This window comes from Billgrantia desiderata (assembly GCF_900108215.1).
Taxonomy (GTDB): Bacteria; Pseudomonadota; Gammaproteobacteria; order Pseudomonadales; family Halomonadaceae; genus Halomonas; species Halomonas desiderata.
Genome location: NZ_FNVC01000007.1, coordinates 1 through 57671, shown reverse-complemented (window position 1 = coordinate 57671; position 57671 = coordinate 1). Strand labels below are relative to the sequence as shown.

The window sequence follows — 57671 nt, the reverse complement described above, 5'->3', positions numbered from 1 at the left end:
TGTGGCTGCTGGTGTTCGTGGCCGTGTTTCGCATCAGCGACCTGGCCATGGCGTCGATGGCGAATCCGCTCTACATCGATCTGGGCTTCTCGCTGGCGACCATCGCCAACGTCACCAACGTGTTCGGCATTGCCATGAGCATCAGCGGCGGCATTCTCGGCGGGCTGCTGGTGGCGCGCTACGGCATCGGGCCGATTCTGGTGCTGGGCGCGGCGGCGGCCACTCTGACCAATCTGCTCTTCGCCGCCCTGGCACTGGCCGGCCAGAGCCTGCCGATGCTGGTGATGGCCATCGTCGGCGACAACCTGGCCAATGGTCTGGCAAGCGCGGTGTTCATCGCCTTCCTGTCGAGCTTGACCTCACGGGCCTACACCGCGACCCAGTATGCGCTGTTCTCTTCGCTGATGACGCTGCCGGGCAAGTTCCTGAGCGGCTTCGGCGGGCTGGTGGTGGCGGCAGAGGGCTACGCCACCTTTTTCGTCATCGCCACCGCGCTGGGATTGCCCGCCATTGCCTTGGCGATCTGGATCAGCCGCGACAAGGACCTGGTACCGCCACCGACGCCGCGGGCCGCCTGACAGAATTTCAATCGTCGATCTGGCTCTGCAGCCAGGCCAGCGCCCCCGCCGTGGCACGCCACTGGTCGCGCATCAGGGTGCGGTACTGCCACGCTTCGGCGCGGGTGCCGGGCTCGGCGACGTTGTCCGGACCCAACTGAACCGGACGGGTCTGCTCGGCGCAGAGCATCGGCAGCGCGTGGGGATTGTGGCGATGCACGTCGCGCAGCGCCTCGTTGGCCTCGTCGATGCGCTGCAATCGAAACAGAGCCAGTGCCCTACCCAGGAGAATGCCCAGCACCGGCGTGTCGTCGCGCTGGGTCTCGGTCACGCTCAGCGCCTCACGGTCGCGACCTTCCCGCAGCAACTGATCCAGCACCAGTTCCTGCAACCCCAGGCTGTCCTGATCGTCGAGCGTCAATAGCCGCTCGGCCAGGCGCCGGGAGCGCTCGCGTGCCCCCCGCTCCATGCCGACCACCAGCGCCAGCCCGGTGCGCAGCAGCACGGCGTTGTCGGCGCTGTCCCACAGAAACGGCCCCTCGCCCTCGCCGCGAATTCGCTCCAGCCAGCGCTCGAGACGGTCGGAAAGCGGTTCGAACAGGCTGGGCGACATCCACGGCAGGCTGCCGAAACGACTGGTCAGGGCCAGGGTGAGCGCCTGCACCACCCGCGGCGAATCGAGCCACTCCGGATGCGCGCAGAGTTCACGCAGCCAGTCGCCGGCCTGCAGCCAGGGGTCGCCCTTGAGCCCCAGCGCGCTGTCGTCGTCCACGTCGACCTGGAAGTGCTTCTGCCAGGCCGCGAACAGAGTGTCTTCACGGGCGCTGCTGCGATATTCCAGCTCGCCGTTCTCGGTCTCGCCAATGTTCAGCCCTGGGGCCGGTGGCAGCTCCGCCAACAGGGCCTGCAACGAAGCCAGCGGCTCTGCCAGGTCCTCTTCGGCGTTGAGCAGCTGATCGGCCAGCGTGGCGCCCGGATTCTCCGCCAGATCGGCCAGGAACTGCAGCTGCTCGGGCTCCAGGTCGCCCTTGCGGGCCAGACGCCGGAACCAGAAGCGGGCTCGCTCGGCGGCTTCCTGCTCGTGCCCTTCGTGCAGCAGCAGCATGGCTTCGATGTAGGCCAGGGTCGGTGAGTCGGGCAGCGCCTGCTGGGCGCGCACGAAGGCGGCCCGGGCGCTGTCCAGATCGTCGCTGTCGAGGTGCATGAGACACAGGCGCTCCAGCGCCACCCCGCGCAGGAACAGCGGGCCGCGGTCGAGCACTTCATCGAGCAGCTCGGCCCGCTTGCGCGTGAAGCCGCGCTCCTGATAGAGATCGATCAGCAGCTCGAAGGCCGGCTCGGCCTGAGCGGGAAGGCGCGACCAGTCGGCACGCTGGAACAGCGACTCGAGGATCTGCTGGGCGCGCCCGCGCTGGCCGGTCTCGGCGGCGATCAGCCCCGCTTCGAGCAGGGCCTGAGCGGGCGCGTGGCCGCTCTCCAGGGCCGCCTTGAGGGTGGGTCCCTTCCAGTCGCGCAGCGAGAGCATCCACATCAGGTGATCCGGCACTTCGGCCGGCATCGCGACGGCTCCGCAGCAGTGCTTGGTCTTGCGCCCGGAGTCGCACCAGCAGGGTTCGTTGCGCCCCGGACGTGCCAGCGGCTCACAGGTGAAACCGGCGCGCTCCAGCGGGGTCTGGCTCCACAGAATGGGCGCCAGCGCCTGGGCCATGGCCAGATCGCCGCCCATCAGCTCGGCTCCCTCCTCGCGCGCCCAGGCCATGAACGCCGGATAGCGCTCCTCCTCTCGGATGGCTGCCAAGGCACCCGAGGCAAAACCCAGCAGTTGCTCCACCCATACTGCCAGCATTCACTCTCTCCGCCAGTTCGAAAATGGCGCATATAGTAACAGGGAAGCGTGACTCGGTGTTGTGCGCAAGGAGCGCTCACACCCGTTTCGGGCTCCGGCCCCCTGACCTCAACGGCGCGCCCATTCCAGCAGCGGTCGGGTGCGGGCATGCATGTCCAGGCGGGCCCCCAGGCGCACGAGATTCCAGTAGTGCCCGTTCAGGGTGCGCGAGAGCAGTAGCACGTCGGCAGGCGGCTGCAGGCGGTCCATGGCCGCCCACACCTTGGGCGAGAGGTCGCGCAGACGGCGATGCACCCTGACATCCGAGAAATCCTGAGGGCCCGGCTCGAACAGCGGCGCCACGGCCTCGGCAGATTCACGATACAGCGCCAGCGGCGCTCCCTGGCCCTGGCGACCGCCCAGCCGGCGCAGGGCATCGTCCATCGCCATGGGGTCGCCGGCCAGGGTGGCATCGAGCAACTGCATCATGGCGCGGAGATGCGCTTCGGGCACCGGGATCACCGCCCCCAGGTCATAGATCACCAGCCGGCCATCGTCGGCCACGGCAAAGTTGCCGGCATGCGGGTCGGCATGCAGTTCGCCGTGGGTAAATAGCTCTTCGGTGAGCCAATCGGCAAGCGTTGCGGCCACGCGTTGGCAGGTCGCATCGTCGGCCTGCTCCAGCTCGCGCAGCGGCGTGCCGGCCACGTAGCGCATGGCCAGCACCCGCGGTCCGGAAAGCTCGGGCAGCGGCTCGGGGATGAGCAATCCCTCGAGATGGGCGTAGCGCTGCCGATAGCGTGCCAGCGCGTTGGCCTCGGCATGGTAGTCGAGCTCGCCGCGCAGGCTGGCGGCAAGCTCCTCGAACAGCGCATCCAGACGTACCTGGGGCACCTTCAGCCAGCGCCCCAGCCGCATGATGCGTCGCAGCTGGGCCAGATCGCCTTCCAGAATCTCGGCCAGGCCCGGATACTGCACCTTGAGCACCAGAGTCTCGCCGGCATGGGTAACCGCGCGATGCACCTGCCCCATCGACGCACTGGCAAAAGGCCGTGTCTCGACTTCGCGGAAATGATGCTCCAGGTCACCGTACTGCTCCACCAGGGTACGGTGAATGCCCTCCCAGGGCATCGGCTCGGCCTGGCGCTGCAGCCGGGCCAGCTCCTCGGCGAGATCCGGCGGCAGCAGGTCGTCCCACTGGGCCACGATCTGGGCCAGCTTCATGGCCGGCCCCTTGAGCTCGGAGAGACCTTCGAACAGCGCCTCGCCCAGGGCGCGCCAGTCGGCTTCGCCACCCAGACGACTGCGCAGAAAGGCGCCGCCGGTACGCGCACCGAGACCGAAAAGCCGCCTCGTCCTTCCTCGTTCACGCATGTGATGCTCTCCTGGCCTTGTTTCCGCCGCACTACCATACAGGTACTGTACAGCTTTTTGCCCACCGGGATCTGGCCTTGTCGCCCGGATACTGTAAGAATATCCATAAACGAACTCTGCGAGGCCGAGTCTCCCCATGCGTCTGATCATTGCCGAGAAACCCAGCCTTGCACGGGCCATCGCCGACGCTCTGCCGGGCGGCACCAAGCGCGAGGATGGTGCCCTGCGCGGTCACGATACCGTCGTCACCTGGTGCCTGGGTCATCTGCTGGAACAGGCGCCGCCCGATGCCTACGATAGCGCCTACAAGCAGTGGCGGCTGGACCATCTGCCGATCCTGCCGACCCTATGGCAGCTGGCGCCACGCGCCAAGGCCAGGGGCCAGCTTGCCGTCATTCGCAAGCTGCTCAAGCAGGCCCGCGAAGTGGTACATGCCGGCGATCCGGACCGCGAAGGCCAGCTGCTGGTTCAGGAAGTGATCGAATATCTGGGCTGGAAGGGGCCGGTGGCACGCCTGCTGATCAATGACCTCAATCGGCCTGCGGTACAGCGCGCCTTGTCCCGCATGGAGGACAACGCCCGTTACCAGCCGCTCTACCGCGCCGCCGAATCGCGCTCCCGGGCCGACTGGCTGTACGGCATCAACCTGACCCGCGCCTGGACCCTGACCGGCCGCCAGGCCGGCCACGACGGCGTGCTCTCGGTGGGGCGCGTGCAGACGCCGGTGCTTGGCCTGGTGGTACGCCGTGATGCCGAGATCCGCGACTTCAAACCCTACCCCTTTTACGTGCTGTGGGCCGATCTCGCGGTCGCCAACGGCAGCCTGCGCGCCTGGTGGCAGCCCGGCGAGCAGCAGCGTCTCGACGAGCAGGGCCGCCTGCTGGAGCGCGCTCCGGCCGAAGCGCTGGCAGCACGTCTGCCAGGCGCCGAGGGGCGCCTGACGTCGCTCGAGAGTCGCCAGAAACGCCAGGCCGCCCCGCTGCCCTACTCGCTCTCGGCACTGCAGGTGGACGCCGCACGGCGTTTCGGGCTCTCCGCCCAGGCGGTACTGGATATCTGCCAGCGGCTCTACGAGCGCCACAAGCTGATCACCTATCCGCGTTCGGACTGTCGCTACCTGCCCGAAGAGCACCTGGCCCAGGCGCGCGCCACCTTGACCGGCGCCTGCGCCCAGGACGAGACGCTGCGCGGCTGGCTCGCCGGTGCCGATTTCACGCTGCGCTCCAAGGCCTGGGACGACAGGAAGGTCGGCGCCCACCACGCCCTGGCGCCTACCGGCAAACCGGCCGAGCTCGCACGCCTGGAGCGTGCCGAGGCCGACGTGTTCCGGCTGATTGCCCGCAACGTGCTGGCCCAGTTCTACCCGCCGCTGATCGCTCGCGAGGTGAAGGCGGAATTCACCATTCTGGGCGAGCGCTTCCGCGCCAGCGGGCAGGAGCTGCTGCAGCCGGGCTGGAAGCCGCTCTTCACCACCCGCGACGAAGCCCCGCCGCTGCCGCCCCTCAGCGAAGGGGAAGGCTGTCGGGTGACGGCAAGCGCAGTGGAAGATCGTGAGACTCGCCCGCCGGAGCCCTTCACCGATGCCAGTCTGATCAAGGCGATGATGAACATTGCCCGCTACGTCGATGACCCCGAGGTCAAGCGCACCTTGCGTGAGCACGACGGGCTGGGCACCGAAGCGACCCGTGCCGGCATCATCGAGACCCTGATCGAACGCGGCTATCTGGTACGCCAGAACAAGGCGCTGCGCGCCACCCGCCTGGGCAGCGGCCTGATCGCCTCGCTACCCGAGACCGCTACCCGTCCCGAGCGCACGGCCTTGTGGGAACAGCGCCTGACGGCGATCGCCGAACGCGACGATGACCCGGCCCCCTTTCTCAGCGCGCTGGTCGACGACCTGCGCGGCCTGCTGAGCAAAGCCGACACGCAGCGGCTGCGCCAGGCCATGGCCGCGGCCCAGGGCGAGGCGGCGGCGGCGAGCCCGCGCACCGCCCGGCGTAAATCGCCCGACAAGCGGCGGCGCAGCCGAAGCGAACCGGGCCGGAGCCGTAGCAAGCCGCGACGCAACGCATGACACTCGTTCAATCGAGCGGCCACGAACGCGGCACCAGCGCTGGACGCGGTCGCCGAAAACGCGGTACGGGAGACAACCGCCGCACCAGATAGTAAGAGAGGCCCGCCCCGAGCAGCAGCGCCGTCGTCGCGGTGCGGTGACGCATCAGCATGGCATAGAGGCTGTGCTCCAGGGTGAAGCCATAGCCGCCCCGCTCTTCGAGAACGTTGCGTGGCTCGTAGAGCGCTCCCCGGGTGGTATGGGAGAGGCGCTCCCGACTGTGCTGCATCCACGGCATGAGGTGGCTCATGACCTTGTCCGCCAAGCGCGGCGCCGCATTTCCCAGGGTCGTTACCGCCTTGCCGCCGCCCCCCACGACGATTTCCCTCTCCTGGTGCTCCGCGGCATGAAAGATCGCCCGCGCCACGGTCTCCGGCGCATAGACCGGCGGCGGGTTCTTGGGTCCCCGGTAGGTGTAATTGGCAGCATGGTCCTGGTAAGGCGTGTCGATGGCGGCCGGCTTGATCAGGGTGACCGACACCGGCGCCCCCGCCTGTTCCAGCTCCATGCGCAAAGCATCGGTATAGCCGAGTACCGCCGCCTTCGAGGCGCTGTAGATACCCTGCACGGGGATGGCACGCTCCGAGAGTACGCTGCCGACGTTGATCAACTTGCCGCCACGCTGGCGCAAGTGCTCGCAGGCCACCAGCGAACCGTGAACCATGCCCCAGAAGTTGGTATCGAACAGACGTCGCTGATCCTCCAGCGGAACATCCTCCAGATTGCCGTAAATCGCCGCAGCGGCGTTGTTGACCCAGGTGTCGAAGCCACCGAAGTGCGCCACGGTAGCCTCGGCCAGCCGGCGTACGTCCGCCTCGCTGCCGACATCGGTGACCGTGTGGATGGCGTCGCATCCCTGCTGGCGCAGTTCGGCCACCAGCTCGTCCAGCGCCTCTTCGCTGCGCGCGGCCAGCGACAGCCGTGCCCCACGTCGAGCGGCCAGTCGCGCCGTGACCAGACCGATACCCGTGGTCGCTCCGGTAAGCACGATGACCTGTTCGTGCAATCTCTTCAGCTGCATGCAACCTCCCTGGCTTGCTGCCTCGTCCTTGCTGCGGTTCCCGTACATGCCAGCACCGCGAAACCCTGTTACTGTTCCAGCTGACTCCTGAACCGACATAACCATGAGTGTAGAGTCGCCAAGCGGCCTCATGCTGTATGTCTAGGTAACCAAGACCTCTCATGAATGACGCAATGCATCTGATCGTCGGTCCCGGCGCCCTGGGCCGGCTCGTGGCCCTGCACCTGGCAGGGGTAGCGCCGGTCGCGGTAGCCGGACGGCGGACCTTGCCTGCGGCACAGACCCTCGTCACGCCGGAAGGGGTCAGGCGCACCGTGCCTCTGGACATGACCACCCTGGCGGAGCTGCCGCCGCTGGCACCGGCGTATCTGCATTTGACCACCAAGGCCTACGACGCCCACGCGGCCTACGAGAGCGCCATGGCCCGGCTCGCCGGCGCCCCGATCCTGGTGCTGTGGCAGAACGGCTATCAGGTCCAGCCGGAACTTCAGCGCCGCCACCCGGGCCCCGTACTGTGCGCCTCCACCACCGAGGGCGCCTGGCTGACCGGCGACGAGGGCGTGACCCATGCCGGCCGCGGCATCACCTACCTCGGCGACCTGAGCGGCCACCATGGCGAACGCTGCAGAGAGCTCGCCGCTACGCTGAATCGCGCGGGCCTGACCGCCGAGGCGGTGGCGGACATCGAGACGCGGCTATGGCACAAGCTGGCGATAAACGCCGCAATCAATCCCCTGGTGGCACGCTACCGCATCCGCAACGGTCAGCTGCGCGACCGGCCGTTTCGCCCCATGGTGGAACGTGTCGTCGACGAGGTGGCCGCGATCATGGCGAAAGTGGGCGTATCTCCACCACCAGCCGGCTGGCACGCGCTGGTGTGGCAGGTGATCGAGGGCACCGCCAACAATCGCGCCTCGATGCTGCAGGACGTGCTCGCAGGCCGGCCGACCGAACGCGATGCCATACTCGGGCCTCTGCTCGCTGCCGCCCAGCGACATGGCCTCGACACGCCTTGTCTCGAGGCGCTCTACGGCTACCTGGCGCGCGGCTCGGTTACGCTTCGTTGACGCCCGGCCTGGCACTACCCGGGCCAGGCTGCTAGGCTTTTGTGGGGATCCCGAAGGCGTGCTTCACGATCGTTTCAGTCAGCCTGAGGTATCACCACCGACTCACCGCACAGGGAAATGGATCTGAAAACATGAAAGTGTGTTTCAGAGGTGCCGTGGCCATGGCCGCCTGCCTGACGCTGTTGCCGCTATCGGCCGTGGCGGAAGACGGCATGACAGTCGCGGATGAACCCCTGGCATATTCCCATGCTTCTCTCGACCTGCTGGCCGCCCTGTCGCACACTCCGTTGAACGCTCCCGCCTATGCCGGCAAGACCAGCGACCTGATGTATCTCGACAACGGTCTCGTGCTGGAGGGCAGCGACCTGCAAACGCCGGATGGCTACACCTCGGGCTTTCGGGTGACGGCAGGCTTCTCGCCGGTCAACCTGCCGCGGCTCGACCTCGGGGCCGAGTTCACCTACCGCGAAAGCGACGAGGTGCCGACCCGCCACGCCGACCAGGCACTACTGGTGAATACCACGACTCTGGGCGGTAGCCTGGTGGCAGGCGTGCGGCTGGGCCAACTGGGTCTCTATGCCAAGTCGGGCTTCGCCGAATGGGAGGGCGATCCGGTGACCCAGAGCGAGTCGCTCTACATGGCGACCGCCGGCACCGCAAGGATTCAGGGCTTCGGCGCCCGGCTGCAGCACAACCGCCTGGTGAGCCGACTCGAATTCGAGGAGATCGACGCCCCGAGCATGGCGCATCTGAACCTCATCACCGCCTCTCTGCACTACGCCTTCTGAGCCCCACGTGGCTCTCACCGCTGCACTGACCATACGCAAAGCCGCCGCTTCTCGTCGAAGCGGCGGCGGTGTTTCGGCAGGGCGGCCGGCAGCCCGTCAGCCAGTGTTGCGCAGGCCTGCGGCGATCCCCGCCATGGTGACCATCAGGGCACGCGAGAGCTCACCGCTGATGGCACCGTCGGCATCGCGGTTACGCTGCAGCAGCTCCGCCTGCAGGCCGTGAAGCGGGTCGATGTAGGGGTTGCGTACCTCGATGGCCTGACGAATCAGCGGCGTCTGCTCCAGCAGCTGCGGCTGGTCGAGAATGGTCAGCAGCACCGACTGCAAACGGGTGAAGCGCTCGCGCAGCTGCGCGCCCAGCTCCTTGAGCGCCGGCTCGTCGACCAGACGCTGTTCGTAGTAGGAGGCGATGCCCACGTCTGCCTTGGCCAGCAGCATCTCGAGCATGTCGAGATAGGTGCCGAAGAAGGGCCAGCGGTCGCGCATCTCGCGCAGCACTTCGAGTCCGCCCTCCTCTTCCAGGCGGGTGCCGAAGGCCTCCCCGCTGCCCAGCCAGGCCGGCAGCATCAGGCGGATCTGGGTCCAGGCGAAGATCCACGGAATCGCTCGCAGCGTCTCGACGCCGCCGTCCTGACGGCGCTTGGTCGGGCGTGAGCCCAGCGGCAGGTGCCCCAGCACGCCTTCCGGCGTCACCGCACGGAAGTAAGGCACGAAATCGGGGTCCTCACGCACCACGCCGACATAGGCCTGATGGGCGAGTTCGGCGAGGCGATCCATCTCCTCGCGCCAGTGAGCCTCCGGCGCCGGCGGCGGCAGCAGAGTGGCCTCGAGTACCGCACAGGCGTAGATCTCCATGGAGCGCAGGGCGATGTCGGGCTGGCCGAACTTGAAGCGGATCATCTCGCCCTGTTCGGTGACCCGCAGGCTGCCGTTCACCGAACCCGGCGGCTGCGACAGGATGGCCGCATAGGCCGGACCGCCACCGCGACCGACGGCGCCGCCGCGGCCGTGGAACAGGGTCAGCGCCACGCCATGGCTGCGGCACACCTCCACCAGGCGCTCCTGGGCGCGATACTGGGCCCAGGCCGCGGCCAGCTGGCCAGCGTCCTTGGCCGAATCGGAATAGCCGATCATCACTTCCTGACGGTCGCCGACCAGCGCCCGGTAGCCCGGCAGCGCCAGCAGGCGGTCGACCACGTCGCCGGAGCGGTTGAGGTCGTCCAGGGTCTCGAACAGCGGTGCGATGGGCAGCGAAACGACGCCTCCCACCTCTTTCATCAATAGCGCGACCGTGAGCACGTCGGAGGGCTGGCCGGCCATGGAGATGATGTAGGTACCCAGCGCCTCGGACTGTTCGTTGGCGATGACCAGGAAGGTATCGAGCACCTCGCGGGTCTCCGGGGAGCACTCCCAGCGGCGCGGAATCAAGGGGCGCCGCGACTCCAGCTCGGCCAGCAGGAAGGCCTGGCGCTGCTCCTCGCTCCACTCACGATAGTGACCGAGACCCAGGGTCTGGGTCAGCTCTTCCATGACCATGGCGTGACGACTCGCCTCCTGACGAATGTCGAGCTTGGTCAGGGTCACGCCGAACACCGCCACCCGGCGCAGGGTATCGAGCAGCGCGCCGTTGGCGATGGTGTCGAGCCCCACGTCGCACAGCGAGCGGTAGCAGGTGAGCAGCGGCGCATAGAGCTGATCGCTGCTCTCGATGATCGCGCCGCCCTCGTAGCTGCGCCCGTCGAGCTGCGCCTTGGCCCAGTCGCGGGTGGCCTCGACCCGCTGCACCAGCCGCTTGAGCAGTTCGCGATAGGGCTCGGCCACGTTGCCCACCTCGGCCCGCAGCGCACTGTTGCACTTCCACATGGAGAGCTCGGCCTTGAGCTGCTCGAGATCGCGCAGGTAGAGATCCGCCGCCATCCAGCGCCCCAGCAGCAGTACCTCGCGGGTTACCTTGGAGGTCACGTTGGGGTTGCCGTCACGATCGCCGCCCATCCAGGAGGCGAACACGATCGGCGCGGCATCCAGCGGCAGGCGCTCGCCGGCGGACTCCAGCAACAGGCTGTCGAGATCGCGATGGAATGCCGGCACCGCCTGCCACAGCGAGTTCTCGATCACCGCAAATCCCCACTTCGCCTCGTCCACCGGCGTGGGCCGCTCGTGCCGGATCTCGTCGGTATGCCAGGCCTGGCTGATCAGCTCCTCGAGGCGCCCGCGGGCGCGACTGGCACGCTCGGGGTAGTCGAGCGACGACTCGATGACGGTGAGGCACTCGTCGATGGCGTCGTACTTCTGGATCAGGGTACGGCGAATGACCTCGGTGGGATGGGCGGTGAGCACCAGTTCGACACGCATGCCGGCCAGGCTCTCGACCAGCTTGCGTGGCGTGTGGCCGGCGCCGCGGGCCCGCTGCAGCAGCTCGGAGAGCACCGGCTGAGAGCCCGGCTTGTAGTCCTCCACGCGGCGAAAGCGTGCCCGGTAGTGCTGCTCGGCAATGTTGGCCAGGTTAAGGAACTGGTTGAAGGCGCGGGTCACCGGCAGCAGGTCGCGGTCCGGCAGCTTGCGCAGGTACTCGATCAGCTCGCGGCTGCTCTGTACGTCTCCCTGCCGGCCGCTCTTGGCCAGGCCGCGGATGGTCTCGATGCGGTCGACGAAGCCCTTGCCCAGGTCGTCGGCAATGGTGCGGCCCAGGCTGTCACCAAGGATGCGTACGTTGTCGCGTAGGGATTCGTGCAGATCGCCGCTCATGGTCGATCTCCTCCTGAAGACGGTTCTGTTGGTTCGGCAGATATCGGGGAAACGCTGCTCTCGAGCCGCTTGGCCTCCTGCCAGTGTCGCTCCATGGTGTCCAGGTCGACGTCGCGGGTGGTCATGCCGCGCTCGGCCAGGGCGCGCTCCACGTGGCGAAAGCGGCGTTCGAACTTGGCATTGGTGTCGCGCAGGCACTGCTCGGGATCGGCCTTGAGAGTGCGCGCCAGGTTGGTCACGGCAAACAGCAGATCGCCGACTTCCTCCGCCGCATGGCGCCGATTGCCCTCGGCCAGGGCCTGCTCGACCTCGTCGAGCTCTTCGCGGATCTTGGCGATTACCCCCGTGGCGTCGGGCCAGTCGAAGCCGACCCGGGCCGCGCGCTTGGAGAGCTTGGCGGCACGCGACAGCGCCGGCAGCGTACGCGGCACGTCGTCGAGCACCGACACGCCAGCGTCGGCCTCGGCACGCTCGACGCGCTCCTCCGCCTTGAGCGACTCCCAGCGGCTGTTGACCTGCCGGGTCTCGACCTGTTCGGCGCTGACGCCGGGTGGGCGCCGCGAGGCCAGGGTGCCGTCGGGAAACACATGCGGATGGCGGCGCACCATCTTGGCCGTCAGAGTATGCACCACGTCGTGAAAATCGAAGCGCTCCTCTTCGCTGGCGAACTGGCTGTAGTACACCACCTGGAACAGCAGATCGCCGAGTTCGCCGGGCAGCTCGCCCCAGGCGCGGCGCTCGATGGCATCGGCCACCTCGTAGGCCTCTTCCAGCGTATGCGGCACGATGCTGTCCCAGTCCTGCTTGAGATCCCACGGGCAGCCCTGCTCGGGGTCTCGCAGCACCGCCATCAGCGTCAGCAGGTCGTCGATGCCGTGGCGATTCTCGCTCATGAACCGCTCCCCTTGCGCTTCATTCCCTTGGCCCCGGTGCGCAGGCGCTGGACCTCGATCACGTTGGAGAGCTGCTGGATGCGCGAGAAGAGCCGGCCCAGCGTTTCCAGTCCGTCGACTTCCACGGTGATGCGCATGCGGGCGATGCCGTCGCTGGTGTCGGTCAAGGTGTTGACCGACAGCACGTTGACCTTTTCGTTGCCGAGAATGCCGGTCACGTCGCGCAGCAGGCCGGAGCGATCCCAGGCCTGGATCTCGATGTCCACCGGGTACTGGGTGCGGGCGCGCTGCCCCCACTCCACCTCGATGACCCGCTGCGGTTCGTCGATACGCAGCTGCAGGATGTTGGGGCAGTCCTGGCGATGCACGGTGACGCCGCGGCCCTGAGTGATGAAGCCGACGATCGGCTCGCCGGGCACCGGGTGACAGCAGTTGGCCATGCTGGTCTTGAGGTTGCCCACGCCGAGCACGGTGATGTCGCTGCTCCCGCCCTTGGCCTGGTCGCGTTTGGGCTTGGCCAGCAGACGGTCGAGCTGCTCCTGGTCGTCGGTCTCGCCGAACAGTTGCTGGGCCTGATGCAGCACCTGGCCGATGCGCAGGTCGCCGGCGCCGAGCGCGGCGTACATGTCCTCGGGCGAGGTGTAGTTGACCTTGTTGGCCAGGGTCTCGAGGTCCATGTCCTCCACGTCGAGGCGGCGCATCTCACGCTCGAACAGCGCCTTGCCCTCTTCCACGTTCTGCTCGCGGGCCTGATGCTTGAACCACGACTGGATCTTGGCCCGCGCCCGCGAGGTGCGCACGTAGCCGAGGCTGGGGTTGAGCCAGTCGCGGCTGGGCCCGCCCTTGCTGGCGGTGAGGATCTCGACCTGCTGACCGGTCTTCAGCTTGTAGGTGAGCGGTACGATGCGACCGTCGATCTTGGCCCCGCGGCAGCGGTGACCGACCTCGGTATGCACGCGGTAGGCGAAGTCGATGGGCGTGGCGACGCGCGGCAGGTCGATGACGTGGCCGTCCGGCGTGAAGACGTAGATGCGGTCCGGCGCCACGTCGCTGGAGAGCCCCTCGCGCAGGTCGCCGAAATCGCCCACCTCGTCCTGCCACTCGAGTACCTGACGCAGCCAGGCGATCTTCTCTTCGTAGCTGGAGCTCTTGCCGCCGGTATCGTGGCCCTTGTAGCGCCAGTGGGCGCAGACGCCCAGCTCCGCCTCGTCGTGCATGGCAAAGGTGCGAATCTGGATCTCCAGCACCTTGTTCTCGGGCCCCAGCACTGCGGTGTGCAGCGACTGGTAGCCGTTCTTCTTGGGATTGGCGATGTAATCGTCGAACTCGTTGGGCACGTGGTGCCAGCGTGAGTGCACCAGCCCCAGCACGGTGTAGCAGTCGGTCACCTCCGGCACCAGGATGCGCACCGCCCGTACGTCGTTGACCTGGGAAAAATCGATGCGCTTGCGCTTCATCTTGCGCCAGATCGAATAGATGTGCTTGGCGCGGCCGTTGACCTCGTACTCGGTGATGCCCTGGGATTCCAGCATGCCCTTGAGGGTTTCGACCACGTCGTGGATGTAGCGGTCGCGATCCAGGCGCTTCTCGGCCAGCTGGCGGGCAATCGCCTTGTAGTCGTCCTCGTGCAGATAACGGAACGAGAGATCCTCGAGCTCCCACTTGACCTGGCCGATGCCCAGGCGATGGGCCAGCGGCGCGTAGATGTCGAACACCTCGCGGGCCACCTGCAGGCGCTTCTCGCGCGGGGCGTCCTTGACCTGACGCAGGGCGCAGGTACGCTCGGCGATCTTGATCAACGCCACGCGCACGTCGTCGATCATGGTCACCAGCATCTTGCGCAGGTTGTCCTGCTGGTCGTGCTGCACCAGGCCCTGGCTGGGAGTCTGGGCATTGCTGATGGCGGCCATCTGCAGTACGCCGGCAATCAGCTCGGCCACCTCCTTGCCGAACTGCCGGGTCACGGCGTCGATGGAGATCAACCCTTCGCGCACGGCGCGATAGAGCACCGCCGCTTCGAGCGCTGCCTGGTCGAGCTTCAGCAGGGCCAGGATGTCGGCCATTTCCAGGCCCATGCGATAGGTGGTGTCGCGGGGCAGCCACGCCTTGTGGGGACGGTCCGCCTCCAGGGCAAGACGCTTGGTGAGTTCACAAGCCTCGCGCATCTCGTCGGGATCGCGCAGCTTGACGTCTTCCTGCAGCCGCTCCAGCCAATGGCCGATATCGACGTCGCCATCGTCGGTCAGCGGCTGGTCGTCGCGGACTTTCACCATCTTGTCAGACTCCTTGCGATGACGGCTGGCCTGCACCATGTTCGAGCAGGAGCAGGGACTCCAGGTGCGAAGTGTGCACGAACATGTCGGCTACCACCGCCTGAACGATGCCATAACCGCCATGCACGAGTCGTGCCGCATCGCGCGCCAGCGTGGCAGGATCACAGGCAATGTAGACCAGCTTTGGCACCGGGCGTTCGACCAATGCGCGACATACCGCATCGGCACCGTCCCGGGGCGGATCCAGCACCACGATATCGGGCGCCAGGCGTGCCAGCAGCGCCGCTACGGCAGTTTCATCGTTCAGGTTGGCTTGGTACGCCTCGAGCTCGAACGCGCTATCGCGGGCATTGGCTTCGAGCCGCGCCACCATGGCGGGATTGCCCTCCACCGCCGCGACCCGGGCACCGTCGGCGGCCAACGGCAGGCTGAAGTTGCCGATGCCGGCAAACAGATCCAGCAGGCGCTGGCCGGTGGCGGGAGCCAGCCACTCCCGCACGGTACGCACCATCTCGCGATTGATCTCTTCGTTGACCTGGATGAAGTCTCCCGGCGCGAAGCCCAAGCGCAGTTCGGCCTCGCCGAGCGGCAGCCGGTAGCCTAGCGATGCCGGCTCCCCCAGCCATTCGAGGGTGGGTTCATCACGTCCCAGCAGACGCGCGACGATAACCTCGTTGGCCTGGCCGAACTCCCGCCAACGCTGCAGGTCGGCGGGGTTCTCGCGCAATTGGCGAACCACCACCACACGGGTCGAGTCGGCGGCAATCAGCTCCAGGTGGCCGACCAGTCGCGGCGCCTCGAGCTCGCTCAACTGAGCCCGCAACGGCATGAGCAGCGCCGCAAGCTCGGGAACGAGCACCTCGCAGGCCTGAATATCGACCAGACGGCTGGCATGCCGGGCCCGAAAGCCCAGATGAACGTCGCCCTGGGCGTCCACCTTGACGCCCAGACGCGCACGCCGCCGGTAACCCAACGATTGTCCCGCCAACAGGCCGACGGGGTGAGCGAGTTCGATGCCCTCACGGCCGAGAAGGTCGGTGAGCACGCTACCCTTGTGCCGGCGCTGCGCCGCCACCGCCAGGTGCTGCATGTCGCAGCCACCGCACTGACCGTAATGGGCGCAGGGCGGCGTGACCCGCTCGGGCGCTGGCTCGAGCAGTGTACGCACATGGGCTTCGTCGAAGCGCTTGCGGGTACGGTGCACCGCCACCTCGACACGTTCGCCCGGCAGCGCTCCCTCGACGAACAGCGTCTTGCCGGCAGCGCTGCGAGCCACGCCCCGGCCATCGTGGGCCAGGCGCTCGATGCTCACTGCCTCGCCGTCGGCTTCGAGCTCTGCCGGACGCTGGGCTTCGGCGTGTCGCTTGTGCAGCCCTGAGACACCGGAACGTTGGCGTGCCGGCCGCCGCTTGCCAAGCAATGCCAACTCAAACCTCCGGGGCGAACAGCCCGGTCGAGAGATAACGATCGCCGCGGTCGCAGACGATGAACACGATCACGGCGTTCTCGACTTCTTCGGCGACGCGTAGCGCACCGGCCAGGGCACCGCCGGAGGAAACCCCGGCCAGAATCCCTTCCTCGCGCGCCAGGCGACGCATGTGCTCCTCGGCTTCGTGCTGGCCGATATCGAGCACCCGGTCGACACGGGTAGCATCGAAGATGCTCGGCAGGTACTCCTTCGGCCAGCGGCGGATACCGGCGATGCTGGCGCCATCCTCCGGCTGCAGACCGACGATCTGCACCTCCGGATTGCGCTCCTTGAGATAGCGCGACACGCCCATGATGGTACCGGTGGTGCCCATGGAGCTGACGAAGTGCGTGATGGTGCCGCCGGTCTGTTCCCACAGTTCGGGGCCAGTGCCGCGATAGTGGGCCAGCGGATTGTCGGGGTTGGCGAACTGATTGAGCGGTTTGCCTTCGCCCCGCGACACCATGGCTTCGGCCAGGTCGCGAGCCTCCTCCATGCCGCCCTCCTTGCTCACGGTGATCAGCCTGGCGCCATAAGCGGCCATGGCCTGCTTGCGCTCGCTGGAGGCGCTATCGGGCATGATCAGCACCATGCGATAGCCCTTGATGGCGGCCGCCATGGCCAGAGCGATACCGGTGTTGCCGGAGGTGGCCTCGATCAGCGTATCGCCCGGCGTGATGTCGCCGCGCGCCTCTGCCTGCTCGAGCATCGACAGCGCCGGGCGGTCCTTGACCGAGCCCGCTGGATTGTTGCCCTCGAGCTTGGCGAGCAGCGTATTGTTGCGCCCCGCGGTGATTCGCTTGAGTCGCACCAGCGGCGTGTGACCGACGACATCCTCGATGGTGGGAAACTGCATGTAAGCGTCCTTAGGCTAACGTCTTTTCCGTAGTATATCCGTGCCGTGATCGACTGGACAGGCATGCCCTGTCAATGTGGCATACTGACAGGGCTTGCCCGTGATCAAGGAATACCGATGTCGCTCGGAAATCGTCTGACACTATGGATACTGTGTCTCCCTCTACTGGTGCTGCTGCTCGTGGGTGTCTCGGCGCTGAAACTGGATACCGAGTGGCGCAAGGCGGCCCTACGCGACCGTATCGTCACCGCCGTCGAGCTGCAGAGTCCGGAAATGGCGCAGGCCCTGTTCGATGGAGCCCAGCCCCGGCTCGACGGCATGGCCCGGCGCCTGCTGGAGATCGACGAGACACGCGGCGTCGGTATCTACACCGACGAGGGTCTGATCGAACTGGAGATGGGCCGCAATCGCGCCCAGGTGGCCACTTCGCCCCCGCACACGACACAACTCGACACCGGCGGCGACCTGTGGCGGCTGATGATGCCCCTGACAGTAGCCGATGGCGAGGGCGCTGCCACACCTCAGGCGTGGCTGGAACTGGACATCGACACCCGCGCGCTCACGCTCGATTACTATCGGCGCCTGGCCACCGCTGGCCTGGGGCTGTTGATCCTGGGGCTGCTGCTGTTCGTGATCGCCTCCGCCCTGGGTCGCCGGCTAGACTCCAGCCTGGACAATGCCGCCGAGGCGCTCAGACGTCTGCGCACCGGCGATCTGGATATCCGCCTGCCGGAGGAGGGCGCCCCCGAGCTGCGCCGCCTGGCTCGTCACGTGAATGCCCTGGGCGACGAGATGCAGCAATCTCGCGAGAACATGCAACGCCAGATCGAGCAGACCACGTCCGAACTGGAAGAGTCGATGGAAACCATCGAGATCAAGAACATCGAGCTCGACCTGGCACACCGCAGGGCGCTGGAAGCCAACCGCATCAAGTCCGAGTTCCTGGCCAGCATGAGTCACGAGATCCGCACCCCGCTCAACGGCATCATCGGCTTCTGTCGACTGCTGGGACGCTCGCGCCTGGAACCGCGTCAGCGCGAGTGGCTCGATCAGGTGCAGGTCGCCTGCGACAACCTGCTGGCCCTGGTCAATGACGTGCTGGACTTCTCGCGCATGGAGGCAGGCCGTCTGGAGCTGGATCGCGCCGAGCTGGACATGGTCTCGCTGGTTGACGAAGCGCTTGCGCTTCAGGCTCCGCTGGCCCATCAGAAGGGTCTTCATCTGCTGGGCCTGGTCTACGACGACGTGCCCTCACCGCTGCGCGGCGACCCGCTGCGCATTCGTCAGGTGCTGACCAATCTGACCCACAATGCGCTGAAGTTCACCGAGCAGGGGGAGGTCATCGTCCGGGTCATGGTCGAGGAGCAGAACGATGAAGGGCAGGTCCTGTTGCGCGTCAGCATCAGCGACACCGGTATCGGACTCACCTCGCAGGAGCAGCACAATCTCTTCCAGGCTTTCCGCCAGGCCGCCGCCAGCCATCCCCGGCAATACGGCGGTTCCGGCCTTGGCCTGGCCATCAGCCGGCAACTGGTCGAACAGATGGGCGGACAGATCACCGTGGAGAGCGAGCCCTCGCGCGGCTCGACCTTCTCCTTCACGCTGCCGCTGGCCGTCGTGGGCAACGGCGTCGAGACGAGCGATGACATTCTGGGCAGCAATCGAGTCGCTCTTTTCGAGCCCCATGCCCCGACCCGCCACGCACTGAACCATTTGCTCACCTTATGGGGTGGGCAGGTGGAAGAGATTCACCAGCCGGACCTGCTGCCACCCGCCCCTGCGCTGCTCGTCGCGGCACTGCCCACCGAACTGAATGCCGACGTGGTCGAGGAGTGGCGCGCTCGGCTCCAGGCCTGCCCCTGCCCGGTGCTGCTGCTGGTCAACATGGCGCCGCTGGAGCTACCCGACCTGCACCTGCCACGCGGCTGCGAGATCCTCTGCAAGCCGGTTTCGCGCCAGGCCCTCGCCGACGCGCTGCGCCGCTGCGGCTCGGCACGGCGGCGCCCCGCTGTGGAGGCGCGAGAGGAGCACAAGGCGCGGATTCTGGTCGTGGATGACAATACGATCAACCGGCGCCTGCTGCGCGAGCTGTTGCAGCGACCCGGCCTGGAGCTGGCCGAAGCCGCCAGCGGCGAAGAAGCCCTGGCCCTGGCCGAAGGCGAGGCCTTTCATCTGGTGCTGATGGACATCCGCATGCCGGGAATGGACGGCATCGAAGCGACCCAGGCATTGCGTCGAATGGGTGGGCATTGGGCGCGCTGTCCCATCATCGCCGTAACCGCTCATGCTCATGACAGCGAGCGAACGCGCCTCCAGGCGGCCGGCATGCAGGAAGTGCTGATCAAGCCGGTGGACTCCAATCGCCTCGAAACCATCCTGCAGCGCCACCTCGGATTCGTGCCTCCACTCCCAGCTCCCGCTCCGACACCTGCCCTGCCTGCGGCGCGTGAAGCCAACGTCGCCGCGGACCTGGCGGTCGTCGATCTGGAGCTGGGAACTCGCCTGGCAAACGGCAGCGAGAGCCTGGCCTATGAGCTGCTCGACCAGCTCGTGGCCTCACTGCCCGACACGCTCGACCAGCTGCGTGAAGCACTGGCCAGAGGCGATTCCGAGGCGCTGCTGGATGCCGTGCACGCCCTGAACGGCGCCTGCCGCTACTGCGGCGCGCCCGAGCTGGCCCTGGTCGCCGAAACCCTGGAAACGCGACTGCGTTCGCGGGGAATGTCGGAGGTCTCATCACTGCTCGAAGACCTGTTCAGGGCCATCGACAGGCTCAGCGAGTGGCATGCCCAGCGCCAGGAAGCACCTCCCAGCACCGCCAGGTGAACCTTGCTGCGACGCTTAACCCCACCCGGTGGCGTTATCGGCACCGGCGCCTGGCTCAATCGTGATCGTGCTCATGGTGATGATCGTGCTCCTCGAGCGAAGCGACGAAGCCCGCCTCCTGCCCGGCGATGATCAGGCGCTTCATCTCGGCCACGGCCTCCTTGAGCCCGACGAACAGCGCCCGGGCAACGATCGCATGGCCGATATTGAGTTCGTGCAGCCCCGGAATGGCGGCGATCGCCTCGACGTTGTGGTAGTTCAACCCATGCCCGGCATTCACCGTCAGCCCCAGCTCCAGCGCCATCTCCGTCGCCGCCGTCAGCCGCGCGTGCTCTTCGCGTGCCGCTTGCCCGGAGCGCTCGGCATAGGCCCCGGTGTGCAGCTCGATGACCGGCGCTCCTGCACGCTTGGCCGCCTCGATCTGACTCGGCTCGGGATCGATGAACAGCGACACCTCGCAGCCGGCAGCAGCCAGACGACGAGTCGCCGCGGCAACGGCATCGAAATTGCCGACCACGTCCAGCCCGCCCTCGGTGGTCAGCTCCTCGCGCTTCTCGGGCACCAGGCATACGTGCGCCGGGCGGATCTCCTCGGCCAGTGCCAGCATCTCCTCGGTCACGGCCATCTCGAGGTTCATGCGAGTGTTGAGCACCTCGGCCAGCAGGCGCACGTCGCGCGTCTGGATGTGCCGACGATCTTCTCGCGGGTGCACGGTGATACCGTCGGCGCCGGCTTCCTCTGCCAATAGCGCCGCCTGAACCGGATCGGGATAGCGCGTGCCGCGCGCCTGACGCAGCGTGGCAATGTGGTCGATGTTGACGCCAAGCAGAATGCGCGGGGGATGCATGGTGGCCTCCAGCGGCTGGTCGAATGAGTGAATCAGTGTGAGGGGGGACGGCGCCGTTCGGCAAGCTGACGCATCAGCTCACGGGACCGCAGCGGTCGCGTGCCGAGCAAGGGCGCCAGCGCCGCCCGCGCTACCGCCTTGGCCGGCCCGGCCAGCCCGGGAGCTGCCCAGTCGCCGCCGGCCAGCAAGCGCAGGGTGCGGCCATCGATCCCGGGCTCGCCGGGGACGAAGGCACGCGACGCGGCATCGAAACGGTAGCGCGCCTGGGGGTCCAGCTCCTCGCCTTCGGGCGTGGTGTAGCGCGGCAAGGCATCCAGTGCATCGAGCAGGGTGAATTCCAGGCGCCGCAGCGCCATGGCACGCCCCTCGGGTCGCGGCAGCGCCTCGAGCAGGGCGGTATAGAAGGCGAACACTTCCGCCACGGGCAGCTCCACCGGCAGCGTGCGTGTCAGCAGCTCATTGGCATAGAGCCCGCACAGCAGCCCTTCGCCGGCCAGCAGCGCCGCTGCCCCACGGCTCTCCATCAGGCGCAGACGCTTGAGCTCCCCCTCCCCTACCCAGGTGACGTGCAGCGGCGCAAAGGGCTGCAGCCTGCCTCGTGAGCGCGAGCCCGGCCGCTGCACGCCCTGAGCCACCGCCCGTACGCGGCCGTGCTCGAGGGTCAGCAACTCGACCAGGGCGCTGGTCTCGCGATAGGGACGTTTGTGGAGAAGAAAGGCCGGCTGCGGCTGCATGATGAGTCGCCTGAACGAAAAAGGGCAAGCGCAGACAGGTGTTGGGCCGTGTCAGTCCAGATCGTAGCCGAGGCTCTTCAGCGCTCGCTCATCGTCCGACCAGCCGCGCTTCACCTTGACCCAGAGATTGAGCATCACCTTGGCGTCGAGCGCACGCTCCATGTCGAGCCGCGCCTCGCGGCCGATGCTCTTGATCCGCTCACCCTTGTCGCCGATGAGGATCTTCTTCTGCCCGGCGCGCTCCACCAGGATCAGAGCGCTGATGTGCACCACCCTGCCTTCGTCGCGGAACTCCTCGATCTCGACAGTCACCTGATAGGGCAACTCGTCGCCGAGCTGGCGCATGATCTTCTCGCGCACCAGCTCCGCCGCCAGGAAGCGCTGGCTTCTGTCGGTGACCTGATCGTCGGGGAAGTGGTGGATGCCCTCGGGCAGATGCTTGGCCACCTCCACCTCCAGCTCCGGCACGTTGGTACCGTGTTTGGCGGAGATGGGAATGATGGCGGCGAAGTCGCGGCGCGCGCCGACCTCGGCCAGCCACGGCAGCAGCGTGCTCTTGTCCTCGACCCGGTCGACCTTGTTGACGGCCAGGATCACCGGCGCCTGAACGTGCTCCAGACGCGACAGCACCACCTGGTCCTCGTCGGTCCAGCGCGTGCGGTCGATGATGAAGACCACGCAGTCGACGTCGCGCAGGGCCTGGGTGGCAGCCTGGTTCATGAAGCGGTTGATCGCCTTGTTGCGATCGCGCCCCAGAATATGGATCCCCGGCGTGTCGACGTAGATGAACTGCGCCTCGCCCTCGGTCTTGATCCCCATGACCTGATGTCGAGTGGTCTGCGGACGACGCGAGGTGATCGAGATCTTCTGGCCGAGGATGCGGTTCATCAGCGTCGACTTGCCGACGTTGGGACGACCGACGATGGCCACGAAACCGCAGGTCTCGCTCATGATTTCGCCCCTTTCTGGTTTTCGAGCTGGAGCAGGGCAAGCTCAGCGGCCTGCTGCTCGGCATGACGACGGCTGGAGCCGGTACCCAGGGTATGGGTGGCCAGCAATTCGACGTGACACTCGACCGTGAAGGTCTGGTCGTGCGCCTCGCCCTCGACGGAAACCACATCGTAGCGCGGCAGCGGCGACTGACGCGACTGCAGGAACTCCTGCAGCCGGGTCTTGGGATCCTTCTGGGTATCCTGCAGATCGATCGATTCCAGGCGCTCGGCATACCACGCCAGCACGCGGGCACGCGCCACGTCCATACCGGCATCGAGATAGATGGCGCCAAGTACGGCTTCCACCGCATCGGCCAGGATCGAGTCGCGTCGATGCCCGCCGCTCTTCATCTCGCCCGAGCCCAGGCGCAGACACTCGCCGAACGACATCTCCCGGGCCAGCTCGGCCAGGGTCTGGCCGCGGACCAGACGCGCCCGCAGGCGCGAAAGCTGGCCCTCACGGGCCTGGGGAAAGCGCTCGTAGAGCGCCTCGGCAATCACGAAGTTGACGATGGAGTCACCGAGAAACTCGAGCCGCTCGTTGTTCTGGCCTCCGAAGCTGCGGTGCGTCATGGCCAGCTCCAGCAGCGTGATGTCACTGAAAACGTGGCCGATGCGGCGGCTGAAGGCGGAAAGGGATTTGCTCACGAAATTCCTGTTATTGCTGATCCATCAATGGATGCGGCGAACCTGGGTGAAACTGGGCAGGCCACCGTCCCAGTGCATCCATACGGCAAAGGCTCGGCCGACGATGTTCTCCTCGGGCACGAAGCCCCAGTAGCGGCTGTCGTTGGAGTGGTCGCGGTTGTCGCCCATGGTGAAATAGTGGCCATCGGGCACCACGATCTCACGAACGCGGGGGCCCGGGTCACGTGGATTATTGTAGATACGATGACTGACCTCGCCCAGGCGCTCCTCCAGCAGCCACTCGCCCGGCGCGGTGGGCGGCGCTTCGTCCAGCACGCGCTTGGGTACGGGCTCCCCGTTGATGAACAGCTGCTTGTCTTCGTAGCGCACGGTATCGCCCGGCAGCCCCACCACTCGCTTGATGAAGTTCACCGAGGGCTCGCTGGGGAAACGGAACACCATGACGTCGCCACGCTCGGGCTCACCCAACTCGACGATACGCGTGTGGGTCACCGGCAGGCGCAGACCATAGGCGTACTTGTTGACCAGGATGAAATCGCCCACTTCCAGGGTCGGACGCATGGAGCCCGAGGGGATCTGGAACGGCTCCACCAGGAAGCTACGCAGCAGCAGGACTACCAGCAATACCGGAAAGAACGAGCGCGCATAGTCGACCGGCCAGGGCTCCTTCATGGCCCGCTCGCGGGCAGCCTCGTCGAGCCCTTCCGTGGTACCCGCCTCCACGGCGGCCAGTTTGCGGTGGCGCGCCGGGCGCAACCAAGCCAGATCGAGCAGCCAGATCAGACCAGTGATGGCGACTGCCACCACCAGCAGCAAAGAGAAATCCATAGTATCGCCGGTCCTAGTCGTTCACCTTGAGTACGGCCAGGAAAGCGTCCTGGGGAATCTCCACCCGACCGACCTGTTTCATGCGCTTCTTGCCCGCCTTCTGTTTCTCGAGCAGCTTCTTCTTGCGCGTCACGTCCCCGCCGTAACACTTGGCCGTCACGTTCTTGCGCAACGCCTTGACCGTGGAGCGAGCCACCACCTGACCGCCGATGGCAGCCTGGATCGCCACGTCGAACATCTGGCGCGGAATCAGCTCCTTCATCTTCTCCACCAGCACCCGCCCCCGCGTGTGAGCATGGTCGCGGTGGATGATGACGGCCAGTGCATCGACCCGGTCGCCGTTGATCAACACGTCCAGCCGCACCAGCCTGGCGGCCTCGAAGCGCTCGAAGTTGTAGTCCAGCGAGGCATAGCCCTTGGAAATGGACTTGAGCCGATCGAAGAAGTCCATCACCACCTCGGACATCGGCAGCTCATAGGTGAGCTGGATCTGGCTACCGAGGAACTGCATGTCCAACTGGTTGCCGCGACGGTTCTCGCACTCCATGATAACGTTGCCGACGAACTCCTGCGGCACCAGGATGCTGGCGCGCACGATCGGTTCGCGCATCTCGTCCACGTCGGCCATGTCGGGCAGCTTGGAAGGGTTGGAGACGTATTTGACGTCACCGTTCTTCATCGCCAGCTCGTAGACCACCGTCGGCGCTGTGGTGAGCAGATCGAGATCGTACTCACGCTCGAGCCGCTCCTGGATGATCTCCATGTGCAGCGTGCCGAGGAAGCCGACACGGAAGCCGAAACCCAGGGCGTCGGAGTTCTCCGGCTCGTACTCCAGCGAGGCGTCGTTCAGCGCCAGCTTCTCCAGCGCGTCGCGGAAGTCCTCGTAGTCGTCGGCGCTGACCGGGAACATGCCGGCATAGACCTGCGGCTTGACCTTCTGGAAGCCGGGCAGACGCTCGACGTCCGGCGTCTTGGCGTGGGTGATGGTATCCCCTACCGGGGCGCCGTGGATGTCCTTGATGCCGGCTACCACGAAGCCCACCTCGCCGGCACGCAGGACGTTGGTCTCCTTGCGTATCGGCGTGAAGATGCCCACCTCGTTGGCCTGCCAGTCGCGGCCGGTCGACTTGATGCGGATCTTCTCGCCCTTCTTCAGGGTGCCGTCGAAGATGCGCACCAGCGACACCACGCCGAGGTAGTTGTCGAACCAGGAGTCGATGATCAGCGCCTGCAACGGTGCCTCGGGGTCGCCCTTGGGCGGCGGAATGTCGCGCACCAGGCGCTCGAGCAGCCCATCGATACCCATGCCGCTCTTGGCCGACACCTGGCAGGCGTCGGTGGCGTCCAGCCCGATGATCTCCTCGATCTCGTGGGAGACCTTGTCCGGATCGGCCTGGGGCAGGTCCATCTTGTTGAGTACCGGCAGCACCTCGAGTCCCTGCTCGATGGCGGTGTAGCAGTTGGCCACCGACTGCGCCTCGACGCCCTGAGCGGCGTCCACCACCAGCAGTGCCCCCTCGCAGGCATACAGCGAGCGCGACACCTCGTAGGAGAAATCGACGTGCCCCGGGGTATCGATGAAGTTGAGCTGGTAGGTGTTGCCGTCCTGGGCATGGTAATCCAGCGTGACCGACTGGGCCTTGATGGTGATGCCGCGCTCGCGTTCGAGATCCATCGAATCGAGCACCTGCTCCTTCAGTTCGCGTTCGGTCAACCCGCCGCAGCTCTGGATCAGGCGATCTGCCAGGGTCGACTTGCCGTGGTCGATATGGGCAATGATCGAGAAGTTACGAATGTGCTTCAGTTTTCCGTTGCTTGCTTCGTTGCTCATCTAACCCAGTCCGGTATTCGACACGAGCGCGGCAGCGGCAATCTTGGTCGGCGCCCGTTCACGTCATATGAATTCAATGGCCGGTATTGTACCGGCATGGCCAAGGGTTGGACAGCACAGCCGTATGCAGCGGCAAAAACGACGACACCTCCCGCATGAACGGGAGGTGTCGTCGCGATGGTCGGCAGTCTGTGCCGCTCAGCCGTTGCCCAGGCGCAGTGCCACGAACAGTGAGCGACCCTCACGGTAGAGGCGCACCGGCACGGCGCGATCGGTAGGCAACCTCTCGACCAGCTCGCGCAGTTGGGTCGGCTCTTCCACGGCATGGTGGTCGAGGCTGACGATCACGTCACCGGGCCGAATGCCGGCATCGGCTGCCGCGCCACGGGGATCCACGTCACGCACCACCACCCCGCTGTCGATGCCGAGCCGCTGCCGCTCGCCATCCTCGAGCTCGGCCACGGCAATGCCCAGGCGTGCCTGCGCATCCGAATCGCCACCGGGCCGCGCCTGCTCCGGCCGCTCGCTGTCGGGCCAGTCACCGATGGTGACGGCAATGTCCTGGCGCTCACCGTCACGCATGATGGTCAATGCGGCATCGTTACCCGGCGTGACCCGCCCGATCAGACGCGGCAGGTTGCGCGAACGCTCGACCTCCTCGCCGTCGACCTCGAGCACGATGTCGCCCGCCCGCAGACCGGCACGTGCTGCCGGGCCTTCGGGGTCAAGATCGGCGATCAGCGCACCACTGGCGCTGTCCATGCCGAACGATTCGGCCAGGTCGCGCGAGACCGGCTGAATCATCACGCCCAGCCAACCGCGGCGCACGCGGCCGTCTTCACGCAGCTGATTGGCGACATCCATGGCCACGTTGATGGGAATCGCGAACGACACGCCCATGAAGCCACCGCTGCGGGTGAAGATCTGGGCATTGATACCCACCACTTCGCCATCGAGATTGAACAGCGGCCCGCCGGAGTTGCCCGGATTGATGGCAACGTCGGTCTGGATGAAAGGCACGTAGGCATCGCGCGGCAGCGTGCGGTTGATGGCGCTGATGATACCGGCGGTCACCGAGTGATCGAAGCCGAACGGTGAGCCGATGGCCGCCACCCATTCGCCCACGCGCAGCCGATCGGAATCCCCCATGCGCAGCGTCGGCAGATCGGAAGCATCGACCTTGAGCAGCGCCACGTCGGTTTGGGTATCGGCACCGATCAGCTCGGCTTCGAGCTCGCGGCGGTCGTTGAGCCGAACGAGGATTTCGTCGGCTCCGTCGACCACGTGGGCATTGGTCAGGATGTAGCCATCCTGGCTGATGATGAAGCCGGAGCCCAGAGACTGGCGCTCCTGCCCACGCCCTGGCCCACCGCCACCGGGGGGTGCCGGGAAGCGATCGCCGAAGAAGTGCCGGAAGATGTCCGGAATGTCCTGTCCGCCGAAATCTTCGAACCCCTGGGAGCGCCCCGGCATCATGCGGGTCGTCGAGATGTTGACCACCCCGGGGGCCGCCTGCTCGACCAGTACGGTGAAATCGGGCAACTCACGGGCAAAGGCAGACTGCCATGACAGCAGCATGGCCACCAGCAGCGCCCAAAGTGAGACCTGTCGCGTCAATGGCTTCATGAGAGCTCCTGCATCAGCGTTTCATTATCTCTCGCGGAACTTACTGTCCCTAGCGGTAACTCGTGTCCCTTGCGGTAACTCATTTCCTTGCAGTAATTGCGGCGGCCCGGATCGTTTTTCAAGGCATCGCATCGCCAGGCCTCCCATTCACGACGCCCTGACCGGCCAAGTCATTCCGCCATCTCGGAGGCTTCGCGCCAGGTGAGACTTTCCGCCACCTGGGCCAGCACCCGCGGCGGCAGCTCACCCATTGCCACCACCTGCATGGGCCGGCCATCCGCCACTACATGACGTACCACGGCGAGCGAAATCCCCAGACGATGCAGCCCGGGAATCAGCCTCTCCCGCCCCTCCTCGATCGGCTCGACGAACAGGCTCAGGGTCGAAAGACCATCGCTGTAGATGCGATGTCCCACCTCCGGATCGTGCTGGTCGGTCTGCGTATCGACCGGCTGATCGAGAAAACCATTCGGCAGCCAGCCAGCCCGCCAGGCCTGCTGTGGGGGTGTGCGACTGGTATCGAGCACCACGCCGCCCTGGTAGAGCTGCGGCGGCTGCAGCTCGGTCAGCTGAAACGTCTCGACCACGCGCCCCCGGTCGTCGATCAACTCGCGCTTGAGCGGCAAGGCGGTGTGTTCATCGAGCCACAGGCGGTGGCCGAAGCGCAGGCCATCCAACGGCTCGATATCCAGGCGCACCGCACTGCGATTGGCGATACGTTCATCGCTGCCCATGGATAGCCGGTAGTACTGTTCGATATGCCGGGCCATGCCAGCCGGCGATGCCGGTACTTCCGGCTCGCCATTGGACCAGCTCATGCGGCCGATATGGCCACGGCGCTCGAAGAAAACGGGCGGCCCGTCGAGGAAGCGCGCCACTTCACGCTCGATGCCGTCCTGGATGTCGCGGGAAAGCGCCAGGGTGCGAACGCCATCGATGCCGATGCGTACCGCCCGCGCCTGAAAGACATGACAGTGCCCCGCCCACAGGCTGCGCTCGAACCACTCCAAGGGCGAGTCGGGGCGCTCCCACTCGGCGAGCTGCCGACAGTCGAAGCGCTCGGTATCGGTTGGCTCATTCGACGTTTGGGCAATCGCTGCGGCACCGTAAGCCAGGAGCAAGGCACCGCTCAACGCAGCCAGGCACCTGGCGTCACGCCTGCTGACCATTAGCGCTGCCCCAGCGTCTCGTTACCCGAAGCCCGCAAGAGAGGCATCCAGACGTCGCCGCTCAAGTTGGTGGCCCCCTGAGAATGACGGTCGAGATAGGACTGCAGCAGGCGCGCCTGCTCCTGGTCGGTGCTGCGGGACTGGCGCGGATTGGGAGTCAGGAACAGGGGGTTGTCGAAACCGGCGCCAACCGGCATCACACCACCGGCCTGACCTCCCGACAGTGCCGGAGAGAACAGCGGCATGCCAACGGGGGTGGCCTGGCTGCCGCCTCCGGCCTGTGCCACGAGGTTGCGCTGTGTCTGACCCGCGGCGGCGGGGGTTTGAGTGTCGGCGAGCCCAGCATCACCGCCAGTACGGGTGAAATCGGTACCGTTGTAGAACTGCACCCCGGTGATCACCATCAGCGTGACCGCTGCCGCTATGCCCGCGCTGCGAGCAAAGGGCTGGAAGCGGCGCTGTGCAATACGAGGCGCTTCCATTTCGGGCACCGGCTCGGCTTCGAGCCTGGCCATGATACCGGCCGAGAGGTCCGTACTGACATCGATGTCATGATCCCGTCGCATCACGCTGCGCATCAGATGATAGCGCCGCCAGGCTTCGGCTGCGTCCGGCTGCTCTTCGAGTGACTTGAGCGTCCGGCGAAGCTCGAGATCATCACCTTCGTTGTCCATCAGGGCAGAAAGCGATTCCCGTGCATTCTGACTCATTCCTCTACACCCCCACATCGACAAGGCACCCTGCCTTGCTACCAATGTTTTCCGGCATTCCCGAACGCACCCAAACGGAATGCCGACAGCCCATGATTTGCCGCTGTCATACTGCGGTCAATGCTTCAGACGTCATCGACGCGAGACAGTTCAGCGCCAAGACGAAAACTTCTTGAAAAACTTCACTCCGTCACCGATTCCCGTGTCCGAGCCGTGGCCACCAGCGGCTGAATATGCTGATCCACCGCCTCACGCGCGCGGAAGATCCTCGAGCGCACCGTCCCTACCGGACACTGCATGATGTTGGCAATGTCCTCATAGGAGAGCCCATCGAGTTCGCGCAAGGTGATGGCCGTACGCAGGTCGTCGGGCAGGTTTTCGATGGCTTCGAAGACGGCCGTCTCGAGCTGATCCCGGGCCAGCGACGACTCCGGGGTTTCGATATCGGAAAGCCGGCCGCTATGATCGAGAATCTCGGCATCGACGATATCGAGATCGCTGCCGGGCGGGCGGCGACCCTTGGAGACGAGATGGTTCTTTGCCGTATTGATGGCGATGCGATACATCCAGGTGTAGAACGCGCTCTCGGCGCGGAACTTGCCCAGTGCACGATAGGCCTTGATGAAAGCCTCCTGGGCCACGTCCTGCACTTCGGCGTGATCCTGCACGTAGCGGCCGATCAAGCCGATGATCTTGTGCTGATACTTCTTCACCAGCAGGTCGAAGGCACGCGTATCGCCCTTTTGCGCACGTTCCACGAGCTGCTGATCGGTTTCCCGGTTGCCCATTCATGCCCTCCCCGACAGGGCAACGCCCCGAGGCGGGATGCGGGAGTAAAGCGTCGTTGGATAATCTGCTTGCATGGTTTCAACCTGGAGCCCGTTGGCCGCTGAATGTCCCTGGACGTCGTCGTCCGTCCCGACAAGTGTTCCTGTTTCTTGGCCGCGCATCAAGCCGGCCGCCATGCTGCCGGCGCTGAGACCTCTCGGGCAGCTTCGGGTTCCGTTCCGATTGCCGATTATTCCCTCGGCGGGTGTATAGTAGTTCATCTTCTTGCCTTCAACGCATCACGACACAGGTAGCAACATGTCAGATCAGCAGGTCAGCAACCTCAACGTCCTGTCCCAGGACGTACTGATCACTCCCGAAGCCCTCAAGAACGAGATCCCCCTCGGCGACGTCGCCGAGAGAACGGTGATCGAGGGTCGCCGGACCATTCAGAACATTCTCGACGGCAGCGACCCGCGCCTGCTCGTCGTGGTCGGCCCCTGCTCGATCCACGACGTCGATGCCGCCCTCGACTATGCGCGTCGCCTGCGCCGCCTGGCCGACGAGGTGAAGGACAGCCTGTTCATCGTGATGCGCGTCTATTTCGAGAAACCGCGCACCACCGTGGGCTGGAAGGGCCTGATCAACGACCCGCACCTCAACGGCTCCTTCGAGATCGAAGAGGGGCTGCACATCGCGCGCAAGCTGCTGGTGGAGCTCTCCGAGCTCGGCCTGCCGCTGGCCACCGAGGCGCTCGATCCGATCTCGCCGCAGTACCTGCAGGACTGCATCAGCTGGTCGGCCATCGGCGCTCGCACCACCGAGTCCCAGACCCACCGCGAGATGTCCTCGGGTCTCTCCAGTCCGGTGGGCTTCAAGAACGGCACCGACGGCAGCCTCGACGTGGCCATCAATGCCCTACAGTCGGTCTCGCATCCGCACAACTTCCTCGGCATCAACCAGAGCGGCCAGGTGGCGATCATCCGCACCCGCGGCAACGCCTACGCCCACGTGGTGCTGCGCGGCGGCAACGGCAAGCCCAACTACGACAGCGTCAGCGTGGCGCTGGCCGAGCAGGAGCTGAAGAAGGCCGGCATCAAGCCCAACATCATGATCGACTGCTCCCACGCCAACTCCAACAAGGACCCGGCCCTGCAACCGCTGGTGCTGGACAACGTCACCAACCAGATCCTCGAGGGCAACCGCTCGATCATGGGGCTGATGGTGGAATCCAACATCGGCTGGGGCAGTCAGAAGATCCTCGACGATCACAGCCAGATGCAGTACGGCGTTTCCGTCACCGATGCCTGCATCGACTGGGCCACCACCGAGGAGACGATGACGCGCATGGCGAGCAAGCTGAGCCCGGTGCTGGCGGAGCGTCGCCAGGGCTGACAGCCGCGACACAAGCAGCACGACAGAGAAGGGCTCGCACTGCGGGCCCTTCTCGTTGGGGCCCTAGCCGTCGATCTCTCTCCTGAACGGCGGCAGCGCATCGAGAAGCGCCTGGCCGTAGCGCCGCGTGAGCACGCGTCGGTCGAGCAGCGTGATGCGCCCCTGATCGGCCTCCTTGCGGATCAGCCGGCCACAGGCCTGTACCAGTTTGATCGAGGCATCGGGCACGCTGATGCGCATGAAGGGATTGCCGCCCCGGCTCTCGATCCATTCTGCCAGAGTCGCCCCCACCGGATCGTCGGGCACGGCGAACGGCAGCCGCGTGATCACCACATGGGTGAGATAGTCGCCGGGCAGATCGATGCCCTCGGCGAAGCTCGCCAGACCGAAGATCACGCTGCCCTCGCCGCCATCCACCCGCGCCCGATGGCGCTCGATGAGCTCGCGCTTGGGCAAGCGGTCCTGCGCCAATACCCGCTCGCGCCACTTCGCCGGCAGCGCCTTTTCCACCGCGCGCAGCTGCGCTCGCGACGAGAACAGCATCAGCACGGCCTCCTTGTCGCCCAGCCCGCTGACGAAATCGACGATGGCCCGCTCGTGGGCATCGCGGTCGCCGGGGTCCACGGCCTGACGCGGCACGCTGAGCACCGCACGGGAATAATCGAAGGGGCTCGGCAGGCGCTGATAGCGGTAGCGATTGGCCAGCCCGGCACGCTCCTGCAGGCGCTCGAAGCGACCCAGCGCGGTCAGCGTGGCCGAGGTGACCACCGCACCGAAGCAGCTGCCCCACAGGCTCTTGGCCAAAGTCGGCGCCGCCGACACGGGGCTTGCCGAGAACACCAGCTCGGGTTCGCTACCGAAGCGCTCCAGCGTCAGCCAGCGCGCTTTCGGCGCCTCGCCCTCCATGTCGGTTTCGGCGTACGCCTCCCACAGCCCGTGGGCCTCCAGCGCGCGGCCGTGCAGCAGCGCCAGCAGCGGCAGCCACGCCTCGGCCTGCTCGCGTTCGAGCCCGGTGTGCTTGTCGGGGTCGAGGCTCTCACGCAGGATGTCGCTCATGGTTTCCAGCGTGCGTGAGAGTTCGGCGAAGCCCACCAGCAAGCTGCCGGCATGCTCGCGCAGGGCCTGGGGAACACGCCCCATCTCGAAGCGAAACTGATGATTCTCCTCGTCTTCCGCGAGCCCATGCTGCCGTCCGGCCAGCTGATGGCCCAGGGAATAGGCCTCGCCCAGACGCGGCTCCAGCGCGGCGATGGTTTCCGGCAGGCCGGCCAGCAGCCGCGCCAGGGTCGGCTGTATCGCCAGCGCCTGGTTGAGTTCGGTCAGGGATTTCTTCAGGTTGCCCAGCCAGCGCAGCGTACCGTTGACGCCCACGCGGTGGGCGAAGTGGTTCAACGCCTTGTCCGGCAGATGGTGGCCTTCGTCGAAGACGTAGATGCAGTCGCTGGGCGGCGGCAGCACCACGCCGCCGCCCAGCGACAGGTCGGCCAGCACCAGGTCGTGGTTGGCGACGATGATGTCGGCACTCTCGAGGTCGCGGCGGGCACGGAAGAAGGCGCAGGCGGCAAAATGACCGCAGCGGCGATTGGTGCACTGGCGATGGTCGATGGTCAGCCGCCGCCAGTCGCCGTCGTCGATGGCCACCGGCCAGCTCTCGCGATCCCCCTCCCAGCGACCGCTGCCGTAGGCCTCGGCCATCTCCTGCACCAGCGCCTGGAAGTGATCGCCGGCGCCCTGGGCCAGACTCTGCTCGAACAGCGACAGGGTGGGGTTGTCCTCGACCCCGTCGAGGGCCTGCTCCAGGCGCGTCAGGCAGAGGTAGCGACCGCGCCCCTTGGCCAGGGCGTAGTCGAAGTCGAGGCCGCTGTGGGCCTTGAGGGTGGGCAGATCCTGCAGCAACACCTGCTCCTGCAGGGCGATGGTGGCCGTAGCCACCACCAGGCGCTTGCCCTTGGCCTTGGCCACCGGCAGCGCCGCCAGCAGGTAGGCCAGGGTCTTGCCGGTGCCGGTGCCCGCCTCGAGCACGCAAACGTGCTCGTCGGAGTGCCGCTTGCCGGCGTCGTCGGCCTCGATGCCGCCCAGCGTACGGGCGATCTCGGCGATCATCAGCCGCTGGCCGTAGCGTGGCGTCAGCCCCTGGGCCTCCAGCACGCGACGGTAGGCGGCCTGTATCTCACCCTTGAGGGCGTCATCCAGCATGGCCGCTCCCTCTCGAGGCCGAAGGGACTTGCCCGGCATGTGCGAGGCCGGGGACAGGTCGAAGAGGAGGTCTTTTGCCATGGATGGCAAAAGTAGCGCCCAGGGATGGGTTCACAGCGCCTCCTCGAAGACCTTGTCGACGGCCTCCCCGCCACGGTGATACTGGACAGGCAGGCACATCAGCGCTCAACTCAGCGTAACGAAATAGCTTAAAGCAGCCCCTCGGGCGGGTGCTCGCAGGGCAGCTTGTCCTGGATGTAGCGCTCGATCTCCGGCAGCGAGAAGGCATCCTCTTCGCCGACGAAACTGATCGACACCCCGGTGGCCCCGGCGCGGCCGGTACGGCCGATGCGGTGGACGTAATCCTCCGGGTCTTCCGGCAGGGTGTAGTTGATCACGTGGCTGACATCCTCGATGTGGATGCCGCGGCCAGCCACGTCGGTGGCTACCAGTACCTGCACCTCGCCCTCGCGGAAGCGCTCAAGGGTCTTGATGCGCTGATTCTGCGGCACGTCGCCGGAGAGCATGGCCACGTTGATATCGGCTTTCTTCAGCAGGCCCTCGAGCTTGCGCACCAGGTCGCGGCGATTGCCGAACACCATCACCCGGTCGAAGCTCTCCTGCTTCAACAAGTTGATCAGCAGGCGCTGCTTGTCGTCGTCGCTGACCATGTAGACGCGCTGATCGATATTGGCCTTGTTGTCCACCGTGACCTCGATCTCGACGTGGGTCGGCTGGTGGGTCCACTGGCTGGCCAGGTTGAGGATGTCCTCGGAGAAGGTGGCCGAAAAGAGGAAGGTCTGACGCTCTTCCTTCTTCGGCGTGTGGCGAATGATGCGCTTGACGTCGGGAATGAAGCCCATCGACAACATGCGATCGGCCTCGTCGAGCACCAGGATCTCGACCTGGGTGAGATCGACGTCGCGTTTCTCGTGGAAATCGAGCAGGCGACCGGGAGTGGCCACCAGGATGTCGAGCTTCTTGCCCAGGTGCTCGCGCTGCTTCTGGTAGTCCATGCCGCCGACCACGCTGGCCACGTTGAGGTCGGTGAAGCGCGCCAATGCCTTGGCGTCCTTCTCGATCTGCAGCGCCAGCTCACGGGTCGGCGCCACGATCAGCGCACGCGGTGCACCGGGCTTCTGCCCATTTGGCACCTCCTCCTCGAGGAAGTAGGCCAGGATCGAGATCAGGAAGGCAGCGGTCTTGCCGGTGCCGGTCTGGGCCTTGCCCACCACGTCGCCACCCAACAGGGTATGGGTCAGCGCTTCGGCCTGGATCGGCGTGCAGTACTCGAAGCCCAGGGCATGAATGGCGCGCATCAGCGGCAGCGGCAGATCGAAGTCGTGAAAGCGCCACTTGCCCGCGACGGCAGGCACCTGAAACTGGCGCAGGTCCCAGTTCGACTGGCTGCGACGCGGCTTGCGACGACGACGCTTGGGCTTGCGGTTCTCGGCCGGGGCTGTGGTCTGTTCCGACTCGCTCATAGGCTGTATGTCTTGTCCGTAGCAATGGGGTGAACTTCGTACAGCCGCGTATTGTACCAGCCTATGGCGAGGAGGGCGCGCCTCTTGCATCGGACTGGTAGAATGCACGCTCATGCTGCCATTCGACACCCATGGAGCCAGGCCTGATGACCCGCCGCAAGAAGACCCGCTCGCTGGCCGACAAGGTGACCATCCGCACCGGCAAGCGCAAGGACTACAAGAAGTGGCGCCACGAGAATCCCGACCAGGTGACCTCGTCGCGCCGCTTCACTCAGAAGAAGCGCCAGCAGCGCAAGCTGCAGGCGGCACGCAAGCTGGCCCGTCAGGAGCAGGGCGGCGGCATCGCCATCCACCCCACTCCCAACTCGGAACAGAGTGCAACGACCCACGAGGAGCACGACGAGTGACACGCCTTGTCTCGTTCAACATCAACGGTCTGCGCGCCCGGCTGCATCAGCTTGAGGCACTGATCGCCACTCACCAGCCGCTGGTGATCGGCTTGCAGGAAACCAAGGTGCATGACGACGAGTTTCCCCGCGAGGCGGTCGAGGCGATGGGCTATCACGTCCACTACCACGGCCAGAAGGGCCACTACGGCGTCGCACTCATGTGCCACAAGACGCTCTGCCCGAACGGGCCGGAAGAGGTCTTCTTCGGCCTGCCGGGCGACGGCGAGGAGTCCCAGCGTCGCCTGATCGGCGTGCGTCTGCGCACCGCCGACGGCGAGCCGTTGACCGTGTGGAACGGCTACTTCCCTCAGGGCGAGAACGTCGACCACCCCACCAAGTTTCCCAACAAGCGCGAGTTCTATGCGCAGTTGATCGAGCTGCTGCGGGAGCGGCATCGCCCTGACGAACGGCTGGTGGTGATGGGGGATTTCAACATCTCTCCCGAGGACATCGACATCGGCATCGGCGAAGACAACCGCAAGCGCTGGCTGCGCGAGGGCAAGACCAGCTTCCAGCCGATAGAACGTGAGTGGCTCGGCACGCTCAAGGCGTGGGGCCTCAGCGACAGCTATCGGGTGCGTTATCCAGAGGTGGACGACCGCTTCAGCTGGTTCGACTACCGCTCCCGCGGTTTCGAACGCGAGCCCAGGCGCGGCCTGCGCATCGACTATATCCTGGTCACGGCACCGCTGGCCGAGCGCGTGCGCGATGCCGGCATCGACTATGACCTGCGCGGCATGGAGCGCCCTTCCGACCACGCCCCGGTGTGGACCGAGTTCGCACTCTGAGCCACTCCTGACCCACTGGCTCTCGACTTGCTAGCGAGTCGAGAGCCAGTGCGGATCGATTTCCGCCCCTCGGCGCCGGGCTTGTTGCATCGCCTCCTGCGCCAGCTCGAGCCGCCCCCAGCCATTGGCCAGCAGCGCCAGGCGCTGCCAGTCGCCGCCCGCCTTGCTGCGCTGCGCCACCTCGCGCCAGGCATCCAGCGCCCGGTCGCGGTCGCGGGCCTGCTCCCAGGCGCGAGCCAGCAGGCGCCGATTGTCCAGGGTATCGGGCAGCACCTCGTCGGCCAGCGCCGCTTCGAGATATTCCGCAGCCCGGGCCGGCGTGCCGGCAATCAGGTGCAGCTCGATGCGCTGACGCAGGTCCGTCTCTCCCTTCAGTACTCCCAGACGCCAGCCGGCTTCCCAGATGGCCGCAGCGCGCTGGGCATCGCCCAACCCCTGAGCCAGTGCCGTCGCCCGTCGCCAGGCCTCGGGCGGAGCCTCGGCCCCCAGGGTAGCCTCCAGCCTTGCCAGGGCCTCTTCGCCACGCCCGGCGTGCTGGAACACGCTGGCAGCCAGCATCTGACGTCGCTCATCGGGAGCGGGGTCGTCCGCCAGCGCACGCTCGACCCAACCCACGGCCTCTTCCCAGCGTTGCAGCTCCGCCAAGGCACGCGCCAGACGCCAGCGGTCTTCGCTGCTGCCAGCGTGGCGTTCATGCCAGTCGAGCCACAGCGCCACCGCCTCTTCGGTCTGCCCCGAGGCCAAGCGCAAACGTGCCTCCTCGCGCAGCCAGCGGTCGCGCTGAGAGAGCGGCGCCTCCTGCACCCGCCGCGCCTGGCGCAGCTGATCGGCAGCGGATTCGCTGCGCCCTGCCCCGGCTTCTGCCCCCGCCGCCAGCTGGCGATACAGTGCAGCGGCCCAGCGGTCGGCGGTGTTGCCACCCTCCAGACGCTGCGCCTGTGTGCGTGCGCGCTCGGCCACGTTGTCATGCTCGCCCTGCTGCAGCTGCCGCTGGAGCTGCTCCAGATCGGCGATGATATCGCCTGGGAGTGCCGGCGCATCGGCTTGCGCCGCGGCGGCCAGCAGCAGACCGATACAGGCGATCAGGCGAATCGCGGCTCGCATCTTCATGGCCTTACCTCAGCTGGAACTCGAGACGTTGCCGCGCCCGGCGCACACCGCTGGCCGGCTCGAACTGCCAGCGCGCCACGGCCTGCTCGGCAGCCGAATCGAAGACGTTACGCGGCTGCGACTCGACCACGCGGATCGACGAACGGTCGACGCTGCCGTCGGGACGGATCAGGAACTGCAGCTCCACATGCCCTTCCAACCCTCGACGCTGGGCGCGTGATGGGTATTCCGGCGGCACGCGGCTGGTCGGGGCTATTTCACCCACGTCCACCGGCCCCGACTCGGCAGGCGCCGCCTGTTCGGTGTTCGGCCCCTGCTGTGCAGCGCTGGGCGCTGGGGCCGGCTGTGGCGCAGGCGCTGGCTCGGCGGCCGGCTCGGGCTGGAGTCGCGGTTCCGGCCTCGGCTCAGGCGGCGGTTCGGGCTGCGCCTCGGCAAGCTCGGGTAGCGTGGCGTCGAGCTCTACCGGCTCAATCGGCTCCGGCGGCAGCTCCGGCTCCGGCATGGCGATCGAACTCTCCAGCGGCGGCAGCGGCTCCGGCTGCGGAGGTGGAGTCGCCTCTACTTGCGGGGGCGGTGGCTCGGCACTGGGCTCGATCGTCTCCTCCTGCACCGGCTCCGGCGCCTCGACCATGCTCATGGTCATGCTGACGTCGACGACGTCGAACTCCTCCTCCGGCGGTGCCACCAGCAGCGCCAACAGCCAGAACAGCAGCAACGCCAGGGCCACCCCGCCGAGCGAAGAGAGAGGTATCCGCGTCACGACCGGCTCCGGCTGGCTGCCACTGCGACCTGCTCCACGCCGGCCTCGCGAATGCGGTCCATCACCTCGATCAACAAACCGGTGGTGGAGTCGCGGTCGGCCTGGATCACCACCGAGCCCTCTTCGCTTACCAGTCCGGCCACCTCGTTACCCACGCGGTGCAGATCCACCGCTCGGCCATCGACCCATACCGCCCCTTCGGGCGTGATGGCAACCATCACCTGGGCATCGGGCTGCGGTGTGGCGGCGCTCGACTCCGGCCGTTCGATCTCCACCCCACTCTCCTTGATGAAACTGGTGGTGACGATGAAAAAGATCAGCATGATGAAGACGACGTCCAGCATCGGGGTCAGGTTGACCTCGCTGGCCTCGCCGTCGTCGGCGCCAACTCGGCGTCTACGCATCGGTATCCTCCACGGCGCGGGCCAGACGGTCGTGCAGCCGCTGGTCCTCGCGTCGAATGATCTGCTCGAGGCGGCTGGTGAACAGCAGCCCCACCACCGCCACCGCCATGCCGGTCAAAGTCGGCAGGGTTGCGCGGGCCACGCCATCGGCCATGGCGCGGGCCTGACTGGTATCGGTCATCGCCAGGCTGTCGAACACGGCGATCATGCCGGTCACGGTGCCCAGCAGACCCAGCAGCGGGCACAGCGCCACCAGCAGCTTGAGCCACGGCAGCGGACGGCGCAGGCGTCCAATCAGCTCGCGCGCCCAGACCTCGCGCAGGGTCAGGGCGCTCCAGCTCAGGTGGTCCTGGCGCGCCGCCCAGCGTGCAATAAGGGCGCGTCTGGCCCGGCGGTAGGTGAGGCGGAAATACCACACCCGCTCCAATGCCAGGCTGAACAGCAGCATCGCCACCAGGGCGATGACAACCAGCACCACGCCACCGGCCTCGACCAGGCGCTGGAGCGGTTCAAGGCCCTCTGTCTCAAGCCAAGGCGGCATCGCGGCGTGCGCTCCCGGTCGCGACATCGGGTCCGTGGGGGCGCTGTTCGAGCTGCTCGGCCAGGGCGGCGCTGGCCTGCCCCTCGACCAGGCCCGCCAGATGGCGGCTGCGCCCGGCCAGGGCGGTGTGTGCGAACAGCAGCGGTACGGCGGTGATCAGTCCCAGTACCGTGGTGACCAGCGCCTGGCTGATGCCGCCGGCCATCAGCTGCGGGTCGCCGGTGCCGAACACGGTAATCGCCTGGAAGGTCACGATCATGCCGGTAACGGTGCCCAGCAGGCCCAGCAGCGGCGCCACTGCCGCCAGCAGCTTGACCAGCGGTTGGCCACGCTCCAGGCGCGGCAGCTCGGCCAGCACCGCTTCGTCGAGGCGCGCCTCGAGCGCCTCCGGCACGGGATCGTCGCGCAGTGCGCGGAAGCGCAGCAGCACACGCCCGAGCGGGTTGTCCTCGCGCAGCGTCGTGAGGTCGCGCAGCTGGCGGCGCATGGCCAGCGTCACTTTCAGCAGGTAAGCGTACTGCAGCAGGGCGACCAGCAGGCCGAGAGCGCCGAGCCCCACTACCACGTAGCCGACCGCCCCGCCTTGGTGGAAGCGTTCGACCAGACTCGGTCGCTGGGCCAGCGCCGCCATGACCTGACCACGGGTAGGGTCGAAGGTCAGCGAGCGCGACTCACCGGCATGGAACGCGGCCAGGCTGGCGGCCACTTCCCGCGGGGTGCGCTCGACTACCGACAGGGCCTGATCGTCGGCACCGCGACGCAGCAGATGTCCATCGGTGAAGGCAGTGAAGTCGCCCAGCCGGATCACCTCACGCGGCGCGATCACGCCATCGGCAGCAGCCACCGGCGCCTCGAAGCGAACCGCCCGGGCGGTATCGGCGGTCAGCGCCACCAGGCGGTCGGCGAACTCCTCGAGATGGGCGAGCTCGAGCACCTCGGCATCGTCGAACCGCGACGGCAGCCCCGCACCCTGCACGACCAGCCAGCTATCGGCCAGGCTGTCGCGCAGCTCACCGCCGTGCTGCTGCAGTGATGCCAGGATCGCCGCCAAGTCGTCTCCCTGCTCCTGCTGACGCGCTTCGAGTTCGGCCTGCCGTTGGCTCAGCACCTCGGCCTCAGCCTGTAGCTCAGTATTGCGCGTCTCGGCCTGCGCATGGGCGGCACGGGCCTCCTCGAGCGCGGCTTCCAGGGCGCCCCGATCCTCCAGCAGCTCGGCCAGGCGCGCCTGGTCGCGGGCCTCGGCGGCCTCGCGCTCGGCACGTAGAGTAGTCAGCGGCTCGGACTGAGCCATGACCGGAGCTGTCAGAAAGAGGGCCATCAGCAAGCCGGCCGTGAAAGAGAACGAGTGGCACAAGGTCTTCATGCGTCGCCCTCCAGAGCCCGTTCGAGCGGCTGCGAAACCGGCAGCGTAAGCAGTTCCGGCGCCCGGCGGTCGCGAGCGATACGCAAGCCGTTGCGAACCTCGCGGCGCTGGGCCTCGTTCAGCGGTGCCCAACTGCCGCTGTCGGCCTGCCAGACGCGCCCGGCGCGCCCATCCGGGGTCAGGTAATAGAAGCCCACGCGTCCCAGCCGCAGGTAATCCACCTCGCGGCGCGAGTCGCCCTCGCCGAGATAGCCGCGCCAGGCATCGACCTCACGACCGTAATCGAGCTCAGCGCGCCACGCCGAGACGATCCGCTCCCATCGCTCGGCGCCGGACAGTGCCTCGCCCTGGGAGCGCAGGCTGGCGACCCGCGCCAGCCGCTCCTCGCGCAGGAACGGCATGTCGCCATCGACCCACTGCTCGAGCCGCTCGATCAGACGCTCCTCCAGCACCGGCAAGGCTTCACGGGTCTCCGCCAGGGTATCGAGTGCCGCCTCACGGCGATCCAGTGTCTCGGCCAGACGCTCGTTGCGCGGTGCGAGTTCGGCGTTCTCACGCGTCAGGCGGCGCTCGGCGCGCTCGAGCTCGCGCAGCTCCTCGAGCATGGCCCGGGTCTCGTCATCGGCGGCGTCGATGCGCACCTGAAGCTCGGCCTGGCTGCGCTGGGCCTCACGCGACTCTTGATATAACGCAGAGTCGGCGGACGCCGAGGCGACCAAGCCCAACCCGAGAACAGCCCCCCAGAGGCATGGATGGCGAAACGGTCTCACGTTCTAACTCCCGGCTGAACGGCGTGTCACGAAGAAGCGCTGATACTGCATCAAAAACGCTCAGACGCTTCCAGCAAAGCGCATGACGATGCCACAAATGATAACAGTTATCAATATTATTGCGAGCACCTCTTTCCCTGCAGATCACTACTCGGTGGAAGACGAATGCGCGCGAATGGTTTTTAATAACGATTTTCAATCGCTTTCCACAGGCGACGCGACAGCCCAACACCAAGCAAAGGAATGGCTTTGCATGAACCTCAAGACGCATATTGCCTGGTTGGCGTCGGCAATGCTCGGCTCGACCCTGCCGGCACTGGCCTGTGCCCAGCCCCATGACGATACCGCCGCCGCGGTAGCCGGTGCCAACGCAGGCCTTGTCGCTCTCGACTGGACTCTGGCCGAAACGCTGGTCGCCCTGGACATGCCACCCGACGGAGTCGCTCAGGTAAGCGACTACCACAGTTGGGTCGGCGAGCCTCGACTACCGGGAAGCGTCATGGATATCGGGCTTCGCGCACAGCCCAATGTCGAACTGCTGGCTCAGCTCGACCCCGCGCACATTCTCATCTCCCCGATGTTCGGCTACCTGGCGCCTCGACTCGAGAGGATCGGCCCGGTCGATACATGGGCGATTTACACACCTCAGGGCGCTACCTGGAGTCAGATTCTCCACCTCACTCGCGAGCTTGGCGCCGCTTACGGTCGCCAGGATGAAGCCGAAGCGTCGATTGCCGCCACCGAGGCGCGCTTCGAGACGCTACGCCGGGCGCTGCCGGAAGAAATGCCACCTTTGCTGGTCGTTCAGTTCATGGACGAACGGCATGTACGGGTCTTCGGTGAGCACGGTCTGTTCCAGGCCGTGCTGGACCGCCTGGGCCTGGAGAACGCCTGGCAGGGCGAGACCAACCACTGGGGCTTTTCGCTAGTCGGGCTGGAGGCGCTGCTCGGCTTGGACGCCCGCCTGGTGGTGGTGGAGCCCTACCCCGTCGGCATCGAAGAGAAGCTCGCCACCAGCGCGCTCTGGCAACGACATCCCAGCGTGCGTGACGGCAGCATGATCACGCTGCCGCCGGTCTGGAGCTTTGGCGCCCTGCCCTCGGCGCAACGCTTCGCCGAGCTGCTCGCTGGCGCGCTCGCCGATTCCTAGATGCTATCCCGAAAGGCACCCGACGCACCCGATGCTCACCGCAGCCGCTTGTTGGGGCGGTGCTCGGGCTTCAACGGGCAGCCACCGCACAGCGGCTCGCCTGGCAGGCGATACTTGACGCAACACAACCGCCGCACCCGAGCCGGCGCTTCACCGCTCAGCTCGAGGTAGCGCACCGGCTGGAAGAGCGGGTTGCGCCGCCCGCCAGGAAACGTCTTGGTGTCGAGATAGCGCAGCAGCGGCTCTCCGGCCGCGGTGAAGAATGGATGTCGTGAGCACAGCTGCCCCACGTATTCCACGTAGTGGCCCAGGTTGCTCCAGAACACCTTGGGCGAAAGCCCCGAGCGCTCGGCCAGCATCTCGATCAAAGGCGTACAAAAATCATCGAACAGCGTCGCGAAGCGGGTCTCGAAGCAAAGTGACGTCAGGGAAGCGCCGCCATCACGCAGCCACAGGCGAGTTGCCTCGCCCCGGTCGCCTAGCTCGACGCGCAGTTGTTCCGGACTCACCGGCAGCTCCCGCCCCAACAGCAGATTGGCCACCAGGGCCGGTATCGAGACCAGGCTGAAGAGATACTTCGACCAGACCGACGCTGCTGCCATACGATCTGCCCCCTCACCGAAACTGGCCGTATAGCGTGCCATCAGCTCATCGAGTGTTGCCCGATCGAGCAACGCACTGCCAGGCAGCGTGGCCACCACCGGCGGACCGAACCCCGGGGCCTTGAGACTATCCAGGGGCGGCTGACGATAGAGCGCCAGTAGCGCCTCGACCGGATCCGCCTGGCGAGTGACGAGCTCGACTACGTGCGTCATGCGTATCTCCTGTAACCATCCCCTATCCACTGGGCATCGATACCCCTCACAGCCTCCGCAACCCCCACATGAAGTAGGCGCCGCCGATCAGCGAGGCAACCAGCCCGGCGGGAATTTCATAAGGGAAAATGATCTGACGGCCCACCCAGTCGGCCAGCACCATCAGCAGCATGCCTACCAGTGCCGCCCCCAGCAGATGCTGGCGCGCCCGGGACAGCCCCAGCAGCCTGGCCATGTGCGGCGCCAGCAACCCGACGAAAGAGAGCGGCCCCACCACCAGGGTGGCGCAGGCGGTCAGCAGGGCCACCAGCAGCAGCAACACCAAGCGAGCGCGATTGAGAGCAATGCCCAATGCCTGAGTCGTGGGTGCCCCCAGGGGCAGGATGTCCAGCCAGCGGGTCAGCGGCAGAGTGCACAACGCCAGCAGCACGGCCAGGATTCCCACCACCAGGGCGCCGGTGAGATCGACGTAGTAGGTGGACCCCGCCAGCCAGGCGAGCACCTGCTGCCCGCGCGGATCTCCACCTGCCAGCATCACGCTGCGCACGGCATCGAACAGCGCCGTTACCGCCACCCCGGTGAGCAGCAGGCGCTCGGGCAGGAAGCCGCTGCGACGATTGAGCGCCACCAGAATCAGCAGCGTGGCAAATGCCCCCAGGGTGCCGATGCCGACCAGCACACCGCTGGTCGGCGCCGGCAGCAGGAAGATCCCCAGGATCAGGGCAATCGCACAGCCGCCGCTGATGCCCAGCACCTCGGGGCTGGCCATGGGATTGGCGGAGAGCCGCTGCAGAAGCGTACCGGCCACCGCCAGCATCAAGCCGCTGGCTGCCGCCGCCAGCACCCGGGGCATGCGCCACTGCATCACGCCCCAGTGATCCGGCGACAGCCAGTACCAGCCATTCACCCCCTGTCCCAGCAGCAGGCCCAGGGCGGCAGCCAACAGTAGACCGGTGGCCAGGCGAGAGGCCAGACGCCCGGGTGCGGGATGTCGGCTGGCCAGCACGGCCGGCGGTTGTGGCGCCCGGTTACCCTGCAGCTTCAGACGCGTGATCAACCACAGCAGCAGCGGCGCCCCCAGCGCGCCGGTCACCGCGCCGGTGGGAATCAGCATCGGCAACGTGCCGGCAAGGCTCTGCAGCAGCAGATCGGTAGTGGCCAGCAGCACCGCCCCCAGCAGCGTGCCCCACAGCAGCCGCTCGCCGAGACGCCGCGCCCCGGCCAGGCGCACGATATTGGGCGCTACCAGACCGATGAAGCCGATGACCCCCACCACACTGACGATGCTGCCGGTGATGAACACCGCCAACCCCATGCCAGCGAAGCGCAGATAGGTAAGCGACACCCCCAGGCTCCTGGCGCTGGCATCGTCCAGCTCCAGCACCGCCAGGGGGCGCAGCAACAACCAGGCCGCCACGGCGGCGATGGCCAGCCGCGGCCAGAGTATCGCCACGCCGTCCCAACCGTTCTGGGCCAGTGAGCCGGCGCCCCAGATCAGTAGCCCTGACAGCGCCTCGTGATTGAACAACAGCAATGCCGTGGCCAGTGCGCCCAGGTAGAGGTTCACCACCAGCCCTGCCAGCACCACCACGATCGGTGCCAAGCCCCGCCGCCAGGCCAGCATGAATACCAGGCCCACCGCCAGTCCACCGCCGGCCAGCGCCACCCATTCGCGGCCAATGGTCAGCAGCCCAGGTGCCATCAGGGTGGCCATCATCAGCGCCAGATTGGCCCCGGAAGCCACGCCCAGCGTAGTGGGCGATGCCAGCGGGTTGCGCAGCACTTGCTGCATCAGGACCCCGGCCAGCGCCAACCCACCGCCGGCCAGCAGTGCAACCGAGAGTCGCGGCCACCAGGCGTAGTGCAACAGCAGTTGGTCGATATCCTCGAACGAAGGCGACCACAGCGCCTGGAAGCCCAGCGCCATACCGCCCTGGGCCTCCAGCCCCAGCCAGAACAGCACCACCAGCGGCAGGCTCAGCAACCAGCAGGTCAGCGCCGGCATACCACCGCGCATCGTGCGCCCCGTCATTTCCGCCTCTCCCGCGGCCCTTGCCGTACCCGGCGGCATCCTGTCGTCAGCCATGCGGCTCCTTGTGGCTCATCTTTGGCTCATCGATTCATCGGCCATCAACAAACGCTAACAATTATCATTGATATCTTTTTTGTTAATGATACTCTTTCCCATCCAACAGCACCACTACTCGAGTCTTCCAGGCAAGGGAATCCCATGAAGAAGCGCATAGCCCTCGGTTTCACCGTGGTTGCCGGCTCGGCGGCCATGACCGTTCACGCCCAAGAACACCAGGACACCATGGTGGTAGTGGGATCTCGCACTCCCACTCAGATCAGCCAGATACCCGGCGCGGTGTGGATAATCGAAAAGGAGGAGCTGCAGCAGCAGATCGAAGCCGGCGCCGATCTCAAGACCGCTCTGGGCAGGCTCGTGCCCAGCCTCGACATGGCTCCCGAGGGGCGCACCAACTATGGCCAGAACCTGCGCGGCCGCAGCGTGCAGGTATTGATCGACGGCGTGTCGATGAACAGTTCTAGGGGCCTGTCTCGTCAATTCGACGCCATCGACCCCTTCAACATCGAACGCGTCGAGGTGCTCTCCGGAGCCAGCAGTCTCTATGGCGGCGGCGCCACCGGCGGCATCGTCAACATCATCACCCGCAAGGGTCGGGCCGGAGGGCCGGATTGGCGCACCGAGGTCGGGGTCACCACCGGCTTCAATCGCAGCAGCGATCTCGACAAGCGGATCGCTCAGTCGGTCAGCGGTGGCAACGAACGGGTGCAGGCCTATCTCGGCACCGCCTTCCAGGACAATGGCCGCCAGTTCGACGGTCGCGGCAACGAGATCTTCCCCGATCTCGCTCAGACCGACCTGCAGGACAACCGCAGCATCGACGTGCTGGGCAACCTCACCTTCCAACTGAATGACGCTCAAACCCTGGAACTCGCTGCCCAGCTCTACCGCTCGGGCTACGAGGGGGATCGTGGGGTCTACTTTCCCCATCTGGACGCCGCCAGCCCCAGTCTGGCGGACGCCGAGATCCGTGACGGCTATCGTTCCGACCGCGACCCGGCCACCGATCGCAAGATGGTAAACCTGCAGTACCATCACGCCGACCTGCTGGGACAGAACTTCTATCTGCAGGCTTTCCATCGCGAGGAGGAAGCCAGCTTCCAGGCCTTCCCCTACCCGGTCGCGGGTGGCTCCGAGTTCCGCGCCTCCCAGCAGAACACCGAGCTCAGCGGCCTCAAGGCGCTGTTCGATGCACGACTGAACGAACGGATCGGTCTCATCTACGGCCTGGATGCCGATCGCGAGAGCTTCGACGCCAGCCAGATGACCTTCGACAAGGCCGTATCCGACGCCACCGGCGGGCTGGTACAGGAACAGGCCAGCATCGCACCACGCTATCCCGGCTACCGGGTCGACACTCTCGCCGCCTTCGCCCAGGTCGACTGGCAGGCGACCGATGCTCTCAAGCTATCGGCCGGTGTCAGGCGCCAGCACTCCGACGTAGAGGTCGACGACTTCAACGGCATTCCCGGCGGCGAGAACGACTACGACGCCACCCTGCTCAACGCCAGCGCGCTCCACGACTTCGGTAACGGCCACCAGAGCTGGCTGCGCTACAGCCAGGGATTCGAACTTCCCGATCCGGCCAAGTATTACGGCCGTCCCGGCATCAGCGTCGGCGCCAACCCGCTCTCCGCCATCGAGACCGACCAGGTCGAACTCGGCTGGCGTTACCAGGGCGGCGACTGGGTGGCCCAGGCGGCGGTCTACTACGCCTGGTCCGACAAGGCACTGGAAATCAACAGCGGCGACCTGAGCGTCGACGTGGTCGACGACAGGAAGCGCGACTATGGCATCGAAGGTGCCCTGACCCGCTACTTCTCGGATGGCCTCGAAGTCGGCGGCACCCTGCACCTGGTGCGCTCGGAGCAGGAGAACGACGAGGGCGGATGGGAGAAGCGCGATGCCCGCTACGCCTCGCTCTCCTCGGCGACCGCCTTCGTCGGCTGGCGAGACCACGTCCATTCGGCCCGCCTGCAGGCCAACCACACCTTCGATCTGGAAGATGAGGCCGAGCGCAAGATCGACGGCAACACCACCCTGGATCTGGCGCTCAGCCGACAGACCGACTTCGGCAAGTTCAGCCTCGGCGTGCAGAACCTGCTGGACGAGAGCTACTCCACGGTGTGGGGCCAGCGCGCGGCGATGTTCTACTCGCCCTACTATGGCCCGGAATACCTCTACGACTACCAGGGCCGCGGGCGCACCTACAGCCTGACCTGGTCGATGGACTACTGACCCGTCTTCATTGCGATGCCGCTCGCCCGCTCAAGCCCACTCTCGCAGTGGGCTTTTTCCTGCCCGCAAACCAGCTCTCTTCACAAGCCGATACATTGTCGCGCTTGACGGCACTTGCTTAACTAATAACAATTCTCAATTGTATTTACCAAGGAGCCGATCATGCGCTTCCCTCCCCTGTGGCGAATCAGTGCCTGTGCGGCATTGCTCGGCCTCGGCCAGAACGGCCTGCTGGTCGCGCTGCCGGTGCTGGTGGAGCGCTTCGGCCTGCCACTGTCGCAGTGGGCCGGTCTGATCCTGCTGGGTTCGATGCTGTTCCTGCTGGGCAGTCCCTTCTGGGGGCGGATCGCCGATCGTCACGGGGCACGCGGCGTGGTGATCCAGGCTCTGCTGGGCTACGTAACCAGCTTCGCCCTGATCGGCTTCGCTCTGTGGACGGCGGCCCACGGCTGGCTGGGCGACGGCGCGCTGCTGGCCCTGGTGGCGGCAGCACGGGTGCTGTACGGCCTGACGGTCTCGGGCATGGTGCCGGCCTGCCAGCAGTGGTCGCTGGCCTTGCATGACGGCGAGGAGCGGGTCAAGGCACTGGCCGCCATCAGCGCCGGACTCAGCAGCGGTCGCCTGCTTGGGCCGCTGATTGCCGCCGCCAGCTTGAGCCTTTCCGCCCATGCGCCCTTCGTGGTGATGCTGCTGTGCGGCATGCTGGCCCTGCTGCTGCTCCGGGGGATACCGGCCCCGACTCCCCAGCTCCCGTCTGCCGCCAGTCGAGCCGCTCGACTGCCACGCGGCCCCCCTTGATCTGCTGCCCTGCCTGGCCATTGCACTGCTGCTGGCGATGTCAGCATCGCTAATGCAGTTGGGCCTTCCCGGTGCCCTGCAGGGCAGGCTCGACATCGACGCCACCCGGGCCGGCCACCTGATGGGGATCCTGCTGTCGCTCGGTGCACTGGGTGCCCTGACCATCCAGTTGGGTATCACTCGTCACCGTCGGCTGTCCGGTTATGCCCTGCTGGCCCTGGGGGCGCTGGGGCTGGTAACCGGTTACGGAGTGCTGACGATGGCCATCGGCCCGGCCAGCTTCGGCCTGGGCATCATGATCGCCAGCGTCGGTGCCGCCCTGGCCGTGCCCGGATATACCGACGCCGCTACGCGTCAGCGCTCCCCGGGTGCCAGCGCCGGCTTGCTGGCCATGGCCCATACCCTGGGCTACGGCGCCGCGACACTGACGGTCAGTCTGGCCGCCGCCGCTCACCTGTTGCCACTGTCGCTCGCCGCCGCCTGCGTCCTCCTGCTGTTCGTTCCCATGACCAGGAACCACTTCCGGATCATGCCGGCGACCTCGCGGATCACGCCCACCCACGACTGACTCAGGCCCAACATGCGGGCCGCAAGGAGCCACGACACGACACAAAGAATCAAATGCTTCTCATTAGTCTTATTTTTATCAACACGGAGGTTCCCATGGCGACTACTACCGATGCCGCTCCCCTGAACGAGGTCGACCCAGCCGCGAGCTGCTTCTTCAATGCCCTGCTGCGCGAGACCCGCGCCTGGCGGCTCGATACCACCGGTCACGGAGAAGTGGCGCGTCTGCCCATCACCGAAGGCGAGCTGCAACTGCGACTACGGCACCGCAGTGCCAGCGGCGAATGCCGCTTCCAGTGGCCCATTCTGTGGTGCAAGGCGGGTGCCTCCCAGGCGGTCGATTTCGCCACCGCCCTGGAGCACATTCTGGCAACACCGGCCCTGGTGGGACCGCTCGACGCCACCGCCCGTCACACCTTCCGCGAGCGGGTACTGGAGAGTCGGGCCAATACCCGGGCCAGCCTCGATGACAGGGACGATCTCGCTCATCTGCAAAACGGCCCGCTGACCTTCGCCGAGGCGGAGCAGGGCCTGCTGGCCGGTCACGCCTTCCACCCCGCCCCCAAGTCCCGGGCCCCGTTCAGCGAGGCCGAGGCACGCGCTTTCTGCCCCGAGCACCGCGCCCGCTTCGGTCTCGCCTGGTGGGCGGTGGCTCCACCGCTCGCAGCCGGCGACTCCAGCCGCGACATCACCGCTGCCAACCTCGCCCTCGAGCTGCTGCCAGCGAACCTGGCCACCCGCCTGCCGCCCTGCTTCAGCGCCCTGCCCATGCATCCCTGGCAGGCACTGCAGCTGCGCCGCCAAGCCTGGGTCCAGGCACAGGAGCGACGTGGTCAACTGGTGTGGCTTGGCAACAGCGCCGCGGAGTGGCTGCCGACCTCGTCGCACCGCTCACTCTACGCGCCCCGAGCCCCCTGGATGGTCAAGGGCTCGCTGTCGGCGCGCCTGACCAACTCGCTGCGCCTGCTCAGCCTCAAGGAGGTCCGACGCGGCCTGCATCTGGACCGCTGGATGCGCGAGCTCGACGTGGCCCGGCGCTTTCCCGGTTTCGCCGTGATGCAGGAACCGGCCTGGCTGGGCTGGCTCGATGCCAAGGGTGACGTCGACCCCGCCAGCCTGGTGGTACTGCGCGAGAACCTGCTGCTCGGGGCGGCGGAAACCGAGACAGTGGTGCTGGCCACCCTGACGCAGCAGCCGCTCGGCCCCGGCCGCCAGACGCTGCTCGCAGCGCGCCTGCGTGCCAAGGCCCAGGCGCTGGGCGAGCCGCTGCCTCAGGTCGCACGCGGCTGGTTCGGTGCCTTTTGCGAACGCGTGCTGACACCCCTGTTCGGCCTCGCCGTGGAGGACGGTATCGTGCTGCTGGCCCATCAGCAGAACATCGTGCTACGGCTCGACGATGGCTGGCCGGTGGGCATGTTCTACCGCGACTGCCAGGGCAGCGGCGTGGGCGACCGCTTCCTCGAACGGCACCCGCAACTCGCGCCGCCGGAGAACCACTGGCCACAGGCTACCCTGCGGCGCTACTTCCTCTATTACCTGCTGATCAACTCCACCTTTGCCGTCATCAGCGCCCTGGCGGCCGACGGCCTGGTCGACGAAGCCCTCCTGCTACGCGATCTGAGCGTCCATCTCGAAGGACTGCGCACACAGCTCGATGGCGATCTCGACTGCCTGGACCACGCCCTGCATGCCGCCCGACTGGAGGTCAAAGGCAACTTCTTCTGCTACCTGAGCGGCATCAACGAGGCCACCCTCGCCGAGCCGGCGCGCCTCTATCTGCCGCTGGACAACCCCCTGGCGGCCACTACCGCCACCGCTCGCCACCAAGGAGTCCCGGCATGAGCATCACTCTGGACACCCCGCCACGTACCGACATCGTCCCGCTGCAGGACGCAGCCGCCCGTCTGGTGCGCGATGCGACGACGGAATCGCTGATCGAGCGCATCGATGCCGTCTTCGCTCACCATCCCGAGCTGGCACTGCTGATCCTCGAGCCGGCCGCCTGGCAGGAGCATGCCGACTGGCCCCGGCTGGTCGAGGCACTCGGCGGTGGCCGCGTGCTGCGCAGCGATTTCTATCAACAACCCTGGGATTGGCTGAGGCATCCCCCCACCCGCCCTGAACAGACCCCCTTCGAGAGCGGTAACGGCCATCCCAGGCGTCCCGCCAAGCCCAGCGGCCTCGTCTATCGGCGCGCCGATCCACGCCTCGGGCGCATCTTCTCGCTGCGCCTGATCGAGCTCGATCGCGACCTCGAGCGCTTCGTGCAGTGGATGCACCTGCCGCGGGTCGCAGAGTTCTGGGAGCAGGCATGGCCCGCCAGCGAACTCGCCGACTTCATCGTGCAGCGACTCGCCGACCCGCACACTCTGCCGCTGATCGGCGAGTTCGACGGCCGCCCCTTCGGCTATTTCGAGCTCTACTGGGCCGCCGAGGACCGACTCGCCCCCTATTACCCCTGGGCCTCCTTCGACCGCGGTCTGCACCTGCTGGTAGGCGAAGAGGACGTTCGCGGGGCCCGTTTCGTCGATGCCTGGCTGGGTGGGCTGTCCCACTACGCCTACCTCGCCGAGCCGCGCACCCGCCGCCTGGTGCTGGAACCACGCCACGATAACCACCGCCTGTTCCGCCACCTCGAGCGCCTGGGCCTGACACGGCTGCGCGACTTCGACTTCCCCCACAAGCGAGCCAGCCTGGTGATGGGTCAGCGTGAACGCTTCTTCCGGGAGATGCTGTGATGGAGTCGCTCGATACCTGTCTGACGCCGCACTGGGAAACGGTCAATCGCGAGCTGATCGCCAAGATGATCGGTGAGCTGGCTTATGAACAGGTCATCGTGCTGACCTACGACGGCGACCGCCAGCGGCTCGACCTGGGCGAGAGCGGGGTCTGGCGCTTTCAGGCCAGCCCCAATCTGTGGCGACACCCCCAAGTCGACCCCGCCAGCCTGGAGCCCCCCGCCGGCGTCCCCCTGGAAGCCGCCGATTTTCTCCTCGCTCTGGCGCCGCTGCTCGGCATGAATGACGCCCAGGTCGCCGAGCATCTGGAGGACCTGTTCGCCACCCTTCGCGCCGACTGCCGGCTGCGCGAAGCCCGCCGCGGACTGAGCGCCGATGCAGCCATTCTGCTGCCCGAGCCGCAACGTCAACGCCTGCTCGACGGCCATCCCAAGTTTCTCTTCAACAAGGGCCGCCGCGGCTGGGGATTGGAGGCCCTGGCACGCTACGCCCCGGAGCATGGCAGCGCCTTCCGCCTCGCCTGGGTGGCCATCGCCGCCGATGCCCTGGAGTGCGGTGGCGGCCCCATCGACGCCGCTCCCCTGCTCGACTCGGCGCTGGACGAGTCGGAGAAGGCCCGGCTGTACCAGGCCCTCGCCCAGCGGGTGACCGACCCTGCCAGCTATCGGCTGCTGCCGGTTCACCCCTGGCAGTGGCAGCAGTGGCTCGGCCCCCTGCACACCGCCGACATCGCCCACCGTCGCCTGGTCTACCTTGGCGAATTCGGCGACAGCTACGTGCCTCAGCAATCGCTGCGCACCCTGACCAACGTCAGCCGGCCAGCGGCCTACGACATCAAACTGCCGCTGACCATCATGAACACCTCCTGCTATCGCGGCATTACCGGCCGCTTTCTGCTCGCCGGCCCCGCCGCCTCGGCCTGGCTGAAGGCCCGGGCACACGACGACGAGGAATTCGCCCGCGTGAATCTGGAGATCCTCGCCGAGCCCGCAGGGGCCGTGCTGCCTCATGGGCAGTATGCCCGTCTGCCGCAATCGCCCTATCGCTACCGCGAGCTATTCGGGGTGATCTGGCGCGAGTCACTGGCACCACGACTGGCAGCCAACGAGCAGGCGCTGCTGATGGCCGAGCTGATGCAGGTCGACGAGCAGGGGCGCCCCTGGCTCGCCGCCTACCTGACGGCTGCCGGTGCTCACGCCCCTCAGGCTGCACAGGCCTGGCTCACTCGGATGTTCGAGGTCACCCTGGTGCCGCTGTGGCACCTGATGTGCCGCTACGGCGTGTCACTGATCGCCCACGGCCAGAATCTGACCCTGGTCCTGCGTGACGGCTGGCCCCACCGCCTGGCCCTCAAGGACTTTCAAGGCGACCTGCGGCTGGTCGACGAGGAGTTCCCCGAGGCCCACGACCTGCCCGCCGAGCTCAAGAGCGTCACGGTGCGCCTGCCTCCGGAGAAGCTGATCCATGACCTGCAGACCGGGCATTTCGTCACTACCTTACGCTTCATTGCCCCTCACGCCGCAGCCTGCGGGGTTTCGGAGACGTGCTTCTATCGCCTGTGTGGTGACGTGCTCGCCGCCTACCGCAATCGACATCCCGAGTTGGCCGAACGCTTCACCCGCTTCGAACTGTTCGCCCCGCGCATCCTGCGCCTGACGCTCAATCGCGCCAAGTTCCTGCATGCCACCGACGCGGCTGCGGAACGCATGCTCGCCGAGATGGAACTGCGCGTCGACAACCCGCTGCACTTCGTCCGTCTGCCGGCCGATTCAGCCGGCGCCGCCAAGACACAGGAGGTGTCCCATGTCTGACTCCCACGTTCTCGACCTGGCCGGCCTGGGCGCCGGCCCCTTCAACCTGAGCATCGCCGCGCTGGCCGACTCTCATCTGCCACGGCTCGCCACGCGCTTCTTCGAGCGCCGCCGCGACCCGGCCTGGCACCCTGGGCTGATGCTTCCCGACACCCATCTACAGACCGGTTTTCTCAAGGACCTGGTCACCGCCGTGGCACCGGACAGCCGCCACTCCTTCCTGCGCTACCTGGTCGAGCACCACCGCTTCTACCGCTTCCTCAACGCCGAGCTGGGTACCGTCAGCCGCGCCGAATTTTCCGACTACCTGGGCTGGGCTGCCCGGCGCCTGGACAACGTCGCGCTCGGCGAGGAGGTACGCGAGGTGCGGCTCGATGCGCGCGGCTTTCGGCTGCGCACCGATGCCGACGACTACCGTGCCCGCCATCTCTGCCTGGGTACCGGCAAGCGCCCCTGGCTGCCGGACTTTGCCGAGGCGCTGCGTGGGCCCCACTGCCTGCACGCCGCCGAGATCGCCAGGAGCCGGCGTGACTTCAACGAGCGCCGCGTGGTGGTGGTCGGCGGTGGCCAGAGCGGCGCCGACATCTTCCTCAATGCCCTGCGCGGCCATTGGGGCCAGCCGCGGGAGCTGCACTGGATCTCACGACGACGCAATTTCGAACCCCTCGATGAAACCGCCTTCACCAACGAGTACTTCACGCCGGACTACACGCGCAGCTTCCACGCGCTTCCCCGCGAGATCCGTGAGCGTGAGGTGGCAGCCCAGAAACTGGCCAGCGATGGCATCACCCCAGCCGCCCTGCAGACGCTCTACCGCGAGCTCTACCACCGGTTCGACGTGCTCGGCGAGCCCCGCTGGGCACGGCTCTTTCCTCACCGCGAGGCCATCGCCCTGGAGCGCAGCGGCCTCGGCTTCACCTTGACCACCACGCATGGGCTCACCGGCGGGAAGGAGCGCTTCAATGCAGATGTCATCGTTTTCGCCACCGGCTTCTGTTCCCACCTGCCGGACTGTCTCGCCGACCTGGCCCCGCGCCTGGAACGCGATGCCCATGGCGAGCTGGTGCTGGGCCCCCACTTCGAAGCGAGCTGGGACGGGCCTACTACGCACCGCATCTATGCGGTCAATGCCGGCCGTCACAGTCACGGTATCGCGGAGCCTCAGCTGTCGCTGATGGCCTGGCGCTCGGCAACGATCCTCAACCATGTTGCCGGCCACCAGGCCTTCGACCTGCAGGAGGACGATGGCCCCATCGAATGGCACCCCACAGCCGAGCCACGCTGGGTCCAGGCGATCTGACGCTTCTTGCCTGTGCCCCCGTTGGCTGCCGTTGCGGCCCGCTCGTGGCTGACGAGCGGGCCCAGACACGGTCAGGATTGACTGGCGGCCTGAGTTTGACATGGCGCTGCTCATCGATCAAAATGCAAATCAATCTCATTGAGATTTTTTATGGTGCCCCATGACTGCGGAACGCTCCCAGCTCTACTACACCTGCGTCTTCCTGCACGTCTCCTTCCAGGCCGTGCACAACTCGGTGGCCACCTCACCGAAGCGGGATGACACGCCCTGCTGGCTGGATGCCCAGATGCTGCGCATGCTCCTCAGCGAACTGCAGCGCTGCCGCAGGGAGGCAGCACCTTTCAAGGAGGTCCGCCAGCCGCTGGATACTGCGGTCTATCACTGCGGCTTGCTGATGGCCCAGTGCCCTGCCGCCCTTGACCGCCAGCTCTGTCAGCACCATCTCGAAGCCATCATGGCACCGCTCAAGGAAGCCACGGTCCAGCTTTCGGGAACCGCCAACCGTACCGCTGTCAGCCGCGCCTCATCGCCGGGCCAACGCCTTCGCAGTTGGCTGGGGTGGTAGTCGATTCTTCGTGCAAGGAATCCAACATGCTAGAGGTCAAGGAAGCTTGCTTCGAGGTCAACGGCAAGCGCCTGCTCCAGCCAGCCAGCCACGCCTTCTCGGAGGGCAAGGTCTACGGTTTGATCGGCCACAACGGCTCGGGCAAGTCGACCTTGATCAAGCTGCTCGCCCAGCAGCAGCCTGCCAGTCGGGGCAAAATCCTGCTCGACGGAAAGCCACTCGAGGACTGGGGGCAACGTGAGTTTGCCCGTCGCGTGGCCTACCTGCCCCAGCATCTACCCAGCGCAGAAAACCTGATTGGCCGCGAGCTGATCGGCTTCGGCCGCTATCCCTGGCATGGCCTGCTGGGGCGCCAAACGCCCAAGGACAAGGCCGCCATCGAGCGAGCCATCGAACTCAGCCACACCGAGGCCTTTGCCGACCGCCTGGTGGACACCCTCTCCGGCGGCGAACGCCAGCGCGTCTGGCTGGCCATGCTGCTGGCACAAGAAAGCCGTTTCCTGCTGCTCGACGAGCCACTGGCGGCCCTGGACATCGCTCATCAAATGGAAGTGCTGAGCCTGATTCGTAAACTGTGCGACGAGCTCAGGCTGTGCGTGATCATCGTGTTGCACGACATCAACATGGCCTCGCGCTACTGCGACGAGCTGCTCGCCCTGCACAGCGGTCGGGTGCTGGCCCACGGCTCTCCCGAGCGCATCATGACCGGCTCCACTCTGGAAGCCATCTACGGCCTGCCGATGCAGGTCATGCCCCATCCCAGCGGCAGCCACCGCATCGCCGTGGCACACTGAGTGAAATCGCGAACGTCTGCCAAGCGACATACGGCGGGACGAACCGTGGCCGCCTAACAACCGACCAACGAAAACGCCGCAGCCTGGGGCTGCGGCGCTGGTCTTGCGAAGCGAACCTGGGATCAAGAAGCGGCACGCTGATAGCGACGCTCCACGTCTTCCCAATTGATCACGTTGAAGAACTCGGCGATGTAGTCAGGACGCTTGTTCTGAAACTTCAGGTAGTAGGCGTGTTCCCACACGTCCAGGCCCAGCACTGGAGTGTTGCCGTTGGAAATGGGGCTGTCCTGGTTGAGAGTGTTCTCCACTACCAGTTTCTTCTCCGGCGTTACGCTGAGCCAGGCCCAGCCGCTGCCGAAGCGCCCCAGAGCCGCTTTGGTGAAGGCGTCCTTGAAGGCATCGAAACCGCCCAGTTCGCTGTCGATGGCCTCGGCCACCTTGCCTTGAGGCTTGCCGCCTCCGTTGGGCGACATCATCTGCCAGAACATGGTGTGGTTGGAGTGCCCACCGCCGTTGTTGATCACCGCCTGGCGCTTGTCGGCCGGCACGCGATCGAGATTGGCGAGCAGCTCATCGACCGGCATGTCTTCCAGGCCCGTTCCCTCCAGAGCGGCATTCAGGTTGTTGACGTAGGTCTGGTGGTGGCGCGAGTGGTGAATCTCCATCGTCAGCGCGTCGATGTGGGGTTCCAGCGCATCGTAGGCGTAGGGAAGGTCAGGCAGTGTATGCGGCATGTTTACTCCTCCATGAAAGCAGCGGATTCCGGGATATCCCCATGACTGCATCCACCAAGCATGGCAAAGAGTGAGCATTTACGCTAATAGCCAAGGCACAGATTTCCCTATAGACAATCCTGATCGAGCCGCAACGCAAAAAGCCGGCACATGGCCGGCTTTTCACCTTCACTGACGGGGCTTAGAGCTTGCTCTCGAGCTCCGGCAGGATCTCGAACAGGTCGCCCACCAGGCCGTAATCCGCCACCTGGAAGATCGGCGCCTCTTCGTCCTTGTTGATCGCCACGATCACCTTGGAGTCCTTCATGCCGGCCAGGTGCTGAATGGCACCGGAAATACCCACGGCGATGTAGAGCTCCGGCGCGACGATCTTGCCGGTCTGGCCCACCTGCATGTCGTTGGGCACGAAGCCGGCGTCCACCGCCGCCCGCGAGGCCCCGATGGCGGCACCCAGCTTGTCGGCGATACCGTCGAGCAGCTTGAAGTTCTCGCCGCTGCCCATGCCGCGTCCGCCGGAGATGACCACCTTGGCCGCTGCCAGTTCGGGACGGTCGCTCTGGGCCAGCTCCTGCTTGACGAAGGCGGACTGACGGTTCTCCACCACCGTGTCGACGCTCTCGATGGCGGCACTATTCCCTTCGCCCACGGCATCGAAGCCGGTGCTGCGCACGGTGATCACCTTGAGGCTGTCGGCGCTCTGCACCGTGGCGATGGCGTTGCCGGCGTAGATCGGACGCTTGAAGGTGTCGGCGTCGACCACTTCGACGATCTCGGAGAGCTGGCTGACGTCCTTCAGCGCGGCAACCCGCGGCAGCACGTTCTTGCCGGTGGTGGTGGCGGCAGCCAGCACGTG

Annotated in this window: 48 protein-coding genes (1 of these 48 running past the window's edge); 18 read left to right on the top strand and 30 right to left on the bottom strand. The window is 66.4% G+C overall.

From position 1 onward, the window contains the following. Window positions 1-578, top strand: the final stretch of a protein-coding gene (locus C4S71_RS08665; RefSeq protein WP_086510277.1) for an AmpG family muropeptide MFS transporter. It extends 790 nt beyond the left edge of the window; only the last 578 of its 1368 coding nucleotides appear in the window; the start codon falls outside the window, past its left edge; its stop codon occupies window positions 576-578. Window positions 579-585: 7 nt separating this feature from the next. On the opposite strand, the gene C4S71_RS08660 is transcribed toward C4S71_RS08665, so the two are convergent. Then, on the bottom strand, window positions 586-2403 hold the full coding sequence (locus C4S71_RS08660; RefSeq protein WP_086510276.1) for an SEC-C domain-containing protein: 1818 nt from the start codon (window positions 2401-2403) through the stop codon (window positions 586-588). Between the two features lie 108 nt (window positions 2404-2511). Next, window positions 2512-3756, bottom strand: a complete 1245-nt coding sequence (locus C4S71_RS08655; RefSeq protein ID WP_103968874.1) for an ABC1 kinase family protein — start codon at window positions 3754-3756, stop codon at window positions 2512-2514. A gap of 136 nt (window positions 3757-3892) precedes the next feature. Here C4S71_RS08655 and C4S71_RS08650 point away from each other — a divergent pair, with 136 nt between their 5' ends. Further along, a complete protein-coding gene (locus C4S71_RS08650; protein ID WP_103968873.1) occupies window positions 3893-5830 on the top strand; it encodes a DNA topoisomerase III in 1938 nt (645 codons plus the stop codon). A gap of 7 nt (window positions 5831-5837) precedes the next feature. Here C4S71_RS08650 and C4S71_RS08645 read toward each other — a convergent pair whose 3' ends face one another. Continuing rightward, entirely contained in the window at window positions 5838-6890 is a 1053-nt protein-coding gene (locus C4S71_RS08645; RefSeq protein WP_103968872.1) for an SDR family oxidoreductase, read from the bottom strand. 161 nt (window positions 6891-7051) lie between these two features. Between C4S71_RS08645 and C4S71_RS08640 the strand changes: the two genes are divergently transcribed. Next, window positions 7052-7957, top strand: a complete 906-nt coding sequence (locus C4S71_RS08640; RefSeq protein WP_103968871.1) for a ketopantoate reductase family protein — start codon at window positions 7052-7054, stop codon at window positions 7955-7957. A gap of 131 nt (window positions 7958-8088) precedes the next feature. After that, window positions 8089-8745, top strand: a complete 657-nt coding sequence (locus C4S71_RS08635; protein ID WP_103968870.1) for a hypothetical protein — start codon at window positions 8089-8091, stop codon at window positions 8743-8745. Between the two features lie 96 nt (window positions 8746-8841). Here C4S71_RS08635 and ppc read toward each other — a convergent pair whose 3' ends face one another. From ppc to cysM, 5 genes are read right to left on the bottom strand one after another with little or no spacing between them, the layout of a single operon-like run. Continuing rightward, a complete protein-coding gene (gene ppc / locus C4S71_RS08630; protein ID WP_103968869.1) occupies window positions 8842-11490 on the bottom strand; it encodes a phosphoenolpyruvate carboxylase in 2649 nt (882 codons plus the stop codon). Next, on the bottom strand, window positions 11487-12383 hold the full coding sequence (mazG, locus tag C4S71_RS08625; protein ID WP_103968868.1) for a nucleoside triphosphate pyrophosphohydrolase: 897 nt from the start codon (window positions 12381-12383) through the stop codon (window positions 11487-11489). The genes ppc and mazG overlap by 4 nt, the downstream gene beginning before the upstream one ends. Continuing rightward, complete coding sequence (relA, locus tag C4S71_RS08620; protein WP_086510271.1) at window positions 12380-14656, bottom strand: GTP diphosphokinase; 2277 nt, start codon at window positions 14654-14656, stop codon at window positions 12380-12382. The genes mazG and relA overlap by 4 nt, the downstream gene beginning before the upstream one ends. Before the next feature lie 4 nt (window positions 14657-14660). Beyond that, on the bottom strand, window positions 14661-16082 hold the full coding sequence (locus C4S71_RS08615) for a TRAM domain-containing protein (protein ID WP_086510267.1): 1422 nt from the start codon (window positions 16080-16082) through the stop codon (window positions 14661-14663). Between the two features lies 1 nt (window position 16083). Then, window positions 16084-16980 (bottom strand): cysteine synthase CysM, encoded by an 897-nt coding sequence (cysM, locus tag C4S71_RS08610; protein WP_086510266.1) that lies wholly within the window; start codon window positions 16978-16980, stop codon window positions 16084-16086. 117 nt (window positions 16981-17097) lie between these two features. Here cysM and C4S71_RS08605 point away from each other — a divergent pair, with 117 nt between their 5' ends. Next, window positions 17098-19806 carry an ATP-binding protein gene (locus C4S71_RS08605; RefSeq protein WP_103968867.1) on the top strand — a complete coding sequence of 903 codons (2709 nt, stop codon included), beginning with the start codon at window positions 17098-17100 and terminating at the stop codon, window positions 19804-19806. A gap of 55 nt (window positions 19807-19861) precedes the next feature. On the opposite strand, the gene pdxJ is transcribed toward C4S71_RS08605, so the two are convergent. The 10 genes from pdxJ to rpoE form a co-directional block, all read right to left on the bottom strand. Beyond that, a complete protein-coding gene (gene pdxJ, locus C4S71_RS08600) occupies window positions 19862-20653 on the bottom strand; it encodes a pyridoxine 5'-phosphate synthase (protein ID WP_103968866.1) in 792 nt (263 codons plus the stop codon). Between the two features lie 32 nt (window positions 20654-20685). After that, window positions 20686-21387, bottom strand: a complete 702-nt coding sequence (gene recO, locus C4S71_RS08595) for a DNA repair protein RecO (protein ID WP_103968865.1) — start codon at window positions 21385-21387, stop codon at window positions 20686-20688. Window positions 21388-21438: 51 nt separating this feature from the next. Next, complete coding sequence (gene era / locus C4S71_RS08590) at window positions 21439-22338, bottom strand: GTPase Era (RefSeq protein WP_086510262.1); 900 nt, start codon at window positions 22336-22338, stop codon at window positions 21439-21441. Then, on the bottom strand, window positions 22335-23027 hold the full coding sequence (gene rnc / locus C4S71_RS08585) for a ribonuclease III (RefSeq protein ID WP_086510261.1): 693 nt from the start codon (window positions 23025-23027) through the stop codon (window positions 22335-22337). Before rnc ends, era begins: the two co-directional genes overlap by 4 nt. A gap of 24 nt (window positions 23028-23051) precedes the next feature. Then, window positions 23052-23855: a signal peptidase I gene (gene lepB / locus C4S71_RS08580; RefSeq protein WP_103968864.1), complete on the bottom strand. Its 804-nt coding sequence runs from the start codon at window positions 23853-23855 to the stop codon at window positions 23052-23054. Window positions 23856-23868: 13 nt separating this feature from the next. Beyond that, window positions 23869-25686 (bottom strand): translation elongation factor 4, encoded by a 1818-nt coding sequence (gene lepA, locus C4S71_RS08575; RefSeq protein WP_086510259.1) that lies wholly within the window; start codon window positions 25684-25686, stop codon window positions 23869-23871. A gap of 198 nt (window positions 25687-25884) precedes the next feature. After that, entirely contained in the window at window positions 25885-27312 is a 1428-nt protein-coding gene (locus tag C4S71_RS08570) for a DegQ family serine endoprotease (RefSeq protein ID WP_086510258.1), read from the bottom strand. Window positions 27313-27482: 170 nt separating this feature from the next. Then, window positions 27483-28433, bottom strand: coding sequence for a MucB/RseB C-terminal domain-containing protein (locus C4S71_RS08565; protein WP_234239183.1), 951 nt, complete (start codon window positions 28431-28433; stop codon window positions 27483-27485). Between the two features lie 47 nt (window positions 28434-28480). Continuing rightward, complete coding sequence (locus C4S71_RS08560; protein ID WP_086510256.1) at window positions 28481-29191, bottom strand: sigma-E factor negative regulatory protein; 711 nt, start codon at window positions 29189-29191, stop codon at window positions 28481-28483. A 182-nt stretch (window positions 29192-29373) separates the two neighbouring features. Further along, entirely contained in the window at window positions 29374-29979 is a 606-nt protein-coding gene (gene rpoE / locus C4S71_RS08555; protein ID WP_103968862.1) for an RNA polymerase sigma factor RpoE, read from the bottom strand. Between the two features lie 298 nt (window positions 29980-30277). On the opposite strand from rpoE, the gene C4S71_RS08550 reads away from it, so the two are divergent. Continuing rightward, window positions 30278-31354: a 3-deoxy-7-phosphoheptulonate synthase gene (locus C4S71_RS08550; protein ID WP_103968861.1), complete on the top strand. Its 1077-nt coding sequence runs from the start codon at window positions 30278-30280 to the stop codon at window positions 31352-31354. A 63-nt stretch (window positions 31355-31417) separates the two neighbouring features. Here the strand turns inward: C4S71_RS08550 and dinG are convergent, their stop codons facing one another. Continuing rightward, a complete protein-coding gene (gene dinG / locus C4S71_RS08545) occupies window positions 31418-33550 on the bottom strand; it encodes an ATP-dependent DNA helicase DinG (protein WP_103968860.1) in 2133 nt (710 codons plus the stop codon). A 209-nt stretch (window positions 33551-33759) separates the two neighbouring features. Beyond that, the gene (gene rhlB, locus C4S71_RS08540) at window positions 33760-35034 is read right to left on the bottom strand and encodes an ATP-dependent RNA helicase RhlB (RefSeq protein ID WP_103968859.1); all 1275 of its coding nucleotides are present in this window, start codon (window positions 35032-35034) and stop codon (window positions 33760-33762) included. Window positions 35035-35180: 146 nt separating this feature from the next. Here rhlB and C4S71_RS08535 point away from each other — a divergent pair, with 146 nt between their 5' ends. Together C4S71_RS08535 and xthA are read left to right on the top strand one after the other, a co-directional pair. Then, a complete protein-coding gene (locus C4S71_RS08535) occupies window positions 35181-35441 on the top strand; it encodes a hypothetical protein (protein WP_086510251.1) in 261 nt (86 codons plus the stop codon). Beyond that, window positions 35438-36271 (top strand): exodeoxyribonuclease III, encoded by an 834-nt coding sequence (gene xthA, locus C4S71_RS08530; protein WP_086510250.1) that lies wholly within the window; start codon window positions 35438-35440, stop codon window positions 36269-36271. The genes C4S71_RS08535 and xthA overlap by 4 nt, the downstream gene beginning before the upstream one ends. 30 nt (window positions 36272-36301) lie before the next feature. On the opposite strand, the gene C4S71_RS08525 is transcribed toward xthA, so the two are convergent. Genes C4S71_RS08525 through C4S71_RS08500 form a run of 6 tightly spaced genes read right to left on the bottom strand, consistent with a single transcriptional unit; the run spans window position 36302 to window position 41219 of the window. Beyond that, window positions 36302-37381 carry a tetratricopeptide repeat protein gene (locus C4S71_RS08525; protein WP_234239184.1) on the bottom strand — a complete coding sequence of 360 codons (1080 nt, stop codon included), beginning with the start codon at window positions 37379-37381 and terminating at the stop codon, window positions 36302-36304. A 4-nt stretch (window positions 37382-37385) separates the two neighbouring features. Then, complete coding sequence (locus C4S71_RS08520; protein ID WP_103968858.1) at window positions 37386-38141, bottom strand: energy transducer TonB; 756 nt, start codon at window positions 38139-38141, stop codon at window positions 37386-37388. Further along, a complete protein-coding gene (locus C4S71_RS08515; protein WP_103968857.1) occupies window positions 38138-38545 on the bottom strand; it encodes an ExbD/TolR family protein in 408 nt (135 codons plus the stop codon). The genes C4S71_RS08520 and C4S71_RS08515 overlap by 4 nt, the downstream gene beginning before the upstream one ends. Next, a complete protein-coding gene (locus C4S71_RS08510) occupies window positions 38538-39086 on the bottom strand; it encodes a MotA/TolQ/ExbB proton channel family protein (protein ID WP_086510247.1) in 549 nt (182 codons plus the stop codon). The genes C4S71_RS08515 and C4S71_RS08510 overlap by 8 nt, the downstream gene beginning before the upstream one ends. Next, window positions 39070-40449: a MotA/TolQ/ExbB proton channel family protein gene (locus tag C4S71_RS08505; RefSeq protein WP_086510246.1), complete on the bottom strand. Its 1380-nt coding sequence runs from the start codon at window positions 40447-40449 to the stop codon at window positions 39070-39072. Before C4S71_RS08505 ends, C4S71_RS08510 begins: the two co-directional genes overlap by 17 nt. Beyond that, entirely contained in the window at window positions 40446-41219 is a 774-nt protein-coding gene (locus C4S71_RS08500) for a DUF3450 domain-containing protein (RefSeq protein ID WP_304481832.1), read from the bottom strand. Before C4S71_RS08500 ends, C4S71_RS08505 begins: the two co-directional genes overlap by 4 nt. Window positions 41220-41472: 253 nt before the next feature. On the opposite strand from C4S71_RS08500, the gene C4S71_RS08495 reads away from it, so the two are divergent. Continuing rightward, window positions 41473-42369 carry an ABC transporter substrate-binding protein gene (locus tag C4S71_RS08495; protein ID WP_234239185.1) on the top strand — a complete coding sequence of 299 codons (897 nt, stop codon included), beginning with the start codon at window positions 41473-41475 and terminating at the stop codon, window positions 42367-42369. Window positions 42370-42404: 35 nt separating this feature from the next. Here the strand turns inward: C4S71_RS08495 and fhuF are convergent, their stop codons facing one another. Together fhuF and fhuB are read right to left on the bottom strand one after the other, a co-directional pair. Further along, window positions 42405-43184 (bottom strand): siderophore-iron reductase FhuF, encoded by a 780-nt coding sequence (gene fhuF / locus C4S71_RS08490; RefSeq protein ID WP_103968856.1) that lies wholly within the window; start codon window positions 43182-43184, stop codon window positions 42405-42407. Window positions 43185-43230: 46 nt separating this feature from the next. Further along, complete coding sequence (fhuB, locus tag C4S71_RS08485) at window positions 43231-45216, bottom strand: Fe(3+)-hydroxamate ABC transporter permease FhuB (protein WP_103968855.1); 1986 nt, start codon at window positions 45214-45216, stop codon at window positions 43231-43233. A 198-nt stretch (window positions 45217-45414) separates the two neighbouring features. On the opposite strand from fhuB, the gene C4S71_RS08480 reads away from it, so the two are divergent. From C4S71_RS08480 to C4S71_RS08440, 9 genes are all read left to right on the top strand, one after another. Further along, window positions 45415-47511 (top strand): TonB-dependent receptor, encoded by a 2097-nt coding sequence (locus C4S71_RS08480; protein WP_086510243.1) that lies wholly within the window; start codon window positions 45415-45417, stop codon window positions 47509-47511. Window positions 47512-47673: 162 nt separating this feature from the next. After that, window positions 47674-48309 carry an MFS transporter gene (locus tag C4S71_RS08475; RefSeq protein ID WP_103968854.1) on the top strand — a complete coding sequence of 212 codons (636 nt, stop codon included), beginning with the start codon at window positions 47674-47676 and terminating at the stop codon, window positions 48307-48309. A 37-nt stretch (window positions 48310-48346) separates the two neighbouring features. Then, window positions 48347-48877, top strand: a complete 531-nt coding sequence (locus C4S71_RS08470; protein ID WP_146064594.1) for a hypothetical protein — start codon at window positions 48347-48349, stop codon at window positions 48875-48877. Between the two features lie 95 nt (window positions 48878-48972). Then, window positions 48973-50718: an IucA/IucC family protein gene (locus tag C4S71_RS08465; protein ID WP_160113371.1), complete on the top strand. Its 1746-nt coding sequence runs from the start codon at window positions 48973-48975 to the stop codon at window positions 50716-50718. Beyond that, a complete protein-coding gene (locus C4S71_RS08460) occupies window positions 50715-51614 on the top strand; it encodes a GNAT family N-acetyltransferase (protein WP_086510239.1) in 900 nt (299 codons plus the stop codon). Before C4S71_RS08465 ends, C4S71_RS08460 begins: the two co-directional genes overlap by 4 nt. Beyond that, window positions 51614-53425 (top strand): IucA/IucC family protein, encoded by a 1812-nt coding sequence (locus C4S71_RS08455; protein ID WP_200825261.1) that lies wholly within the window; start codon window positions 51614-51616, stop codon window positions 53423-53425. The genes C4S71_RS08460 and C4S71_RS08455 overlap by 1 nt, the downstream gene beginning before the upstream one ends. Continuing rightward, on the top strand, window positions 53418-54725 hold the full coding sequence (locus C4S71_RS08450) for a lysine N(6)-hydroxylase/L-ornithine N(5)-oxygenase family protein (RefSeq protein ID WP_103968852.1): 1308 nt from the start codon (window positions 53418-53420) through the stop codon (window positions 54723-54725). Before C4S71_RS08455 ends, C4S71_RS08450 begins: the two co-directional genes overlap by 8 nt. A gap of 160 nt (window positions 54726-54885) precedes the next feature. After that, window positions 54886-55290, top strand: a complete 405-nt coding sequence (locus C4S71_RS08445; protein ID WP_086510237.1) for a hypothetical protein — start codon at window positions 54886-54888, stop codon at window positions 55288-55290. A 26-nt stretch (window positions 55291-55316) separates the two neighbouring features. Then, window positions 55317-56084, top strand: a complete 768-nt coding sequence (locus C4S71_RS08440) for an ATP-binding cassette domain-containing protein (RefSeq protein WP_103968851.1) — start codon at window positions 55317-55319, stop codon at window positions 56082-56084. A 122-nt stretch (window positions 56085-56206) separates the two neighbouring features. Here the strand turns inward: C4S71_RS08440 and C4S71_RS08435 are convergent, their stop codons facing one another. Beyond that, window positions 56207-56818 carry a superoxide dismutase gene (locus tag C4S71_RS08435; protein WP_086510235.1) on the bottom strand — a complete coding sequence of 204 codons (612 nt, stop codon included), beginning with the start codon at window positions 56816-56818 and terminating at the stop codon, window positions 56207-56209. A gap of 181 nt (window positions 56819-56999) precedes the next feature. After that, a partial coding sequence (locus tag C4S71_RS08430) for an FAD-binding protein (protein WP_103968850.1) occupies window positions 57000-57671 on the bottom strand: 672 nt, incomplete at its 5' end.

Coding starts and splice junctions, on each gene's coding strand:
- C4S71_RS08650 (WP_103968873.1), top strand. CDS start 3,893: ATGCGTCTGATCATTGCCGAGAAACCCAGCCTTGCACGGGCCATCGCC.
- C4S71_RS08450 (WP_103968852.1), top strand. CDS start 53,418: ATGTCTGACTCCCACGTTCTCGACCTGGCCGGCCTGGGCGCCGGCCCC.
- C4S71_RS08445 (WP_086510237.1), top strand. CDS start 54,886: ATGACTGCGGAACGCTCCCAGCTCTACTACACCTGCGTCTTCCTGCAC.
- ppc (WP_103968869.1), bottom strand. CDS start 11,490: ATGAGCGGCGATCTGCACGAATCCCTACGCGACAACGTACGCATCCTT.
- recO (WP_103968865.1), bottom strand. CDS start 21,387: ATGCAGCCGCAGCCGGCCTTTCTTCTCCACAAACGTCCCTATCGCGAG.
- C4S71_RS08645 (WP_103968872.1), bottom strand. CDS start 6,890: ATGCAGCTGAAGAGATTGCACGAACAGGTCATCGTGCTTACCGGAGCG.
- C4S71_RS08470 (WP_146064594.1), top strand. CDS start 48,347: ATGTCAGCATCGCTAATGCAGTTGGGCCTTCCCGGTGCCCTGCAGGGC.
- C4S71_RS08455 (WP_200825261.1), top strand. CDS start 51,614: ATGGAGTCGCTCGATACCTGTCTGACGCCGCACTGGGAAACGGTCAAT.
- C4S71_RS08440 (WP_103968851.1), top strand. CDS start 55,317: ATGCTAGAGGTCAAGGAAGCTTGCTTCGAGGTCAACGGCAAGCGCCTG.
- C4S71_RS08655 (WP_103968874.1), bottom strand. CDS start 3,756: ATGCGTGAACGAGGAAGGACGAGGCGGCTTTTCGGTCTCGGTGCGCGT.
- C4S71_RS08475 (WP_103968854.1), top strand. CDS start 47,674: ATGCGCTTCCCTCCCCTGTGGCGAATCAGTGCCTGTGCGGCATTGCTC.
- C4S71_RS08465 (WP_160113371.1), top strand. CDS start 48,973: ATGGCGACTACTACCGATGCCGCTCCCCTGAACGAGGTCGACCCAGCC.
- C4S71_RS08495 (WP_234239185.1), top strand. CDS start 41,473: ATGAACCTCAAGACGCATATTGCCTGGTTGGCGTCGGCAATGCTCGGC.
- fhuB (WP_103968855.1), bottom strand. CDS start 45,216: ATGACGGGGCGCACGATGCGCGGTGGTATGCCGGCGCTGACCTGCTGG.
- C4S71_RS08510 (WP_086510247.1), bottom strand. CDS start 39,086: ATGCCGCCTTGGCTTGAGACAGAGGGCCTTGAACCGCTCCAGCGCCTG.
- rhlB (WP_103968859.1), bottom strand. CDS start 35,034: ATGAGCGAGTCGGAACAGACCACAGCCCCGGCCGAGAACCGCAAGCCC.
- C4S71_RS08550 (WP_103968861.1), top strand. CDS start 30,278: ATGTCAGATCAGCAGGTCAGCAACCTCAACGTCCTGTCCCAGGACGTA.
- mazG (WP_103968868.1), bottom strand. CDS start 12,383: ATGAGCGAGAATCGCCACGGCATCGACGACCTGCTGACGCTGATGGCG.
- dinG (WP_103968860.1), bottom strand. CDS start 33,550: ATGCTGGATGACGCCCTCAAGGGTGAGATACAGGCCGCCTACCGTCGC.
- C4S71_RS08525 (WP_234239184.1), bottom strand. CDS start 37,381: ATGAAGATGCGAGCCGCGATTCGCCTGATCGCCTGTATCGGTCTGCTG.
- relA (WP_086510271.1), bottom strand. CDS start 14,656: ATGGTGAAAGTCCGCGACGACCAGCCGCTGACCGACGATGGCGACGTC.
- C4S71_RS08535 (WP_086510251.1), top strand. CDS start 35,181: ATGACCCGCCGCAAGAAGACCCGCTCGCTGGCCGACAAGGTGACCATC.
- era (WP_086510262.1), bottom strand. CDS start 22,338: ATGAGCGAGACCTGCGGTTTCGTGGCCATCGTCGGTCGTCCCAACGTC.
- rpoE (WP_103968862.1), bottom strand. CDS start 29,979: ATGGGCAACCGGGAAACCGATCAGCAGCTCGTGGAACGTGCGCAAAAG.
- C4S71_RS08515 (WP_103968857.1), bottom strand. CDS start 38,545: ATGCGTAGACGCCGAGTTGGCGCCGACGACGGCGAGGCCAGCGAGGTC.
- C4S71_RS08605 (WP_103968867.1), top strand. CDS start 17,098: ATGTCGCTCGGAAATCGTCTGACACTATGGATACTGTGTCTCCCTCTA.
- C4S71_RS08480 (WP_086510243.1), top strand. CDS start 45,415: ATGAAGAAGCGCATAGCCCTCGGTTTCACCGTGGTTGCCGGCTCGGCG.
- C4S71_RS08640 (WP_103968871.1), top strand. CDS start 7,052: ATGAATGACGCAATGCATCTGATCGTCGGTCCCGGCGCCCTGGGCCGG.
- C4S71_RS08570 (WP_086510258.1), bottom strand. CDS start 27,312: ATGAAGCCATTGACGCGACAGGTCTCACTTTGGGCGCTGCTGGTGGCC.
- C4S71_RS08460 (WP_086510239.1), top strand. CDS start 50,715: ATGAGCATCACTCTGGACACCCCGCCACGTACCGACATCGTCCCGCTG.
- pdxJ (WP_103968866.1), bottom strand. CDS start 20,653: ATGCATCCCCCGCGCATTCTGCTTGGCGTCAACATCGACCACATTGCC.
- lepB (WP_103968864.1), bottom strand. CDS start 23,855: ATGGATTTCTCTTTGCTGCTGGTGGTGGCAGTCGCCATCACTGGTCTG.
- C4S71_RS08435 (WP_086510235.1), bottom strand. CDS start 56,818: ATGCCGCATACACTGCCTGACCTTCCCTACGCCTACGATGCGCTGGAA.
- lepA (WP_086510259.1), bottom strand. CDS start 25,686: ATGAGCAACGAAGCAAGCAACGGAAAACTGAAGCACATTCGTAACTTC.
- C4S71_RS08660 (WP_086510276.1), bottom strand. CDS start 2,403: ATGCTGGCAGTATGGGTGGAGCAACTGCTGGGTTTTGCCTCGGGTGCC.
- C4S71_RS08635 (WP_103968870.1), top strand. CDS start 8,089: ATGAAAGTGTGTTTCAGAGGTGCCGTGGCCATGGCCGCCTGCCTGACG.
- fhuF (WP_103968856.1), bottom strand. CDS start 43,184: ATGACGCACGTAGTCGAGCTCGTCACTCGCCAGGCGGATCCGGTCGAG.
- C4S71_RS08560 (WP_086510256.1), bottom strand. CDS start 29,191: ATGAGTCAGAATGCACGGGAATCGCTTTCTGCCCTGATGGACAACGAA.
- C4S71_RS08505 (WP_086510246.1), bottom strand. CDS start 40,449: ATGAAGACCTTGTGCCACTCGTTCTCTTTCACGGCCGGCTTGCTGATG.
- cysM (WP_086510266.1), bottom strand. CDS start 16,980: ATGCAGTTTCCCACCATCGAGGATGTCGTCGGTCACACGCCGCTGGTG.